Genomic DNA, 45,127 nt, shown 5'->3' with positions numbered 1-45,127 from the left:
GTGTGCTAGAGCAAGTAAACGCATCTTCATTTGTATAGACTTCTGCTGACTAGCGAGTTTTTTAAAGTCGATGTTGTCGAGGCTATCCATGGCATTCTCGTGTAGAAATGACAGCCTCAATTAGACCATATTTTTACTTAGATTGGTATTAGTGAAGCTTGAGCTGGGTAAAACTTATATCTTTAATCTCAAGAATGTCACCCAGTACCATCATCCCATCCATATACACGGTTATACATTTACAGTTCTAGAGTTAGACGGAAAGAGAGTTGATATCCCTTTCCATACTGACACCGTGTTGCTTGGTAAAAATGTAAGTGCGAAGGCGGCTTTCGTTGCGGATAATCCTGGACGCTGGATGTACCTCTGCCACGTTATCGAGCATATGAAAACGGGTTTGATGGGACATATTGAAGTTAAGTGACACCTGTAACCTTTTAAATTTCAAACTTTGTTTGATGTAAGATGCTATGAATTTTGGTCGATTATTTATCGATGATCGATACAATATCAACCAGAAAATAGTTTTTGGGGGAGTTATGGGTCAGCTTTCTATTCTTGGTTTTATCGCAGTGGGTGGTGCCTTTGGTGCTTGTTCGCGTTATTTGATATCTGAGTTATGTATCATGCTGTTTGGTCGAGGCTTTCCATACGGTACGCTAGCTGTTAATGTGGTGGGTTCTTTTATAATGGGCTTGCTGATTGCAGCGTTTGAGAATGAGCTTCTTGCACCAGAGCCATGGAGACAGATTATCGGTCTTGGCTTCTTAGGTGCCTTGACTACGTTTTCTACCTTTTCGATGGATAACGTTTTACTCATGCAGCAAGGCGCATTTTTCAAGGTGGGACTGAACGTATTGCTCAATGTCGCGTTGAGTATCTCTGCTGCTTGGGTAGGATTTCATCTACTAGTCAAAAGTTCGTAGTTTTTTTTGTCCACTTTTTTAACATTTTTTGCACAGGTCGGCTTGGTTTAACCAAGCCGATTTTATATACTCGCTTTACTTGTCGGAGTGCCATAAGGCTGAGACCGTTAATTCGGGATCCGTTGAACCTGATCAGATTAGTATCTGCGAAGGGAACAAGAGAAGATACCTTAACCAGTATCAAACTGGTTAATATCAAATATCGATTCTGTAAACAGTCATACTTTTAGCACTGTTTTCGATACCTCTTGTCGCATCTTTCCGCCAAGCATTTTTATCCAAAATCTTTTTATCTAGAATAACAAGCAAGGAAAAATGCTATGTCGAGTCGCAAACAAGCGAGACTGGAAGCTAAACAATTCATCGATACGTTGTCTGTTCAACCGTATCCTAATTCACAAAAAGTGTACGTAGAGGGCACTCGTCCTGACATTCAGGTCCCTATGCGAGAAATCACGCTGTCTGATAGTCTAATCGGTGGCACTAAAGAATCCCCTATCTTTGAGCCTAATGAATCTGTACGCGTCTATGACACTTCCGGTGTCTATACCGATCCAAACCACAAAATAGATCTGTATAACGGACTACCTAAGCTGAGAGAAACTTGGATTGAAGAGCGTAGCGATACTGAAATTCTTGATGATGTCAGTTCGGTTTATACTAAGCAGCGATTGGCAGACGAAACGTTAGATGACCTTCGTTACGGGAATCTACCAAGAATTCGACGCGCTAAAGCCGGTCACTGTGTGACTCAACTGCACTACGCCCGTAAAGGATTAATTACTCCTGAGATGGAGTACATCGCTTTGCGCGAGAATATGGGACGCGCCAAATATCGTGATGAAGTGCTTAATCAACAACATCCTGGTCAAAGTTTCGGTGCCAACTTGCCCAAAGATATTACAGCTGAGTTTGTTCGCAATGAAGTTGCTCATGGACGCGCAATAATCCCATCTAACATCAACCATCCAGAGTCTGAACCCATGATTATTGGCCGAAACTTTCTAGTTAAGGTCAACGCTAATATAGGCAATTCATCGGTTACATCGTCTATCGAGGAGGAGGTTGAGAAGTTGGTGTGGGCCACTCGTTGGGGGGGCGATACGGTTATGGATCTCTCAACAGGGCGCAATATACACGAAACACGAGAGTGGATATTGCGTAACAGTCCAGTGCCAATTGGTACGGTTCCTATGTATCAGGCTCTTGAAAAAGTGAACGGTATTGCCGAAAACCTTAACTGGGAGGTGATGCGCGATACGCTAATCGAACAAGCGGAGCAAGGTGTTGATTACTTTACTATTCATGCCGGACTTCTTCTTCGATATGTGCCAATGACGGCCAAACGAGTTACAGGTATCGTTTCGCGAGGCGGTTCCATTATTGCCAAATGGTGTCTAGCTCATCATCAAGAAAGCTTCCTCTACACGAACTTTAGAGAGATATGTGAGATCTGTGCGAAGTATGACGTCGCGCTATCGTTAGGTGACGGTCTTCGCCCTGGCTCAGTAGCTGACGCAAATGATGAAGCTCAGTTTGCTGAGCTACGCACGCTTGGTGAACTCACCAAGATAGCTTGGGAATACGATGTTCAGGTCATTATTGAGGGGCCAGGCCATGTTCCAATGCATATGATCAAGGAGAATATGGATCAGCAGCTAGAACACTGTCATGAAGCTCCTTTTTATACACTTGGTCCGCTCACTACTGATATCGCTCCAGGCTACGACCACATTACCTCTGGTATCGGAGCTGCGATGATAGGTTGGTATGGCTGTGCAATGCTTTGTTATGTGACGCCAAAAGAGCATCTTGGTTTGCCTAACAAAGAAGACGTTAAAACGGGGATGATTACCTACAAGCTTGCTGCACATGCGGCAGATTTAGCTAAAGGGCATCCTGGTGCCCAAGTTCGTGATAATGCTTTGTCAAAAGCTCGCTTTGAGTTTCGTTGGGAGGATCAATTTAACCTAGCGCTAGACCCAGATACGGCGCGTGCTTTCCACGATGAGACTCTGCCACAAGAGTCGGGCAAAGTTGCCCATTTCTGTTCAATGTGTGGTCCAAAGTTCTGTTCCATGAAGATCTCACAGGAAGTTCGTGAGTATGCTAAAGACACCGAACAGGTGGCAGCAGATCAAGCTATATCGATAAAAATGCTCGATGACCCGCTGGAAGGAATGCGTCAAAAATCGGCAGAATTTCGTTCTACAGGTTCAGAGTTGTACCATCCTGCTGTTCAGCCCGAGGTAGCCGAGTAGTGATGAGAATCCTTATACCTGCGTCATGTATTGCAATGACGGAGAATGTTCAGCAATGTCTGTTGTTGGCTAGAGAACAAGGATTTGATATCGAGTGTATTGAGTTGGGCGTTAGCTCAACTCTACATTTCCAACTTGTTCGCGACCAACATATCACTCGCATCAGTACAGACTTAATATCTAAGCATGATGGTCAAGTGCTTCTAGATTACGTGCTTTACTATCATGGTTCGATTGATATTGAGAGATACCTAGAGCAACCCAAGAATTCTATTTTTATCGATGTAGAAGATGCTGAGCAAGGCGATGTAAGTTGCATTCTGTCGCAGTTCGATATCTGGAGACATCCAGACACAGGGGAGGTGCGAGCACTTTCCGCTACGCCTTCGCTCTTGTTTCGTCCCAAAGCGCATTTTGTGTGGGTGGTGACACTACTTGCTCTGGACTTTCCTATTGAAGATGCACTGACATTAGCCCGAGCAATGTTGGCTTCCTGTGATGATGTTTCACGTGAAACACTTTCCAATCCAAGATTGGGGTTCAACAAAACATGGCCAAGTTCCTATGCTCATTTTCCTGTACCTGTTTTAAATGAATCACGACTTGGTATTGATGTGGATTGGTCGACTGCAAATCAAGCCTTATCTTTTCCATCGTTATCGAAGTTAGCGTTGGGGCTATATCCAGTTGTTAACAGTGTTGAATGGATTGAGCGTTTACTTGAGTTAGGCGTGAAGACGATTCAGCTGCGAATTAAAGATCCACATCGGCATGATTTAGAGCAGCAAATAGAAAGAGCTGTAGCGCTTGGTCGCCAGTACCACGCTCAGGTGTTTATCAATGACTATTGGCAGCTGGCGATAAAGCACGGTGCCTTTGGTGTTCATCTTGGACAAGAAGATATAGAGCAGTCCAACCTCGATCTACTGAGAGAAGCCGGAGTATGTCTTGGGCTGTCGACACATGGATATTATGAGTTGCTACGTATAGCGCAGATTTATCCGAGTTACATCGCCTTAGGGCATATATTCCCAACAACCACAAAGCAAATGCCTTCATTACCACAAGGATTGGTTCGATTGGCTCTATACCAGCAATTGATCGATACCATTCCTTATCGTGGGTACCAAGGACTTCCTACCGTAGCGATTGGTGGTATTGATCAAACAAATGCGCATCAAGTTTGGCAGTGTGGGGTTTCTAGTCTCGCGGTAGTCAGAGCAATCACTGAAGCTGACTCAATAGAGCAGGCTATAGAGTTTTTTCAACAAGTAATGAGTAAGCACAGCGTTCGAGACAAAAACAATTCAGAGGAACTTACACATGCTAAGTGATGAAGAATTTGTTAGATATCAGCGCCAAATCGCCTTACCTGAGTTTGCTGAACTAGGGCAGCAGGCGTTATCAGAAGCACACGTATTAATCATCGGTTGTGGTGGATTAGGCAGTGCTGCGAGTCTATACCTATCCGGCGCAGGGGTAGGAAAGATAGTAATTGTTGATGATGATGTGGTTGATCCGAGTAACTTGCATCGTCAAGTCATATATCGGGAGCAGGACGTCTATAGACCAAAGGTCATTGCGACTCAAACGCAAATTAGAGCGTTGAATTCTAACGTTGCTATTAGGGCGATCAATAGACGACTAGATAGTCGGCAATTGAGTCTCGAGGTCATGCTTGCTGATGTCGTTTTGGATTGTAGCGACAACATGACGACTCGACAGATGACCAATCAAGCTTGTATTGAACAGCGCAAACCTCTGATCACGGCCGCGGCAATAGGATGGAAAGGTCAGTTTTCCGTATTCGATTATCGTAATTCCGACTCCGAAAATGGCTGTTATCGCTGTTTGTTCCCGTTCGATGAGCTAACACATCCGGTTAGATGCAGCGATAGCGGAGTGCTGGGTCCTGTAGTTGGCACAATGGGTAACTATCAAGCCATCGCGGCAATTCAGCTTTTAGTTACCGGCAAGTTTCACTTTCAGCCCGCTACCTTACATCTATTTGATGGGTTAAAGCTTGCTTGGCAAACCTTATCGATAAACAGAGATAGTCAATGTTCTGCTTGTGGGTCGTTAAGTCAGACTAAATTTCCAGAGGTGCAAATATGAGTACATCAAATAAAGTTTCGGTGTCGTCTGATTCGCTAGATAGTACCAGTAGTTCGACGATAACCATTGAGATCAATTCAATTCCACAGCTTGTACCTTTTGGCTGTAACCTAGAAAACATAGTGACCCAGTTTGCCATTACGGATTCTGGGTACGTATTTGCGATCAATAATCAGGTTGTGCCACGCAGTGACTGGAGCAATACCATTCTCATTGAGGGAGACAGCATCTCTCTATTTCAAGCTATAGCAGGGGGCTGAATCAATGCTTAAAATTGCCGACAAACAATTTAACTCTCGTCTGTTTACCGGAACAGGGAAGTTCGCCAATAGTGAGTTGATGGTAAAAGCCATTGAGGCATCTGGCTCTGAGTTAGCCACTATGGCTCTTAAGCGTGTTGATGTTAACGATAAGCAAGATAATATCTTGCAGCCACTTATCAATGCAGGTGTTAACTTACTTCCGAACACCTCTGGTGCAAAAACCGCAAAGGACGCAATCTTCGCAGCTCATTTAGCGAGGGAAGCGTTAGCAACCAACTGGCTTAAGTTGGAAATCCATCCTGATCCTAAGTACCTAATGCCAGACCCAATAGAGACGCTGCTTGCAGCAGAACAACTGGTTAAAGATGGTTTTATCGTTCTACCTTATTGCCATGCTGATCCGGTGTTATGTAAGCGCTTAGAGGAAGTAGGGTGCGCTGCTGTTATGCCTCTTGGAGCGCCAATCGGCAGCAACAAAGGTGTTGTGTCGCGCGACTTTCTCGAGATCATTATTGACCAAGCGAATGTCCCGGTTGTTGTCGATGCTGGTATTGGTGCGCCATCTCATGCTGCACTCGCGATGGAAATGGGTGCAGATGCCGTGCTTGTCAACACAGCGATGGCGGCATCTACTCATCCTGTAGAGATGGCGATAGCATTCAAATTAGCCGTCGAATCTGGTCGCATGGCATTTGAAGCAGGACTCGCAGGAAAAGCAAACCATGCGATTGCATCTAGTCCTCTCACATCATTTCTCGATCAACTGTCGTAAACAGCAGTGAGGAGAGCGAATGAGTTTTGTTGAACAGTACAAAAAATACAATTGGCATGATATTTCGATGTCGATCTATGCCAAAACCGCCAAAGACGTTGAGAATGCTTTGGCTAAGAGCCGGCGAGACTTGGAAGATTTTAAAGCGCTAATCTCTCCAGCAGCAGAGCCCTATCTTGAGCAAATGGCCCAACTGTCATATTCAGCGACACGTACACGCTTTGGTAACACGATGTCGCTCTATATACCGCTCTATCTTTCAAACTTATGTGCCAACGCTTGTACCTATTGTGGATTTTCTATGGAGAATCGCATTAAACGTCGCACATTGAATAAGCCAGAAATCGAGGCAGAAGTCGAGGCGATTAAGCGTATGAAGTTTGACAATGTGCTGCTGGTAACTGGTGAGCATGAGACTAAGGTAGGCATGAACTACTTTAGGGAGATGGTTCCACTAATAAAGCAGCGCTTTAACTACTTAGCTATGGAGGTTCAGCCATTACAGGAGCATCAATACGCAGAGCTTAAAACGCTCGGTTTGGATGCGGTCATGGTCTATCAGGAAACTTATAACGCTTCCACTTATGCCAAACATCATTTGCGTGGCAATAAAATGGATTTTGACTTTAGGTTGGATACGCCAGATAGATTAGCTAAGGCTGGTATCGACAAAATTGGTATCGGAGCTCTAATTGGTTTGGATGAGTGGCGCACTGATTGTTTTTACGTTGCAGCACATCTCGACTATCTCGAACGGACGTATTGGCAATCACGTTACTCAATTTCTTTTCCTCGGCTGCGACCATGTGAGGGGGGAGAAAGCTCCGTTGTACCGAAATCTGTTATGAGCGATAAACAGTTAGTCCAGCTTATTTGCGCATATCGATTGCTCAATCCAGAAGTTGAGTTGTCACTTTCTACCAGAGAGTCACCTCAGTTTAGAGACAATGTTTTATCACTAGGTATTACGAGTATGTCAGCGGCGTCAAAAACTCAGCCTGGGGGATACGCTTCAAATGACGCAGAGCTTGAACAGTTTGAGATCAGTGATGAGAGAGGCGCGGATTTAATTGAAGCAATGATTAGGTCGAAAGGTTTAGATCCGGTGTGGCGAGATTGGCATTGTGCATATTCTGGTTAGAGTGTTTCACGTGAAACATAGGTAAAGAAAAGAGGGTTGATGCAAAACATCAACCCTCTACTTTTTTCTAGCTTCTAGCTTCTAGCTTCTAGCTTCTAGCTTCTAGCTTCTAGCTTCTAGCTTCTAGCTGTGTGCTACAGGTGCCGTTGCTTGACGAAGCCACTCTTTCACATCACCTTCAACTAGCGGGCTGATCTCATCCCATACTTTCTGATGGTAGTCGTTTAGCCACGCGAGTTCGGGACGTGTCAGCATATCAACATTGATGTTTCTGATATCAATTGGGCAACGTGTTAGCGATTCAAAGCTGAGTACAGGGAAGTCGCCTTTAGTCGGTGTTTCGACAACAAGCTCTAGGTTCTCAATTCGGATACCGAATGCATCAGCGCGGTAGTAACCTGGCTCATTAGACAAAACCATACCTTGAGTTAGAGGCACATCAATTTGCTTTTTAGATATGCTAGCGGGTCCTTCATGAACACTGAGGAAATGCCCCACGCCGTGTCCGGTACCATGGTCATAGTCGTAGCCTTCGGCCCATAAGTGCTGACGAGCTAGAGTATCAATCTGGTATCCTCGAGTACCTTTAGGGAAACGAGCGCGAGCGACACCAATGTGACCTTTTAATGCAAGCGTGAACTGCTTAATCATTTCGTCGCTAGGTTTTCCGATAGCAATGGTACGCGTGATGTCTGTGGTGCCATCTAGATATTGACCGCCAGAATCAACCAAGTAAAGACTGTCTAGTTGAAGTACTCCAGGCTCGGGTTGATTCTCATGGTTGTAGTGACACATTGCGGCATTGCTGCCGGCTGCGGAAATAGTGTCAAAGCTAAGATCCATCAGTGTCGGGTCTTGTTTTCTAAATTGCTCAAGTTTGTCAGACAGTACCGCCTCATTGTGAAGATTTCCCGTCGCTACTTCTGAATCTAGCCAACTCAAGAACTTACACATCGCAACGCCATCTCTAACGTGGCAAGCTTTCATGCCTGAAATTTCGACGTCGTTCTTCGATGCTTTAGGCATTAGACAAGGATCGGCAGCATTGATGACTGACGCACCGCTATTTTGCAGAACCAGTTTGAACCAAGCATTGCTGGTCGCTGGATCGAGTAGCACTTTTTTACCCGCAAGCGCTTCGATCTGTGCCTTGAGTGAATCTGGGTGATGGACGGTTACACCATTACCAACGTGTTCAGAGAAGTTGCTAGGCAGACGTGCTGGGTCAAGGAAGAATTCGACACTCGCATCGTCATGGAGAATCGCGTGAGATAGCAAAACAGGCAAGCGTGAGACATCAAGACCACGTAAGTTCAATAACCAGCAAATTGAGTCCAATGCGGTTATCACAGCGGAGTGACCTCCTGCCTTTGCAACCAAATGTGCGATCTCTTGACGCTTACTCTCACTAGATTGACCAACAGCTTCTGTCGCCATCAGTCTTACATCCGAAATGACGGGGGCAGGACGATCATGCCACAACTGGTCAATCGGGTTGCTTTGCAAAATATTGAGCTCCAGCTTTCCTGCAAGTTTTGCTTGAGCTGAATCTAACCAAGCTGAGTTATGCATACGTGGGTCGATCGCGACTGAACATCCTGTTTCAAGATGTTCGAGGATCCAATCAAGAGCAGGCTCTTCAATTAAATGGCGATATTCGAACAACGTTGATGGGACCTGTTTAGTTACTTGAACCGTGTAGCGACCATCAACAAAAATAGCGGCATTGTGTTGAGTAATGACAGCAACACCGGCAGAACCTGTAAATCCAGTCAGCCAGTGGAGACGCTCATTGTGAGCGGGGACGTATTCGCCAAGGTATTCGTCTTCATGTGGGACAAGCAGGGCGTCTAAATTATTCTGTGCGAGCCAATCGCGAATAGCAGCCAAACGCTGTTCTGTAGTCATAAGCATCTGTGGTAATCCTTCATTATTGTCTAGTTGTCCGTGTCAACGTTTAAGCGTGCAGTTGGACGATGAGAATAAGCTACTCTTTTTACCGTCAGCCTGCAAATTATCTAAGAGCAGTGGTTTTATCCCGAATGATTTGTCGTAGCCAAGATAATGCAGGGTCATTTTCTCTATCACGGTGCCAGAACAGCGTATATGCCATCGGAGGAAATTCCATCGGTAAAGGTAGGACAGTCAAGTCGAGCTGCTTTGAGGCTAGCTTTACAAAATGACTCGGTGCGGTAAATACGAAGTCTGTGTAAGAACATAAGCTTGCCGCACTGTTAAAGTCAGGTACGGTAATCGCGATATCGCGCTCTTTGCCGATGTCGGCTAATCGATAGTCGAGTAACCATCTTTCGTTGCCATCACAGCGAACTTGAACGTGGCGCTGAGCCAAAAAGTTATCGAGATTCCAAACTTGCCCCAGAGCAGGATGTTCTTTTCGGACTAAACACATTTGGTTATCACGGTATATTTCCTGCTCGCAAATATCGCTAGGTGGCAGCATAGTGAGTTTTGCATCATTGATGTCGATATCTTTCCCTGTAATGCCTAAGTCAATTTCTCCCCGCTGTATTTGGCGAAATGTATCGTCAGACCAAGCATGAGTACTGATAGTGACGCCCGGTGCACGGTTAAATATCTGGGGAAGGAAGTGGGGCAAGATCAGTGGGTAAACACTTTCGACAGCGGCAATCTGGTAGCGATAATCACTCGAGCTAGGCGAAAACTCTTCAGGTTGTGTTAGCTGTTCTAATTGATTTATTAGTATCTCAAGTTTGGGTTTAAGAAACAGCGCTTTAGGTGTTGGTTTTAGGCCATGGGCGTGACGCACGAACAGAGGGTCATCAAACTGTGCCCTAAGCTTGGCAAGATTCTTACTGACAGCAGATTGGCTAAGACACAATCGGTGTGCTGCGCGAGTAACGTTAAGTTCTTCAATTAAAACACGTAAACAGACCAGTAAATTCAGATCAAGACGAGCAAGTTTCTCTATATTCATTAGAAATTCTCAGAAGGAATAACTTTGATGACAATACGTCATTAGCAGGCATATCTAGTTTAGCCTACTATAAAGGCAATTTCATCATGCGCAGCGGAGATACAAGTGCAGACGGCAACTTCAACCAACCCAACCAAGCAACAGCTAATGCTTCTTACATTGCTTGTTCTGTTTAGCCCCTTGGCTATTGATATTTATCTGCCTGCACTGCCATTAATTTCGTCAACGTTCCACGTGGAACATGCGTTAGCGCAAGATACGATTACTTGGTTCTTGTTTGCTATGGGCGTCGGTCAGCTATTTGCAGGTCCTTTAGCGGACAAACTAGGACGTCGAACTGTTGCATTGGGAGGAGTAAGCATCTATGCGGTCAGTGCTTTATTGGCGTGGAGCGCTCAAAATATCGAGTGGATGCTGGTCTCTCGTTTGCTACAAGGCTTAGGCGCGTGTGCGACATCGGTAGCAGCCTTTGCAACAGTTCGCGACATCTTTGGTCCACAAAAAAGTGGCAAAATGATTAGTTACTTAAATGGTGCAATCTGCTTTATCCCTGCGCTTGCCCCAATACTCGGTAGTTGGTTAACACAGCAGTTTGGTTGGCGATCGAATTTTAGCTTTATGGCCGGCTTTGCGGCAGTCGTATTGGTGATGCTATGGATTGGGTTAAAAGAGACGAACCCGCAAATGAGTAAAGAGTCGGTATTCAAACTCAATCGCTATCTTGATGTTGTGCGTACACCGTCATTCTTGTTTCACGCAACTCTGTGTATGTTAGCGATGGCGGTCATTCTCGGCTATGTAACATCGGCACCCGTAGTACTGATGGAGAATCTTGGCCTTAGTATGAATGAGTTCACCATGTGGTTTGGTATTAATGCGGCAATCAATATTGTGGCGTGTATGAGTGCACCAAAATTTATGGATAGATTTGGAACGCATATGGCACTGACTGTCGGCATTGTAACTTTGGCAATTGCTGGTGTGGTGATGATGCTTCTGCAAGGTCAAACGACAGCGATGGCGTTTATGCTACCAATCTTTATGTCTTCGATTGGTTTTGCATGGATTCTTGGCGCGGCCGCTGGTAAAGCGCTTGCCCCATTTGGCGATAAAGCGGGTACAGCAGCAGCACTGCTGGGGCTTTTTCAAATGAGTGGTTCGGGTTTAGTCGTCGGTACCGTACAGCGCCTAGGTATGGAACCACAAATTATGATCGCAACCTTAATGCTTATTGTCACACCTGCACTTGCTATTCTATGGTCTAGAACAGGCCGTTACTGGCACCATGCGGTGGCGTAATCTTACGAGATGCGCTTTGATAATTAAATGAAACGTTGTATATTTGTGCTTCTTTATATCGGTATGTGTGGATAAATCGCTACGATGTCAATGACAACCTATGAGATGGCTCGAGTTCTGGAACAATTGGAAGATTCTCCAGAAAAAATAATGTTTGGTAAATTGTTGAGTGAATTGGGCAACCAAAGTGGCGAGCGCATCCGTAGTGCGGCGAAACAGGTTCCGCTTCCTATTCTTCGAGATATGGTGTACCAGTTTCAACAGGTGATTGAATCACGCAAAGGTGAGCAGGTCGAATCACTGGCTAGACAGATTGCAGATCAAGGTATTTCTGTTGAAGACCTTAAGAGTTACCTTGCCTCAAAGTAATAAGATCAAAAATTGATAAAACTCGCTTCGGCGAGTTTTTTTATGGGCTAACGTTTCGGTTGATTGGGTTTTGTAGCGAGATCAAAGTCTCGGTAGATTGAACTTCATCAATGGCTTGTAGCTTATCAATCAGAACATACTGCAACTCTTCAATAGAGCGGCACATTAATTTTACGAAAATGTTGTAGGCACCTGTGGTGTAGTACGCTTCAACCACTTCTTCTAACGCATTCAGTTTTTCAAGTGCGGAGTGATAATCTCGAGCCGCATTAAGATTGATACCGATAAAACAACACACGTCATACCCCAACTTTTTGGTATCAACGATTACTTCGGTTCCTTGTATGATATCAGCCGATTTCATCTTCTCGATACGCACGTGAATGGTTGCAGGGCTTACTTCAAACTGCTTGGCCATTTCCGCATAAGGAGTACGTGCATCTTCCATAAGGGTTTTTAGGATTGCCTTATCTAGATCATCCAGTTTGATGTTGTTAGCCTGCATGTAACCCCTTGTAATTCACGTAAATGTTACGACCTTAGTACAAACCATCACCAGTGGTGATACAATAGTAGATATAATTTTTTGGTTCTGAGACACATTTTAGTGCGTTTTTGTCTATTCCTTCTAGCGATAATTTTGAGTTCGTTTTCCCAAGCGCATGATCAAGACGTGTTGGTTGTGCATTCATACCACCAGGGCTTTTTTGGACTGACGCTTTTCAAAGTGGTTTAGACAGCCAATTGAAGGACTCTAGCATCCCAATACGGGTTCTCTACCTCGATATCAAGCGTATACAAAGTGATACTTACTTTGAACGTTTGTACCAACTGTACAAAACCAAATTCGAACAAGAGACATTTAGAGCGATCATTGTTAGTGATAACAACGCATTAGCATTAATGAATCGACTAGCCAGCGAATTAGGCGATATACCGGTTATTTTTGGTGGTATCAACAACTACACCCCGAATCTCCATGAGAACCTAAATGCGACAGGGATTGCTGAAGATATCGACATCTATAGCAACATCTCTCTCATCGAGCGAATTCAACCACAAGTAAAGCTCATTCATATCGTTAGTGATCACTCGGTCAGCGGCGCTGGGATTCGAAAACAGGTTGGGATGTTTCTTGCTAATTACCCCCATTATCGAGATCGAATTGTTTCCTACATTCCAGACACTTATGAGCAGCTTCTTGAATATGTGTCTTAGTTAAATCGCCGAGATAGCATTCTCTTCTCGATATATGATCGTGAGATTGACGGCCGACTTGTCGCAGAGCACGACAAATGGAAACGACTTAATGAGGTATCAAAAGCGCCAATTTATATGGTGCACGATCTTGCACTGGGCTATGGTGCCGTTGGGGGCTTGGTTCAAAGTGGCTTTCTGCATGGACAACAAGCGGCCAACCTTTTAGTTGGCGCCTTAAATAACCCTGCTGAGCCTTTGCCAAGCGTCAAATTGGGTACTCCTGACATCAAGCTTGACTACCAAGCGATGATGAAATGGGGTTTGGGAGCCGAAGGTGAATCGGACTCTTCACTGTTCAATAAACCGCAGAACTTTACCGATAGGTATGCCAAAGAACTTAAAGTGGTCGGCAGTCTGACTGCCTTCCTATCCATCGTCATCATGGTGCTGATTTACTATTTGAGTCGCATAAAACGCAGTGAACAGATGGCAAAAGAGAGTCAGACATTGATCGAAATGGTGTTTGACCAAAGTTATCATTTTATCGGTGTTTTAGACGCTGACGGTTGCATTACATCGAGCAATAGTAAGCTTCAGGAGCTTCTATACCATCAGGACTTTAGTGTCGATAGACCTATTTGGCAGCACCGACATTGGGAAGTTGAGGCAGCAAAGCAGTTACAGCAGTTTTTCAGACAAACATCCAATGACTCTGTTGCGCAGTTTGAAGCTGAGATTTGGCATGCTGAACATGGTTCTATGGTTTTGGAAGTCGCGCTTAAACCTATTCCTTCTCCCCAAGGAGGCAAACAATTTTTACTTGAAGCTCGTGATATAACGACAAGGAAAATCACCGAAGAACGTCTTTATCAACGAGAAGCGAATCTAAGTCACTACTATGATCAGCAACCAGTAATGATGTTGACGTTGGATGAGCAGAATCGTGTTCAACAAGTTAACCAATTTGCCGAACAACTGCTTGGTTATAAGTCGGATCAGATTTTGGGTCATCGTCTAAGAGAATTCTATTTTAATCAGGATGAACTCATTCCTAGACAAGTATTATTGCAACCTAAGCAGGCGATAAAGGGCGTGTGGCGACGTGATATCGAATATCGACATGCCGACGGTCATACCGTCTGGGTTAGGGAAAATATTAGACCCTTGGTTGAATCTGGACACATTCTGATTGTCGGGGAAGATGTAACTGAAACGCGCACATTGTCAGAACAGCTTCAGTATCAAGCGCAACATGATTTGCTTACTGGAACCTACAGCCGCAACTATTTTGAGAGAGAACTAGAGAAGGCTCTGAGTGAAGTAGCAAGTTATACCCGCACTCATGCCATGCTGTACATCGATCTCGATCAGCTCAAAGTTCTCAATGATACTGCTGGACATGAGGCTGGTGACGCTGCAATTCAGTTTTGTGCCAGCATGTTGGAAGAGGTATTACCATACAACAGCATCTTGGCTCGTATGGGAGGAGATGAGTTTGCTATCTTGCTAAGGGATTGCACAGAACTAGATGTTAAGAAAGTAGCCGACACTATTATTACCACTCTCAGTGAGCATGCCTTTGTTTGGGAAGATATCCGTCTTAATCTCAACTGTTCTATTGGTATTCGCTTAATTGACCATACAGCGTCTTCTCCGCAAATGGTCCATGCTCAAGCGGATACAGCCTGTCACGTTGCCAAAGAAGAGGGCAGGAATCGCTCAAGGAACTCAGTACCTGTGCGATCAATCTTTCTGGTCACTCAATGGGCAACAAAGAGTTTATTGCTTTCTTGCTGGATAAACTGACGCAATCAGATGTGCCTTGTGACAAAATCTGCTTAGAGATCACCGAAACCGCCGCCATGAGTAATATGAATCAAGCGATAGAGTTTTTTACGCAGTTAAAAGCTTTGGGTTGCCAAATCGCTCTCGATGACTTTGGCTCAGGTCTATCGTCATTCGGATATCTGAAGAAGCTACCCGTCGATATCGTCAAGATTGACGGAATATTTGTTCGAGATATCGATGTGAATGAAATGGACCACCTAATGGTGCGTTCGATCAATGATTTGGCGCGTCAGATGGGCAAAAAAACGGTTGCTGAATTTGTCGAGAATACCCACATCATTGAACAACTTATGGAGTTGGGCGTAGATTATGCTCAGGGATACATCATTGGCAAACCTAAGCCACTGCGGGAGTTAGTGGAAGAGCTAATGGCGATAGAGAAAACTTAGTACCCTTATTGAAAATCCAGTACACTGCGCACTCTTATCGTAACAACATTTTGGAGCACTTCGTGCAACTACAACTTCAATGCGAAGACCAGACTCAAACTGAGCGGTTTGTAGAGCTTACTCAACGCTGGGGATTGACTCACAGTGATGACAGTCAGTTTGCTTTAGTTCTGACTGAGCATCGGCTTGAGTTGCGTAAACTCGATGAGCCCAAACTTGGTGCGATATATGTGGATTTAGCGGGTGGTGCAGTGGCACACCGACGTAAGTTTGGTGGTGGTAAGGGGCAAGCTATTGCTAAAGCTGCAGGGTTAAACAAAGGCAGCACGCCAACCGTACTTGATGGTACCGCTGGCCTTGGACGCGATGCGTTTGTATTGGCGTCATTAGGCTGTAAGGTTCAAATGGTTGAGCGTCATCCGGTTGTCGCAGCGCTCCTAGATGATGGCCTTGAGCGAGCTAAGCAAGACTCGGAAATCGGCGATTGGGTTAGTGAACGTATGTCATTACTTCATGCTTCGAGCCATGATGCTCTTGAACAATTGGCGGCTGATCCTAACTTTGTTCAACCTGACGTGGTGTATTTGGATCCCATGTATCCTCACCCAGAAAACAAAAAAAAGAGTGCACTGGTAAAAAAAGAGATGCGAGTTTTTCAGTCTCTAGTTGGGGCAGACCTCGACGCTGATGGTTTATTAGAACCTGCCTTAGCCCTTGCAGCTAAAAGGGTTGTAGTGAAAAGACCGGACTACGCAAACTGGCTGAATGATAAGAAACCAGCGATGGCGATTGAAACGAAAAAGAACCGATTTGATGTTTATGTCAATGCATCAATGACTTAGCGAACGCTGTTTTAATTCTGCGATGTTTGCGCTTGCTTATTATTGATTAAATGGTTATATCTTACTAAGAATTATTCGTATTATTAGTTAGGGTGGTGGCGTGACTAAACGTCTTTGTAAGATGAACCGTAAACAAATCGCTGATAGCTTAGGTGAAATTCACCGCTTGGTAAGCGATACCAAGTATGTCTGCCGTTCATGTGCTCGATCTTCATCATCGAAAGCCTCGCTTTGTAAACCAGCGGCAATTCCTCCGAAATCTTGTCAAAATCAGCCTATTGAGCAACAAAAAAACTGTGCTTTACTTGCCGAAGCTTTGCCGAAGACACCTAAAGTTATCCCTTCACCAGACAAGGCTCAAGCGATTAGAAAGGTTGTTGAGCGTGTCAAAGAGAAGGTAGCACAACCTCAACCATCAATACTCAATCAGCAAACGGAAGTTATGTTGCCCAAACTGGGTGATTTACCTAGTAAGCGAGTAATTAAACGCGCGAAGAAAACACTCAAAAAATACTACAAGCAACAAAAGAAGCTGCTTAAGTTGGCCAAGAAGCAACAAAAACTGCTCAAAAAGCAGCAAAAGCTTGAGACAAAATTGCCGAATACGTTGGTCTTAGCGGCAACCATTTCGGAAATGCGGGATGTCGTAAGTGGCTCTAACATCCACTAAATGAACAATAAAAAACGCTCTCCAACAAGGAGAGCGTTTTTTATGTACGAGGCATTATAAAGAGATCACTCTAGCGCTTGATGACTTTGCTGCACTTTTCTCTTTACCCAAGTTTCATTGACCCACAATGAAAGCAAAATGATCGCACCGCCAATACTGAGTTGAGTGACATCAACATCTCTGTTCCAAATAACGACGTTAACGATAAGACCTGCCGGTACGAGGGCATTATTCATGATCGCAAGAGCGCCAGCATTGACCATGGTTGCGCCTTTATTCCAAGCAAAATAGCCAAGACCTGAAGCAATAAGACCCAAGTAAATCAAGACTCCCCACTGCGTGTTAGTTGTCGGCATTTTTTCGATATTACCCATGAGAGCAAAAGCGACAGTTGCAACGCATAATGCCCCTAGATAGAAGTAACCAAAGATGGTGTGTTGAGGAAGTTCTACCTGATATTTTTCCATTAGGTACTTGTAGCCAACCTGTCCAATGGCGAAACAGATATTCGCCCCTTGCACGACCAAGAAACCAACAACAAAATTCTCATTTACGCCAGCAAATTTAATAAAAGCAGCTCCAGCAACGGCGATAACGGCAGTCACGAGATACCATGGAGAGAAGCGTCTCTTCAAGAGATCGTAAATGATGGTCACGTAAATAGGAGTGAAGACAGTGAACAACAGTACTTCTGGTACAGAGAGTAACAAGAAAGATTGATAGTAGAAGCAATACATCAGGCCGAGCTGGAAGCCGCCGATGACCATTAGACGAACGATTAGGCCTTTGTCGACACCTCTAAATCGTAAGAATGGCAAGAAGACGAGACTGGCCAGTGCCACTCGCATCAATACAGAAAACCAAGAATCAACCTGACCAGCAAGATAGACGCCGATCAGGCTAAAAGAGAAAGCCCACAATAAAGTGACCGCGGATAAATACCCCATAACTAAGACTCATTATCAAAAATTATCGAGCAGTTTATACCAATATTTACTATCAATCAGTCTTTAAGTGGTACTACCAACATATCAACAGGAGAACAGTTGATTAGCTGACGAGTTGAAGAGAGCAGTTTGCTCCAGAAGTCTTGGTGATGACCACAGACCACTAGGTCAATATTAAACTCATTGATTGTATCGCACAGCTCATTACTCAAATCACCACTGCCGACCAAGGTATGCTTAATCGGGTAATTGGCGTGTTCTGCCAGCTCTTGAAGTTGTTTTTGAGACGCTTCGATTGCCTGATGTTGAGTCTCTGCTAGGTTGATATCAATTAAGCCTGTGTAGAGCTCTGCGTAGTTCACATCGATATGGATAAATGAAACTACAGCATCAAGAGGCTTGGCCAGAGATACCGCTTTATCGACCAAGAGCTTGCTATCTTCCGAGAGATCAATAGCGACCAAAATATGTTGATAACTCATAGTGCTATCTCCTTGTAAGGGTGTTGATTAAAGATTAGCACCTCAGATTGATTAATTTTGTAGGAGTGATCTCAGATCCACATTTGCTAAGCAAAGTGTTAAGGTGATGAACATGATATAGTCAATTTAACTTCATAGACTTAGTAGGAGTGGTACATGCTTTCTCAAGCAATGGTTGATCAATTGAATGAGCAAATTAATCTCGAATTTTTCTCATCCAATCTATACTTACAAATGAGTGCTTGGTGTGAAGACAAAGGATTCGAAGGTGCGGCTGAATTTTTACGTAAGCACGCTGTAGAAGAAATGGAGCACATGCAACGTCTTTTCACTTACGTAAGTGAAACAGGATCAATGCCGATCCTGGGTGCTATTGAAGCACCTAAGCACGAGTTCAATAGCCTAGGAGATGTATTCCGCGAGACTTTTGAGCATGAGCAAATGATTACTGAAAAAATCAATAAGCTCGCTCATCTTGCGTTTACATCACAAGACTATTCAACGTTCAACTTCTTGCAGTGGTACGTGGCTGAGCAGCACGAGGAAGAGAAGTTATTTAAAGGGATTTTAGATAAGTTAGATCTTGTTGGTGAAGATGGTAAAGCGCTGTTCTTTATTGATAAAGATTTAGCGGCTTTGGCAAAAGAAGGTTCATCTTCAATAATGGATGCCCCTGCTGAGTAATCGGCGAAAGACACTCTAGTTTAGGTCGTCTTTTTCTCTGGGCATTTTAGAAGATGTAGGGAGGAAAAGATGATCAATGCAGACACAATTCTATTTGCATTATTGATGGTGACGCTGGTGAACATGGTTCGCTATCTTACCGCGCTGCGCTCACTCATTTACATTATGCGAGAGGCTCATCCTTTGCTTTACCAGCAAGTGGATGGCAACGGCTTCTTTACTACCCACGGTAATGTCACTAAGCAAGTTCGTTTATTTCACTACCTCAAGAGTAAAGAGTACCATCACCATCATGATGAAGTGTTTACAGGTAAGTGTGATCGAGTGCGAGAGCTGTTCATCTTGTCGACCTCTCTACTAGGTGTCACCCTGCTCGCAGCGATGATTCTCTGAGTGTTGAATTGGCATTCAAAGTAAATATCGCTAAAATAACCTTTCAAATTGCTAAGGATGTGCATAACGCACATCCTTTTTTATTGGTTTAAATGAGTAGCTATTCATGACGGAAAAGTTTGACGTTGTCATCATCGGAGCTGGCGCTGCGGGGCTAATGTGTGCGGCGGAAGCTGGGAAACGTGGCCGTAAGACACTAGTGCTCGATCATGCTAAAAAGCCAGGTCGTAAAATTCTTATTGCTGGTGGTGGTCGATGTAATTTTACTAATTACGATGTGTCAGCGAATAACTACCTGTGCCAAAACCCTCACTTCGTTAAATCGGCATTATCTCAATATACCAATTGGGATTTTATTTCCATGGTCAGCAAACATGGTATTGAGTTTGAAGAGCGCGATCATGGTCAGCTATTTTGCGTTGGTGACTACACGTCAAAAGACATAGTGAAAATGCTGCTTGCTGAATGCGATTTACCATCGATTACACAACGTTATCAGCAAGATGTTCACCAAATTGAGAAAACCGAGCATGGTTTTGTATTGCATGCCAACACCAATGTGATTGAGTGCCAATCGTTAGTTATTGCAACGGGCGGACTTTCTATGCCTAAGCTGGGCGCGACACCATTTGGATACAAGATTGCGGAACAGTTTGGTCTAGAGGTCATCTCAACCACAGCAGGTCTTGTGCCGTTTACTCTGCACAAAGAAGATAAAGAAGCATTTGCTGAGTTATCTGGAATTGCTGTTCCTGCTGAGATCACTGCTCAAGATGGCACAATGTTCAAGGAAGCGCTGCTATTTACTCACCGTGGATTGTCAGGTCCTTCGGTACTACAGATCTCGTCATTCTGGAAGGCAGGAGAAAAGGTGACGATTAACCTAGTGCCTGAAGCGGATATTGATGAACTGCTACAACGCTCACTTGAGAAGCACCCAAATCAGACACTGAAGAATACCCTGGCTAAGGTGTTACCTAAGCGCTTAGTTGAAGTACTCATCGATAGAAAAGTACTGCAAGATAAGCCGCTTAAACAATTTAACACCAAGCAACTTGGTGAGATTACCCATACCTTGGAAAACTGGCAGGTAATGCCTAATGGAACTGAAGGCTATCGAACCGCAGAAGTGACTCTGGGTGGCGTGGACACCAATCATCTTTCTTCAAAAACAATGGAGTGCAAGCAAATCAAAGGCTTGTACTTTATTGGCGAAGTAATGGATGTAACAGGGTGGCTCGGCGGCTATAACTTCCAGTGGTGCTGGAGCTCGGGCTTTGTGGCGGGTCAGTGGGTGTAATTGTTCAGAGACAATAAAGTTCGCCCATAGTGGTGCGTATTACTATGCTCAATTTAGGTAAGCTTTATTGGATTGAGTATGGGACGTGGTCGAAAAATCGAGTCGTTGGATGATTATCAACGGCACTTAAGGAACAAATATGGGATGGGTCAAGGTGCTAACTACAACCACTGTACAGCAGGAACAGACAATTATTGTGATTTTGTCTTATCACAATCTGCAACAGCTAAAAGCGGCGTTTGGCGTTTTTTTAGCAATGATTTTTAAGCGGTTAGTGCTCTTTAACTATGTAGTTGTATTTAGATGATTGATAATATTAATGCTATTTGTGAGCTTTTATAGAAATAACATATCTCTTGTGCTTTCGAAATTAGGTAATAATGTTGACGCATATCAAAATTAACGGTGATTGCTGTTTAATTGCTCGCTAAAAAGGTTAGATTAGCATTAGTAATGCTTATAATAAGATCTTTCTTATTAATTACAATTGTTTTATTTAACTCTTTAAAATAAATGGATAGCATCAGTTTGCGATATTATACGTTTTTATTCTTTAAGTTCTTATTCTTCTTTTTCCTTTTAGGTTCGAATACTAGTTTCGCTAATGCCTCAGTTTCTGGTAAAGAGAGTGTGCACATGTCAATTGATAGTATTGTTGATAATGACGTTGCTAGTATTCATACAGATATAGGTAAAATAGAAAGTGATAAGTTAGATGATAACGTTCTTCTCATTACCCGAGTAAATAAAGAGCAAAGAGAAAAAATTAAATCACTAACTCGAGATATAGAAATCCTCAAAGAGAAACTTCAGTCAGACAAGAAAGAAATTGGCTTTGAAGTGTGGCTAGGGTTAACTTTAGCCAGTGTGACGCTGATAGTTACGGGGCTCGGCGTAGTCATTGCTCTTTTAGCCTTTTTTGGATATTCAAATATTAAACGAGAAGCAACTAAAGCTGCTGTTAAGAAATCAGAGTTATTGGTGCTGAAGGCTATAAAAGAAGATCAGTTTAACGAGGTCATTTATTCTGCTGTAGAAAGAGCCGTGTACAGGGGCATTCTATCTGATGAAGACTTTCCGGAAGAAGAGGAGCTTAGCTTGTGAAGTGGTGTAGTGAATGGAAACTATTAACTCCTGATCAGCAAAAAATTATTTTAGAGCATCAGGCCTGCTTTCCTATCAAAGTTGGAGCTATAGCTAAAGCCTTTGGTATCGTAGTGAAGAGATCTACGTTAAAACCAGGTATTTCTGGAGTGATAAAGGAATCTGATGGAGTCGTAGAAGTTAAGATAAGTAGGCATGACTCGGCAGAAAGGCAGCGGTTTACTCTTGCTCACGAGATTGCACACTATTTACTGCATAGAGATAAAATTGGTGACGGTATTGAAGATACAATGTTGTTTCGTTCTTCATTATCAAGTGCTTTGGAGGCTCAGGCTAATAGACTTGCAGCTGACATCGTAATGCCATTTACATTAATTGATGAGATTAAGTTCCCTGAGGATACTCGATTAGAAGTAAAAGTTGAGAGAATAGCAAAATTAGCTGAACTATCTATACCTGCTATAGAAGTTAGATTGGGTAAAAAGGGGTTCTAGAATGTTTGACAACAAATTTCCTTATCAATATTGCCCCATTCTTGCTATTAGTCCATCTGAATTGCAAGGGTTGAAAGAGCTACCTGACAAAGATAAAAACCTAATTCTACCTGTATTCCCGATAAAGTCGTGGGCTGCTGCCAAAGAACTAAAAAATTCCATTGATAAAGTAGAGGAGTCGATTGGAAAAGATAGGAAGTGGATTGCTGATATAGATGATGTAGATCTATTAGGTCGTAAGGAAGAGACTTATCGTCCTGTTCATCATGACTTGCGAAAACTCATAGATCCTGAAGGTGGCTATCGAAACTGGTGTGATTTTATAAAAGAGCACACTAATACAATACCTTGTCTCCAACTTAACGACCTAAGTGAAATTACGACTCAAATTAAGGTGCTTAGTACCCTTGGTAGAGGGATTGTAGTTATACTTAAACAAGTCGATCTTGAGTCTAAAAGATATCAAACAATCCTTTCCAACTTAACTGATGTTAGTAACTTGTTGGTTATTTTAGATCTTGAGCAAATAACGAAAGAGCAAGTAGAGCTGAGTTATCAAATTATATTATATTTGCAGGCAATAAAGGTGATGCTTCCTCAAGCAATGGTTTCTCTTTCATCTACATCTTATCCTGATAGCTTTGGTGGCTATCACAAAGGCGTCAAAAGCATATATGAAAGGGCTTTATTCGATAGAGTAAAATCTTCAATTTCTGATTTGGTATATTCAGATCGAGGTAGTGCCAGAGCAACAAAAATGTCTGGTGGGGCTGGTGTTCCACCTCCAAGAATCGATTATGCCTGCAGGAATGAATGGAATTTTATTCGTATGGAGTTCAGTACTCTTTCTGCTTCGTTGAGTAAGAGTGAGAAACAGGCCAAAATTCGTAAAGAAAAAATGGAGCTGTATACACTCATTGCGCAGCAAATAATGGAAGAGCCTTATTGGGAAGATGAACTTGCACTATGGGCAAATTACATAATTGAGCTGACTAGTAAAGGTGACCAGTTTGGGATTAATAGTGCTCAGAAAGCTACAGCCGTAAGAATTAACAAACACCTATATACTCAACTTCATTATAATTCTCTAGATTTAGCCGGAGATACGGATGATGACTGGGAAGATTAGTTATTAACTGAAATACATTTGATGAGGCCATTAGCTAGAGTAAGCAGAGGCCTCTGCAAATTGTTGAAAATCCGCAACGTGTTGCTCGATGTTATCCCAAAAAGCTCTGCTTTGACTTTGCTCTAGCCTTACTCTTTCTCGATGTTCACTAAAGCGACTTAGCATCTTTATATCTTCTTTCTCTACTTCTCTGTTGTTTGTCGCATTCATAAATGATTGAGTTACTTTTGAAAACTTTCGTCTTAGTGCTGCTTCAACACCTTGCCTAAGAACCTTGTTTGGTACTGATTCTAAGGCTTTTTCGATAGACTTCCTGTCTTTCTTAGTCTTGAGTTCCAGTTTGGAGGAAAGTCTGTGCAAATCGATAGAGTCCATCATATCTATTAGTTTGTTGTTATCTATCTTCTGCTGAAGTCGTCCCCTTTGCTTGACTTTTATTTTTGACTTACTAACTTCCCATAATCCAACGTTCCCTGGTAAAGAGTCTTCAAGCATAGAAACAAACTTTTGATCTGATACTACGGTAACCTTGTCAAAGTACTCTAAGTATTTATTTACTTGCCCACTTAGCCTATTTAAAGAGTCTGCTTCACTTTTTATTTCAAATGCGAGTAGCTTGCCTTGGTTAAAGATCGCTAAATCGACACGTCGCGAAAAATCACCGATAGTTAACTCGCTCATAATGATGGAGTTTTCATCTATGATATTCCTATCTCGGAGATAGTTGAGGGTAAGCGCCTTTATATCAGGCTCTAAAAATCTGAATGTCTCTTTCATTACAATTAGTTCGTAAGTCTTGAGTTTTGGACAACATTGCTATACTAGCACAATTTTGTGTAGCAATAGATAGTCGTTCTTAGTGCCACACTTGTACTTTATGGTAAGTAACTTTGGAAACTGCACAAATTTTCGTGAAGCAAATATGAATAGAGTTCACTCGTAGGTACTACACTTATCCTATAAAAAGTGAAGGGTAGCGAAGGAGTGAACTCTATGAGCCAAGAAGCACTGATATCTCGTATAAATGAATTACCTCGTATCGAAAGTGTTTTGCAAGAACTGCTCGAGATGGTTAACCGTGACTCAATCGACTTTAGTGAGCTTGCACATAAAATGGCTATGGATCAGGTGCTGCTGGCTCGTGTGTTGAGGATGGCAAACTCAGCTCAGTTTGGAGGCGTTAAAGGTACCTCCAATATCAATGATGCCATTGTTCGTATCGGTATCGGAGCCATTCGCAATCTTATCTCATCCTCTATTTTGGCTTGTAGCTTTCCAAAAATAGAAACTCTCAATATCAAAGACTACTGGGCTGGCACGTTTGAAGTGGCCACGATCGCCAGTACCATCGCAAAAGATATCAAACTCGATCCTAATGAAGCGTTCACAACGGGTATTTTGCATAACATCGGCGAGTTAATGATTCACACATTAGAACCGGAAAAAGCGGTTGCGATTAGTCAGCGTGTCGCAAATGGAGAAAATGCGGCTTTAGTGCAGAGGGAAGTGCTTGGTGTTGATGCTCAGCAGCTTGGCGCAGTATTGGCAGAAAGTTGGAAGTTTCCTAATGAGCTGGTGGATGCGATAGCCAATGTTAATCACCCTGCCAAAGCGGTTGAATCCAAACGACTCGCTTGTCTGATGTACTTAGCTCGTGATGCTCATCAGAGTTGGGACGCGATGTTTGACGAACATGAAAAGCAACGCTATTTAGCCAATAGCAAAGCGGCTCAAGCTCTACATGTATCGCCAGAACTGGCGTCCAAAATTGATAAAGTGCGTGGTCAGGGAAGCGAACTGGCCTATCAATTGTTCTAAATAGATAGGCCAGTGATTGGTTGTGAATTTGTTAGATGGCTTGTTTGCTAACATCCTTTTTGCCAAATCTTATCTGCTGGATCACCAAGCCCACTATAATTAAGACCAACCCGATGAGAGTGGATGGATGAATCTGCTCTCCGATAATGCTTGCCAGTAGCATCAATGAGATAAAAGGTGAGGCGAAAATTAGGTTGCTAATACGCGCCGTATTTTGCGTGAGTTTCAATGCACTTAGCCATAAGACGAAAGTAACACCCATTTCAAAAAGCCCCACATAGGTCACCGCAAACCAGCCTTGAGTCGATATCTGTGTAAAGGAAAGGCCTTCATACAGGGTTAAACCAATAGCACAAGGGATTGCGACTAGGAAACCTAATAGCACGCCAACAATTGGATCCGCTTTGTTTTTGGTATTGAGAATCCAGTAGCTTGCCCACAACAGAGTCGAAAGTAGTGCTAAACCAACGCCAAGTGGGCTGTCAAAATTCAAACCGAGAACATCGCCTTGAGTGGCAATCACAATGACTCCAAGATAGCTAAAGGTACAGGCAAGCCAATCTTGCTTACGAATCTTTTGCCCTAAAAAAGCAGCGGCCATCAGAGTAAGAGTAATCGCCCAGCTGTAATTGATAGCCTGTGCTTGAGATGCGGGCAACAAATCATAGGCCTTGAACAAAATAATGTAGTAGGCAAGAGGGTTTATCAGGCCAAGTAGTATGTAGTACCAAGGGTTAGAGAGGAACGTGCTTGGTAATAGTTTGAGCTTGCCTTGAACGGTACATATGGCCAAAAGCGCAATGGCAGAGACAATGCTTGCGATGGTAAGCATTTGAATTGGAGAGAACTCTGCCAGAGTGAGTTTGAAAGCAGTGGCTACCGTTGACCAGAGTAATACAGCCGATAAACCTAATCCTAAAGCGCGACGCTCGTTCATGATGTTCCTTAATAAAACCAATGACTTGTATATCGTTAGCCATTGGTGTGGTACAGAGTGCGGAGCGCCTAGTCTAGCTGTTCGATATCTAGCCGACAAACTGGACATTTATCCAGTGGTCAAATACCATTGAAACTATCGAAATATGAAGAGTTAAATCATTATTATGCAATGGATTCTTGAGCATCAAGGCGTGCTGGCTAGTGGAATGATCAGTGCAATAACCAGCGGGTTGGTCGTTGGCTGGTGGGTCAAACAAAAAATGCGTTTTAACCAACAGCTCCTTGAACAACAAGTAGAATCGAATCAACAGTTGGCGAGTACGCAAATAGCACAACTAGAGAAGGAGCTGGCAGAAGCTCAGCAAGATCTTGATGAACTCGATGGTGAGCGTGATAGAGCGGCTCTTGAAATTAAACAATCCCACGGAAAGTTGATGGCGGTGCTTGAGAAGCTGCGTTACTTTGAAGCGGTGAAACAAGAACGCCAGCAGTACGCTGATGATTTAGATCGTCTTCGTGAACAAAAATCTCAGCTTGAAGCACAGTTGCGAGAGCAGGAAGCACGTCATGAGCAAGAGAATAAATCTAATCATGAGAAGCTACAGTTACTGGAACAAGCAGAAGAACGTTTAAAGCAGCAATTTGAATATCTTGCTAACCAGTTGTTTGACGCCAAAACCGCAAAGGTTGATCAGCAAAATCGTCAAAGCCTCGATGGTTTGCTGACGCCGCTAAGAGAGCAACTCGAAGGGTTTAAGAAACAGGTTAGTGATAGCTTCAATCAAGAAGCGAAAGAGCGCCATACCTTAGTTCATGAGCTTAAGAATCTACAACGTCTCAATGAACAGATGAGTAAGGAAGCGTTGAATCTCACTCAAGCCTTGAAAGGTGATAACAAGCAGCAGGGCAACTGGGGTGAGGTGGTACTTGCAAGGGTGTTAGCGGAATCGGGATTACGTGAAGGACATGAGTATCAGACTCAAGTCAGCTTACAGAACGAGGCTGGAAAACGCTATCAGCCAGATGTCATTGTTCATTTACCGCAGAATAAGCAAGTCGTGGTGGATTCGAAGATGGCACTGGTCGCCTACGAGCGTTACTTCAACTCGGAAACTAACCATGATAGGGAGCGTGCTTTAAGTGACCACTTACTTGCAATTCGTGCTCATATCAAAGGGTTATCCCAGAAAGACTACCATCAACTAAAAGGTATCCAGAGCTTAGATTACGTATTGATGTTCATTCCCGTCGAACCTGCTTTCCAAGTTGCGATTCAGGCAGCCCCAAGCCTAGTCAAAGATGCAATGGAGCAGAACATCATTTTAGTCAGTCCGACGACCTTGTTGGTTGCTTTACGCACCATTGATAATTTATGGCGTAATGAGCGTCAAAACCAAAATGCACAAATCATTGCTGAACGGGCTAGTAAGCTCTATGACAAGCTGCGTTTGTTTGTTGACGACATGGAGAGTTTAGGTGGTGCGCTCGACAAAGCGAATCAGAATTATCAAGGGGCGATGAATAAGCTTGTTACCGGACGAGGTAATGTGATTCGTCAGGCAGAAAGCTTTAAGCAGCTCGGAGTGGAGGTGAAAAAATCCATCTCAAATGACTTAGCTCAGCTCGCACATCATGATCAATTCACAGAAAATGCAAGCTTGGATAAAAATGACTCGTTCGCTGAAAGACATACGGATGAGGATAAAGTAAACTAATCGCCCGCAGTGCTTAGGTCGTATTAATTCAATGCACTGTACGAAGAGGAATCACAATGACGGATACAAGCGTGCAATCGAATACAGCTTTAGAATCTAATGAAACCACGCATTTTGGTTTCACCACCGTAGCGAAAGAAGAGAAAGTCGCAAAAGTTGCTGAAGTTTTCCACTCTGTGGCAGCTAAGTACGACATCATGAATGACCTGATGTCAGGTGGTATCCATCGCTTATGGAAACGTTTTACGATCGACTGCAGTGGTGTTCGTCCTGGTCAGCGTGTTCTTGACCTTGGTGGTGGTACAGGTGATCTGACGGCTAAATTCTCACGTATCGTCGGCGAAAAAGGTCATGTCATTCTAGCGGATATCAATAACTCGATGCTTAACGTGGGTCGTGATAAGTTACGTGACAATGGCATTGTTGGTAATGTTCATTATGTTCAGGCTAACGCGGAAGAACTCCCTTTCCCTGACGACTATTTTGATGCAATTACAATCAGCTTCTGTTTACGTAATGTAACGGACAAAGATAAAGCACTGCGTTCCATGTACCGTGTATTAAAGCCGGGTGGTCGTCTGCTTGTGCTTGAGTTCTCTAAGCCAGTATTTGAACCTCTATCAAAGGTTTATGACAGTTACTCTTTCCATTTATTGCCGAAAATGGGTGAACTGGTGGCCAACGATGCAGAGAGTTACCGTTACCTTGCAGAGTCTATCCGTATGCACCCAGATCAAGAGACGCTAAAAGGGATGATGGATGAAGCCGGTTTTGAGCAAACCAGTTACTACAATCTGACTGGTGGCATCGTTGCGCTGCACCGTGGTTACAAATTCTAAGGTTATCCGCTATGCCATTTGAACCACTTGTAACGGCAGTGATTGAAACATCGCTCAACATTCTAATTAAGGATGACCCAGAATTGGGTCGTCGTCTTGCCCGTTTAAAAGGTCAGGTTATTCAAGTTCATCTCAAAGAACTGAATAAAACACTAACCTTTATCTTTAGCCAGCAAATTGATGTGTTGGCAAACTATGAAGGCGAGCCAGATTGTTACTTATCCCTCAATCTATCTGTGCTTCCAGAATTGCGTGAGCAATCCAACATTACTCGTTTGATCAAACAAGATAAGTTGATTCTTGAAGGTGATATCCAACTGGCACAGAAGTTCTCTCAGCTTATGACGGATTGCAAACCTGACATTGAAGAGTGGTTGTCTAGAGTGACTGGTGATGTGGTTGCTCACACTGTCGTGAAAGGCGCTGCCAACGTGGGTCAAATGATTAAGTCACAAGCGACTAAGCATCAAAACCACCTTGCTCAAGTCTTAACTGAAGAATGGAAAATAGCTCCTGCGCCACTTGAAATTGCTCACTTCTGTGATCAAGTTGATGATGTCAGAAGCCAAGCTGCACGTGTGGAAGCGAAACTTAATCAGCTATTGGAGCGTGCATGACCTTAACTGAGCTGCGTCGCTTATACCGAATCATCCGAGTCCAATTGGAATATGGTCTTGATGAGTTGCTACCCAATCATCAATTAACTAAAGCGCCTCTGTTAGCACGAAAAAGTCTGTTCTGGATTAAGAATCAACATCCAGACAAGCCACTTGGCGATAGACTGCGACTAGCGCTGCAAGAGCTTGGCCCGGTATGGATCAAGTTTGGTCAGATGATGTCGACACGTCGCGATCTTTTTCCTCCTCAGATTGCCGATCCACTTGCCTTATTGCAGGATCAGGTTTCCCCATTTGATGGTCAGCTAGCTAAACAGCAAGTAGAGCAGGCGCTAGGCGGTGCACTTGACACTTGGTTTGATGATTTTGATATCAAACCGCTGGCTTCGGCCTCCATTGCTCAGGTTCACACGGCTAAGCTTAAGTCGACTAACCAAGAAGTGGTATTAAAGGTCATTAGGCCAGATATTCGCCCGGTCATTGATGCAGATCTAAAACTGATGTACCGCATGGCGCGTATAGTCGCAAAAGCACTTCCTGAAGCACGTCGTTTAAAACCGGTCGAGGTCGTGCGTGAGTACGAGAAAACCTTACTTGATGAGCTTGATCTAAGACGTGAAGCGGCGAACGCGATTCAGCTGCGACGAAACTTTGAAGGAAGTGAAGAACTTTACGTTCCAGAAGTGATTACTGATTTCAGTAATAAAACTGTCATGGTTTCTGAGCGAATATACGGCATTCAAGTATCGGACATCGAAGGTCTGAAGGCGAATGGCACCAACATGAAGCTGCTAGCGGAACGTGGTGTGAGCGTGTTTTTTACTCAGGTATTTCGAGACAGCTTTTTTCATGCTGATATGCATCCGGGCAATGTGTTTGTTGAGCCGGAGCACCCTGAGAATCCTCGTTGGATAGGCTTAGACTGTGGCATTGTCGGTACGCTTAATAGTGAAGATAAACGCTATTTAGCAGAGAATTTTTTAGCTTTCTTTAACCGAGACTATCGCCGAGTTGCTGAACTGCATGTTGAGTCAGGTTGGGTTCCACGTGAAACCAATGTGGATGAGTTTGAATTTGCTATCCGTATTGTATGTGAACCTATATTTGCAAAGCCTTTGTGCGAAATCTCATTTGGTCATGTGCTATTGAATCTCTTCAATACAGCACGACGATTTAATATGGAAGTTCAGCCTCAGTTGGTTTTGCTACAAAAAACCTTGCTCTATGTGGAAGGCCTAGGTCGACAGCTATACCCTCAATTGGATTTGTGGGAAACCGCTAAACCATTCCTTGAAGAGTGGATGATGAACCAAGTAGGGCCTCAGGCGGTGATTAATGCGGTGAAAGATAGAGCGCCGTTCTGGGCAGAAAAATTGCCAGAGCTGCCTGAGCTTCTGTATGACAGCTTGCGTCAGGGCAAGATGATGAATCAGCGTATCGATCAGCTATATCAAGGTTATCGTTCCAGCAAGCGTCAGCAAGCGACAGGAAAATTTTTATTTGGTGTTGGTGCCACATTAGTCGTATGCTCGGCAATATTGGTCAACAGCACATATGAGCAACTTTCAATGGTGAGTGCACTAGGTGGCGTCACATTTTGGTTGCTTAGTTGGCGAGCTTATCGTCGATAGACGTTAAACTCTTGAAATAATTTTGTTTAATAAGACCCGAGGTAAAAAGAATGGGTGGTATTAGTATTTGGCAACTTCTAATTATTGCTGTCATCGTTGTTCTACTGTTTGGTACTAAGAAACTACGTGGCATTGGTGGCGATCTTGGTGGCGCAGTAAAAGGCTTTAAGAAAGCGATGAGTGAAGATGATGCAGCTAAGAAAGACGCTGACTTCGAGCAAAAGAACCTAGAGCAGCAGAAAACGGACGCGACTGCTGAAACTAAGAAAGACAAAGAGCAGGCGTAACTCGTGTTTGATATCGGTTTTTGGGAACTGGTATTAATATCTGTCGTTGGGCTGGTGGTTCTTGGTCCGGAGCGTTTGCCTCATGCAATTCGCAGTGTCTCTAAGTTTATAGGCGCAGCAAAGAATATGGCGAACAGTGTGAAAGACGAGCTTTCTCACGAGCTTAAGATACAAGAACTGCAAGAAAACTTGCGTAAAGCGGAACAAATGGGGATGGAAGACCTTTCCCCAGATCTGAAGGCTTCGGTAGAGCAATTGAAGCAAGCTGCGCAAGATGTACAGCGCCCATATGCGAGCAAAAGCGACTCAGCATTGAATAAGTCTGAGACAGTGAATGAGAGTATTGAATCCGTTCCAAGCGCCAATGACTCCAGGGAGAAGGTTGAGAGTTTATCTCCTCAACCATCACCACAGGCAGATAAAAAAGCCGAATAGTCTCGCATTAGGAGGAGCTGTTTAATTGCAGCTCCTTTTCGATTTTTTTGAGTAGAGGTTTCCATGTCTTCTGTTGAGCAGACACAGCCTTTGATCAGTCACCTATTGGAGCTACGAAATCGCTTATTACGTGCAATTCTAGCCGTGTTGGTGGTGTTCATAGGGCTGATCTATTTCTCCAATGATATCTATGAGTTTATCTCTGCACCTTTGGTAGAGCGTTTACCAGAAGGGGCAACGATGATTGCAACTGATGTTGCATCTCCGTTCTTTACCCCGTTAAAGCTGACATTAATAGCGTCTATTTTTCTCGCGGTACCGTTTATTCTTTATCAAGTTTGGGCTTTCGTTGCACCGGGCTTATATAAACATGAACGTAGACTCATCATGCCACTTATGTTTTCAAGTTCACTACTGTTTTACTGTGGTGTTGCTTTTGCCTACTTTGTGGTATTTCCGTTAGTGTTTGGATTCTTCACCGCTATCTCGTTGGGTGGGGTGGAGTTTGCGACAGACATTTCGAGTTATCTCGATTTTGTACTGGCTCTATTCCTCGCATTTGGTATTGCATTTGAAGTTCCTGTCGCAATTATTTTGTTGTGTTGGACAGGTGCAACCACACCGAAAAGCTTGAGTGAAAAACGTCCATATATTGTGGTCGGCGCATTTGTCGTTGGTATGATGCTAACGCCACCAGATATGATTTCACAAACCTTGCTGGCAATACCGATGTGTTTGCTTTTCGAGGTGGGTTTATTTTTTGCTCGTTTCTATGTTCGCAAGGACGAGGCTGATGAACAGGAAGAAGAAGTCTAATCTTCTGCCAAAGACATAAAAGGCTTGCCAATCGGCAAGCCTTTTTCGTTTAAGAGATGTTGATTCAAAGGGCAAACAGGGTTGTTGCGTTTTGTGTGGTTAACTGGTCTACCTGCTCGACACTGATTTGACGTAGCTCAGCGATGCGTTGGGCAACCAAAGCGGTATAAGCGGGCTCATTACGCTTACCACGATGAGGAACTGGCGCTAAATAAGGGCAGTCTGTTTCAAGGATGACATAGTTCATATCAAGATGAGGTATCACCTTGTCCATTCCGCCATTTTTGAAAGTAGACACGCCTCCAAGGCCGAGGTGGAATCCGAGGCCATTGATTGCTTTAGCCTCTTCGAGGCTGCCACCAAAGCAGTGGAACACGCCTGATAGGGAACCGTCTTGTTCCTGACTTAGTAAGCCCAGGGTTTCTTTGATCGAATCTCGCGTATGGATGACAACCGGCAGTTTCATCTCTTTAGCCCAATTGAGCTGTGTGATGAAGGCCATCTCTTGCTCTGCTCTAAAGGTTTTATCCCAGTAAAGGTCAATACCGATCTCGCCTACGGCAATAAAGCGATGTTTCTCAAACCATGAATAGATGATATCTAGCGTCTGTTTGACATTACCATCGACATAGCAAGGGTGGAGTCCCATCATCGAACGGCAAATCTGTGGGTATTGCGCTTCAGTGGCGAGCATTGGCTCTATCGAATCTAAGTCGATATTAGGTAACAATATTCTATCAATGCCTTGGGCTAGGGCCCGTTTAACTACGTCATCACGGTCTGCATCAAATTCACTGGCATAGATATGCGCATGGGTATCGATCATGGTCTGTCTCTGGAACTCATTGAATGGATGCCAGTATACGGCAGTGTGAGCATTTGGTCATTTTTTGCATTTTTCTGCTTTGTTGCTAGCGTCACTACCAAGGAGTGATATTATGCAATCCAAGCACTTTCACCAGACAAGGAGAATAGAGTGTCAGTTTCGATTCAAGGTCAGTTCCCTGGCCGTCGCATGCGCCGTCTGCGCAAGCATGACTTTAGCCGCCGTCTAATGGCTGAAAACCAACTGTCTGTAAATGATTTGATTTACCCAATGTTTATTTTAATGGGTAAAGATCGCCGCGAAACCGTGGAATCTATGCCAGGCATTGAACGTCTTTCTATTGATTTGATGTTAGAAGAAGCTCAATACCTTGCTCAGTTGGGTGTGCCTGCGATTGCTCTATTTCCTGTTGTGAATCAAGACGCAAAAAGTGTGTGCGCAGCGGAAGCGTACAACCCAGAAGGTCTGGTGCAACGTGCAGTTCGCTCTCTAAAAGAGCACATCCCAGAAATCGGTGTTATCACAGATGTGGCTCTTGATCCGTTCACCACACATGGTCAGGACGGCATCATCGATGAAGAGGGTTACGTACTTAACGATGAAACCACTCAAGTTCTGATTAAACAGGCGCTATCACACGCAGAGGCAGGCGCAGATGTCGTCGCTCCTTCTGACATGATGGATGGTCGTATCGGCGCAATTCGAGAAGCGCTTGAGCAGGCAGGTCACATCAATACTCAGATCATGGCTTACTCTGCGAAGTATGCATCATGTTACTACGGCCCATTCCGCGATGCGGTTGGTAGTGCGAGCAACCTTAAAGGTGGCAATAAGAAGAACTACCAAATGGATCCGGCGAACAGTGATGAAGCGATTCACGAAGTCGCGATGGACGTCAACGAAGGCGCCGATATGGTTATGGTTAAGCCAGGCATGCCTTATCTTGATATTGTTCGTCGTGTTAAGTCTGAGCTACAAGTTCCAACATTTGCTTATCAGGTTTCTGGTGAGTATGCGATGCACAAAGCGGCCTTTGCCAATGGTTGGTTGAAAGAGCGTGAGACGGTGATGGAATCTCTGTTGTGCTTTAAGCGCGCAGGCGCCGATGGCATTCTGACCTACTTTGCTAAAGATGTTGCTGAATGGTTGGCGCAAGAGAATGCACAGGCAGCTGAATATCTTAAAGGCTCACAAGAGTAAAGCCATAACATTGATTTGTTGAATTAAAGGCTAGCGCTCCGCTGGCCTTTTTGTTTTTGGGGAAGAGTAATGACAGTTATATGCCGCGAAGGGACGTTGACTGAGTGTGTTGAGGTTGTGAATGACATTACCGAGTTTATTCATAAAGAAACCATTGAGAGTTTATCTGAGCGACTTGAAGGTAAACGCTATCTCATCCAGATTGCGGAGGAAGAAGGGCAGTTGCTCGGCTTTAAGATAGGCTATCAACTCGATGAAGAAACGTTTTACAGCTGGTTTGGTGGGGTTTCGTCTAAGGCGAGAAATAAAGGTGTCGCACAGAAATTGTTAGATGTTCAAGAGAGTTGGGTAAAGGAACAAGGCTATAAACAACTCAAAGTGAAATCGAGAAACCAGTTTGCGGCGATGTTAAGACTCTTGCTTAGGAATGGTTATCTCATTGAAAAATTTGAACAAAAAAATCCTTTGCTCGAGAGCCGAATTCACTTTTTGAAGGTACTCAAGTGAGTTAATAAAATAAATGAGATTTTTTCTCATTTAGATGTTGACTCATTAAATGAGAATGGTTATTATTTATCTCGTCTTAGGGAATGAGAGAAGTTCACAAGGACGGTGAGTTACCAAATTCAACATTGGAGTTGGTGATGACACAGAACTTAATCGAACTTGCACGAGTTCTTTTTGACACGACATTGCTCACATTGCTTCCAGTGTAATTTATAGCTTTATGGCAAAGCAGAGACATTCACCTGAATATGCTTTGACCCCTTTTTGCTAGGCGACATCGAAAGATGTCGCTTTTTTTATAGCTAAGATTTTTGGATGAACAAAAGGACACCAATAGTCTTTTCCACAGTCAAGGATCATTGTCAGATCGATCTAGGAATGATCGATCTAATTAAATATTCTTTTATTACATAAAGTTAAGTTGTGTCGGTTGTCTTTTTACTAACCATTTATATCCTGTGGGTAAATTATATAAACAGAGTTATCCACAATTTTGGCATTGTGTTGAAAAAGGAATGTGCAAATGTGTGAGTCGGTCGCAAAGAGTTAAAATGGATTCACTCTCGCAGTCATGGCATCCTAGGCAGATCTTATTTGCATTCTCTTTGGATACGTACAAGCTATGGCTCATATTCCTGATAATCCGTTAATCCTAATCGACGGTTCTTCTTACCTTTATCGCGCATTCCATGCTTATCCAGGCACGATGAGCAATGGTGATATTCCTACCAACGCTGTCTATGGTGTGGTGAATATGTTGCGCAGCATGATGCGTCAATTTGCTTCTGACCGTATTGCTGTGGTTTTTGATGCGAAAGGTAAAACTTTCCGTGATGACATGTATCCAGAGTACAAGGCAAACCGACCACCGATGCCCGATGATCTGCGCTGTCAGATCGAACCATTGCACAACGTCATTCGTGCAATGGGCTTACCATTGATCTGCATTCCCGGAGTTGAGGCGGATGATGTCATCGGTACGTTAGCTTACCAAGCATCGCAAGAAGGCATGCCGGTACTGATTAGTACGGGTGACAAGGACATGGCTCAGTTGGTCGACGACAACATCACACTGATCAATACCATGACTAACGTGGTAATGGATCGTGAAGGAGTGGTTGAGAAGTTTGGTATTCCACCTGAGTTGATCATCGACTACCTCGCTCTAATGGGCGACAAAGTGGATAACATTCCTGGGGTTCCTGGTGTTGGTGATAAAACGGCCACGGCACTGCTACAAGGGATCGGTGGTATCGATAAACTTTATGAAAACCTTGATGATATCGCAGGCTTAGGGTTCCGTGGTTCTAAGACCATGGCGCAGAAGCTAATTGATAACAAAGAGAATGCTGAGCTTTCTTACCAATTGGCAACCATCAAACTGGATGTTGAGTTAGATTGCACGCCTGAATCACTTCTCAAGGCGGAACCGAATAAAGATGAATTGATTAAGCTCTACGGTCAGTTAGTGTTTAAATCATGGTTAAATGAGCTGCTTGATGGTGGTACGGGTGTCGTAGCAGCCGACGAAAAGTCAGGTGCTCAGATTAATAGTGCATCAGCAAGCTCAGTGCCAGATATGAATACATCGGCAGTGACCATAGATCGTAGTCAGTATGAGACGATTCTGGATGAAGCGACATTCAACGTTTGGCTAGAGAAACTAACATCAGCGGAAGTCTTCGCTTTCGACACAGAAACTGACAGCCTAGATTACATGGTCGCAAATTTAGTCGGTGTGTCGTTTGCGACAGAAGAGGGCGTAGCCGCTTATGTTCCTGTTGCCCATGATTACCTTGACGCACCTCAGCAGCTAGACCGTGATTGGGTGTTGGAGCAGTTGAAGCCAATACTAGAAGACGATAACCAAGCGAAAGTGGGACAAAACCTGAAATACGATGCTAGCGTGCTCGCTCGTTATGGTATCGAGATGAAAGGCATCAAGCATGACACCATGTTAGCGTCATACGTTTATAACAGCGTTGGCGGCAAGCACGATATGGATAGCTTGGCACTTCGTTTCCTTCAGCATAGCTGTATCTCATTTGAACAGATTGCTGGTAAGGGTAAAAAGCAACTTACCTTCAACCAGATTGAGCTTGATCAAGCCTCACCATATGCAGCCGAAGATGCCGATGTCACACTTCGTCTTCACAACCGCTTGATGGAAAACATCGAACAAGACGCTAAGCTTCAATCGATCTACCAAGAGATAGAAGTTCCGTTGGTGCCTGTTCTTTCTCGTATTGAGCGTACTGGTGTTCTCATTGATGATATGAAACTCGCAGCCCAGTCTCAGGAAATCGCCCTACGCTTAGATGAACTAGAGCAGAAGGCGTATGAGATCGCTGAGCAAGAGTTCAACATGAACTCTCCTAAACAGTTGCAGGTTCTATTATTTGAAAAAATGGCTCTGCCTGTTATTAAGAAGACGCCATCTGGTACGCCATCAACTAATGAAGAAGTACTGCAAGAGCTGGCTCTAGATTATCCGTTACCTAAAGTAATCCTAGAATATCGTGGCTTAGCGAAGTTGAAGTCGACCTACACGGATAAGCTACCGAAGATGATTAATCCGGTGACAGGCCGTGTGCATACTTCCTATCATCAAGCTGTCACTGCGACAGGTCGCTTGTCATCAACGGATCCTAACCTACAAAATATCCCTATCCGTAATGAAGAAGGCCGTCGAATTCGTCAGGCATTTGTGGCGCCTCACGGGTACAAGATCATGGCAGTTGACTACTCGCAAATCGAACTGCGTATTATGGCTCACTTATCTGGTGATAAAGCACTACTGGACGCGTTCCAGCAAGGTAAAGATATCCACGCTGCTACGGCTGCGGAGATCATGGGCATCACAATAGACCAAGTGAGTTCTGAACAACGTCGTCGCGCTAAAGCGGTTAACTTTGGTCTGATTTACGGCATGAGTGCTTTTGGTTTGGCGAAGCAACTTGGTATCCCTCGTGGCGAAGCGCAAGACTACATGAACAAATACTTCGAACGTTACCCAGGTGTCATGCAGTACATGGAAGATACTCGTAGCGCAGCAGCAGAGCAGGGCTATGTTGAAACCATTTTTGGTCGCCGTTTGCATTTACCTGAAATTCAGTCTCGTAATGGCATGCGTCGCAAAGCTGCAGAGCGAGCGGCAATCAACGCTCCAATGCAGGGAACTGCGGCCGATATCATCAAGAAAGCGATGTTGTTAGTCGATCAGTGGATTCAAGCTGAAGGTGATGGTCGAGTAAAACTCCTGATGCAAGTTCACGATGAACTGGTTTTTGAAGTTCAAGAGTCAGCTTTGACCGAAATTGAAAGTAAAGTACAAGAATTAATGGAATCAGCAGCTGAACTTGCAGTGCCTCTTGTGGCTGAAGCGGGTCATGGTGATAACTGGGAACAGGCCCACTAGACAAAAAATAGCCATTTCAATGGAATTAATATGAGCTAGCGCACAAACGCTGGCTTTTTTTTGGCATGAATAAAGTATCGAGTCATTCTGCCTAAATGTTGCTAAACAAAATTTTAATGAAAAAAACTTACAAAAGTGGTTTTCATTTCTGACCAATTGTTGTACATTAATCGACGTAGGGTACAGAGGTAAGATGTTCTATCTTTCAGACCTTTTGTTTCACGTTATTGGATTAGGCTGATTCAGCCGCCCCAGTCAGCTTTTGACTGGGGCGTTTTTTATTGGGCCAAGTAAAACTTTGTGGCTCTATCCAAGTAACATTTCTGCTGCCTTTATTCCTGTCTTATATCATCAAAGCAAACCATCTCTATCTTCAGTTTTGTAACTAAAAGAAAATATGTAACTTATTACCAGTCACACTTTGGTTATTTTGACTCGAAAACCAAAAACTTGCTGCGTCGTGAAATGTAGATCTAACTTGAAATAAAGTTAATTAAATCAATGATTTGTTATTGATTGTCTTTTGATTGATGAAGGATTCTAGTTGGAGAGATTAAGTTGATTTGCAACGGCAGATAACAGATCCTTAGCGAATAATAACTAATAATACCTATTCTCTCCCGTTGCCCCACCAGTGAGGCAGGGCTAGATATCACGACAATCCGGGCTTATTCGATTTCGTTGTCACTATTTTCTTCGTCAACAATCTCATCAATCAGAGCTTCTGCTAGTGCTGGTGCAAACCATTCATCAAGTTTGTTACGTAATACGTCAACACCAATGCCTTTAAGCGATGAGAAAGCAGCGACACTAACATCTCCGCCAAAGCCGACAGCGTCTTTCTTTATTTTCAACACTTGGGCTTTGCGAGCACCGCTTTTTAACTTGTCAGCTTTAGTAAGCAGGACTTGAACAGGAATGCCACTATCTACCGCCCAGAAAATTAATTGCTGGTCTAGGTCTTTCATTGGATGGCGGATATCCATTAGCACGACCAGTCCTTTCAAACATTGACGCTTTTGTAGGTACTCGCCTAAAGACTTTTGCCACTTTTTCTTCATTTCTAGAGGAACTTGAGCAAAACCGTATCCAGGAAGATCGACAATATGGCAACCCTCTGTCACTTTAAAAAGGTTAATAAGCTGTGTACGACCTGGGGTTTTACTGGTTTTCGCAAGGCTACGTTGATTAGTCAGGCGATTTAAAGAGCTCGACTTACCCGCATTGGAGCGTCCAGCAAACGCAACTTCGATACCTTCATCCTCTGGCAAATGACGAATATCAGGTGCACTAGTGATGAAATGCGTGTTTTGATAATGAATTTTTACGCTCACTGTTAACTCCATCTCGACTTTGTGTAGTCGATTGATTACTTTTTTGTGAAATTGTGTAAAATAACCGTGCTCGGCATAAGGTCGCCTATTGTACCATGAGTGGTACCGGAAGCTTGATAATTATAATGGAATGTCATGAAGAAATTAGCGCTAATCTTGAGTCTTTTAGCCAGCTGCTCTGTGTGGGCCCAAGGCAGCATTGAAGCTGGTAAAGCAAAATCCCTAACATGTGTTGCCTGCCATGGTGCTGATGGCAACAGTCAACTCGCAATGTACCCTAAGCTAGCAGGTCAGCATGCTAAATATATTGAAAAGCAGCTTAAAGATCTGAAACTGGGTATGACCAGTGGTGGAAAGCAAGGTCGTTACGACCCTGTCATGAGTGGCATGGCTATGCCGCTGACAGAGCAAGACATGCAAGATCTGTCTGCTTACTACGCATCACTTCCTATTTCTAACAACACAACTCCAGAGAATGTTGTTGAAAAAGGCAAGGTGCTATACTCCGCAGGTGATGCTGAGCGTGGTTTAACAGCATGTATTGCGTGTCATGGCCCTCGTGGTAATGGTACTGAATTGTCTGGCTTCCCTAAAATTTCTGGCCAGCATGCAGATTACATCAAAGCCCAACTTGAGAAATTCCGTGATGGCAATCGCGCTAACGATATGAACGCTATGATGCGTGATATCGCGAAAAAGCTAACGGATGAAGATATTGATACGCTTTCTAAATACGTTGGTGGCCTGCACTAAGCCCTACTTATCCGTTCGAGCATAAAGTTGTAAAGAAAAAGCCCAGACTCAGTTCTGGGCTTTTTCGTTTGCGCTTGGTCACATTTCAATTTAGTCAACGATGGATGATCTATCCCTATTGTTTGTGAGAGATCGACCATATGTTGTACTTCATTTCTCTCATGTGTTTTTATAAGTAACTGAAAAATAAATGAATAAAAAAATCACAAGAAAATATTCGTATTTTTTCTTGTTAGTGGATTGTTCAATGAGAGTAAAACGCTAAAGTGTGTTCATCAGCAGGACGTTGATATCGGATACCAGACTAGGAAGTCTCCATGGAAGCAAGTAATAGACGCTTGGTAGTTGAAGAATGGATACAGGGTAGGTAGGACACCTACTTGATAAGGATGGTCACCTTGTCTAATGGTTAAAGACAATGGAAGGGATCAGGCTAAGGAATAGCTCAGGTAGCAGGAAGTCAAAAGGAAAGCCAAAACTCACCAGGATGGTGGCAAACAACACTTTTGGCAGGGAAAGCACCTAAAACAAATGGAATATTGATGCACTAAAATAAGTGCAACACAGTTTGGCCGAAAGGCATTTAGAAAGCGATAGAGTAGCTCTATCGCTTTTTTTATTCCTAATTTTCATGAATCGATGAATATTTGCACAATAGTGCTCCACTCTAAGGAGACTTTCTGGTATGTTTCGCATCCCCGTTTGAGGATGGAACAATGCATAACTGCCCCCTTTGCCAAAGCTTGGAGATTGAACACTACTATGCAGATAAGCGACGAGAGTATCTTTGCTGTCAGCAGTGTGAGCTTGTTTTCGTTAATCCTGATCATCGTTTAGATGCAAAAGAAGAAAAAGCCCACTACGATTTGCATGAGAATGATCCAGCCGATGAAGGGTATCGACGCTTTTTATCTAGGGTCTGTGACCCCATATTAGAGCGTATTGAGCCAAGTTCTCACGGAATTGATTTTGGTTGTGGCCCGGGACCAACATTATCATTAATGTTGCAAGAGCAGGGACATACCATGAGTTTGTACGATATTTACTATCACCCAGATACTGAGGTGTTGAGTAAAACGTATGACTTTATGACTGCCACTGAAGTAATAGAGCACTTATATCAGCCTAACCAAGTGTGGCAGCAATGGTTGAATTTAGTTAAGCCAGGTGGCTGGATTGGTCTAATGACCAAAATGGTCATTGATGTTGAAGCGTTTGCCTCATGGCACTATAAAAATGATCCTACGCATGTGGTCTTTTTTAGTCGCAATACGTTTCGCTATCTGGCAGAGCGGGATCAGCTCGAGCTTGAATTTATTGGTAATGATGTAATTTTACTAAGGAAAGCCCAGTAATGAGCCGTAGTAAGAAAAAGAGATCTGGTGGTCACAACGACGTTATCGTTGTGCGTAACCGCACACAATCAGACGTTGAAGGACGTCTACGTAAAAGAGATAAAAAGCGCAAAGGCCTAAAGACTGGCAGCCGCAACTCTGACGAAAAACAGCACAAGTCACAAACAGCTGGTCAGCAGCGTGATCCGCGTTTAGGCAGCAAGAAAAAGATTCCTTTGATTGTCGAGCCGCAGAAGAAGCTAACCAAATCAGAGCGACGTCTCAATGCTGAACAAGAGCTAGAGATGCTAGAAAATGACGCTCAACTGAACGTGTTGCTTGACCGTATTGATGAAGGTGAAAACCTAGGTGCAGGCCTACAGAAATACGTTGATGAGAAACTTGCGCGCATTGAAGTGTTGATGAAGCAATTGGGCATCTATGATGAAGATGATTCAGAGCAACCAGCGGATGAATCACCAATGGTGGAAGCAAGCTACAAGAAAGCACAATCGGATGACGATTTACTCTCTCAGTTTGAAGATCTGGATTTGAACCAATTTAAAGGATAAGTGAGCCAATGAATGTAACCTTATTAGCCATCGCGGGCGGAGTGATTATTCTCGGCTTAGCATCATATGCGGGTTACCTTCTGCTCAAGCTTAAAAAGCAAAAGGAATTGCAATTGCAGCATCAAAAGCTTGCAATTGAAAAACGTAATGCCAACATTTTTGAAAGCGTCCACGTCCTTTGCTTAGCGGGCATCCAAGAGCAGTGTGACCTATCTGAGGTGAGTATCCGCCTATACAACATCATGGATTATGTTCAGGGTGAAGATAGGGTTGATTTTGATAAAGAGTATCCGGCGACATCGGAACTGTTCCATATCGTTAAAGATATGGCGCGTGGAGAAGAACGCCAGAAACTTGCTAAGCAAGATCGCATGAAACAAAACCTAGAACGTCACAAAGCAGAGTCTCGTCTTCAGGATGCGATTGTTGAAGAATTGAAGCAACTGCAGAAAAAGGTTCAACCGCTGAATAATCAGATCAATATTCAAATGATCTAGATTGGTATTATAGCTCGATCACCTATCCTAAAAGGGTAGTGATCGAGTTATCAATTCTGAGTATTGCCACTCAAAATGCAGCTAGTCCCCCGACGACTATCATCTAGGTGTGGCAAAATAGCCTGCTCACTACAATGGCTTCTTAAGCCAAATTAAGTCTTACAGCCCAAACGGAACTACCATCATGTCGCAGCCTGTCGTCGCAAGCCAACAAATTGTCTGGGATCAAGCCGTTCTAGATAAGTACAACTACTCTGGTCCTCGTTATACCTCATACCCAACCGCGTTGGAGTTTCACGAGGCCTTCACTGTCGCCGACTATGATATGGCTTGTACGCAGTATCCTGAGCGTCCTTTGTCGCTATACATTCATATCCCTTTCTGCCACAAGCTTTGTTACTACTGTGGTTGCAACAAGGTGATTACTCGTCATGCTCATAAAGCGGATGAGTACCTTGATGTACTGGAACTGGAAATTAGAACGCGTGCGGCACTACTGCAAGGGCGAAAAGTGACTCAGCTTCACTTTGGTGGTGGTACACCAACCTTCTTAACCAAAGCGCAGATTAGCCGTTTAATGGCCATTCTCCGTGGTGAGTTCTTCTTTGAGGTTGAAGCAGAAATCAGTATCGAAGTTGATCCAAGAGAAATTGAACTGGATATGCTGGATCACTTGCGTAGCGAAGGGTTTAACCGTCTGAGTATCGGTGTTCAGGATTTCAATAAAGAAGTTCAGAAGCTAGTTAACCGAGAGCAGGATGAGGAGTTTATCTTTGCTATGGTTGAGCGAGCGAAAGAGCTTGGCTTCCGTTCGACAAATTTAGACCTTATTTACGGTTTGCCTAAGCAGACAAAAGAGTCATTTGCGGCGACTCTGAAGCAAGTACTGGAGATGACCCCAGGACGTCTTTCTGTATTTAACTACGCTCACATGCCACAACTCTTTGCTGCTCAACGTAAAATCAAAGATGAAGATCTACCGGTAGCTGAAGAGAAGATGGCTATCTTGCAAGATACCATTGCGACGCTCACTAACGCAGGCTATCAGTTTATCGGTATGGATCACTTTGCCCAGCCGGATGATGAGCTAGCGGTTGCTCAGCGAAATGGTGTGTTGCACCGCAACTTCCAGGGTTACACCACACAAGGTGAAGCGGATTTGGTCGGATTTGGTGTTTCTGCTATCTCAATGATTGGTGATGCTTACGCTCAGAACCAGAAAGAGCTCAAGAAATACTATGCGCAAGTCAACGATCAGCGCCATGCTCTATGGAAAGGCGTAGCTCTTGATAGTGATGACTTACTACGCCGTGAAGTCATTAAACAGCTTATCTGTAACTTCAAACTTGATAAAACTCAGATAGAGTCAGAACTCGGTGTGAACTTTAATACGTACTTCAAAGAAGACTTAGGGTTACTTCAGACCTTTATCAATGATGAATTGGTTGAAGTGGATGACCAAGAAATTCGCGTCACACTGCGTGGCCGTTTGCTTATCCGTAACATCTGTATGTGTTTCGATAAGTACCTAAGAGCTAAGGCAAGGCAGCAACAATTCTCTCGAGTCATCTAGCCATTATTCGATTGGACGATGTTGAATCTGAAAAGCCAGCGTTAAAGCTTAACTCCTATCACTTAACGTGTTCGCAACGCACTGGATAGCAAACCATACTGTTGCGAACGACCCCTCTGTAGCAGTGGGGTATTTTCTGATTTTTCATCATTTGTGATTGTTCACAGTCCCCTCGGTGCATTTCTTGCTTCCGGGCAACTTTTTGCTCGATCTGGGCAAGATCTTGCTCGATTCGAGCAAAAAGTTGCCCAGCTCGTATATTAACAAATGCTTAAATTGTTGAAATATATACATTTTCATTTTGGCACGCTTTTTGACTAAGAGTTAGTGTTATTACACACAACCTCTAAGGATTTTACTATGCCAACTCCATGTTATATTTCTATCGACGGTGAAACTCAGGGTCTGATCACGGCGGGCGCCTGTACGGCT

43 protein-coding genes, 3 pseudogenes and 1 riboswitch are annotated in these 45,127 nt (G+C 43.6%); of the genes and pseudogenes, 37 read left to right on the top strand and 9 right to left on the bottom strand.

The window, feature by feature from the left end:
* Window positions 1–148: 148 nt before the first annotated feature.
* From QTN94_RS13215 to thiH, 8 genes and pseudogenes are all read left to right on the top strand, one after another.
* A pseudogene (locus QTN94_RS13215) lies at window positions 149–424 on the top strand (multicopper oxidase domain-containing protein); the annotation flags it as partial.
* 115 nt (window positions 425–539) lie between these two features.
* Window positions 540–926, top strand: coding sequence for a fluoride efflux transporter CrcB (crcB, locus tag QTN94_RS13210; protein WP_331427891.1), 387 nt, complete (start codon window positions 540–542; stop codon window positions 924–926).
* 73 nt (window positions 927–999) lie between these two features.
* A riboswitch (TPP riboswitch) is annotated at window positions 1,000–1,098 on the top strand.
* Between the two features lie 148 nt (window positions 1,099–1,246).
* Complete coding sequence (gene thiC, locus QTN94_RS13205; protein WP_331427890.1) at window positions 1,247–3,187, top strand: phosphomethylpyrimidine synthase ThiC; 1,941 nt, start codon at window positions 1,247–1,249, stop codon at window positions 3,185–3,187.
* Window positions 3,187–4,521 carry a thiamine phosphate synthase gene (locus QTN94_RS13200; RefSeq protein WP_331427889.1) on the top strand — a complete coding sequence of 445 codons (1,335 nt, stop codon included), beginning with the start codon at window positions 3,187–3,189 and terminating at the stop codon, window positions 4,519–4,521. Before thiC ends, QTN94_RS13200 begins: the two co-directional genes overlap by 1 nt.
* On the top strand, window positions 4,511–5,302 hold the full coding sequence (locus QTN94_RS13195) for a HesA/MoeB/ThiF family protein (RefSeq protein ID WP_331427888.1): 792 nt from the start codon (window positions 4,511–4,513) through the stop codon (window positions 5,300–5,302). The genes QTN94_RS13200 and QTN94_RS13195 overlap by 11 nt, the downstream gene beginning before the upstream one ends.
* Window positions 5,299–5,562: a sulfur carrier protein ThiS gene (gene thiS, locus QTN94_RS13190; protein WP_138973675.1), complete on the top strand. Its 264-nt coding sequence runs from the start codon at window positions 5,299–5,301 to the stop codon at window positions 5,560–5,562. The genes QTN94_RS13195 and thiS overlap by 4 nt, the downstream gene beginning before the upstream one ends.
* 4 nt (window positions 5,563–5,566) lie before the next feature.
* A complete protein-coding gene (locus tag QTN94_RS13185) occupies window positions 5,567–6,337 on the top strand; it encodes a thiazole synthase (RefSeq protein ID WP_331417792.1) in 771 nt (256 codons plus the stop codon).
* A 19-nt stretch (window positions 6,338–6,356) separates the two neighbouring features.
* Entirely contained in the window at window positions 6,357–7,478 is a 1,122-nt protein-coding gene (gene thiH / locus QTN94_RS13180; protein ID WP_331417791.1) for a 2-iminoacetate synthase ThiH, read from the top strand.
* A gap of 123 nt (window positions 7,479–7,601) precedes the next feature.
* Here thiH and QTN94_RS13175 read toward each other — a convergent pair whose 3' ends face one another.
* Window positions 7,602–9,392, bottom strand: coding sequence for an aminopeptidase P family protein (locus tag QTN94_RS13175; RefSeq protein WP_331427887.1), 1,791 nt, complete (start codon window positions 9,390–9,392; stop codon window positions 7,602–7,604).
* Window positions 9,393–9,492: 100 nt separating this feature from the next.
* Complete coding sequence (locus QTN94_RS13170) at window positions 9,493–10,434, bottom strand: LysR substrate-binding domain-containing protein (protein ID WP_138973679.1); 942 nt, start codon at window positions 10,432–10,434, stop codon at window positions 9,493–9,495.
* Window positions 10,435–10,539: 105 nt separating this feature from the next.
* On the opposite strand from QTN94_RS13170, the gene QTN94_RS13165 reads away from it, so the two are divergent.
* Both QTN94_RS13165 and tsrA read left to right on the top strand, forming a co-directional pair.
* On the top strand, window positions 10,540–11,733 hold the full coding sequence (locus QTN94_RS13165) for a multidrug effflux MFS transporter (RefSeq protein WP_331427886.1): 1,194 nt from the start codon (window positions 10,540–10,542) through the stop codon (window positions 11,731–11,733).
* A gap of 84 nt (window positions 11,734–11,817) precedes the next feature.
* Window positions 11,818–12,102 carry an H-NS-like global regulator TsrA gene (tsrA, locus tag QTN94_RS13160; protein WP_331427885.1) on the top strand — a complete coding sequence of 95 codons (285 nt, stop codon included), beginning with the start codon at window positions 11,818–11,820 and terminating at the stop codon, window positions 12,100–12,102.
* A 40-nt stretch (window positions 12,103–12,142) separates the two neighbouring features.
* Here tsrA and asnC read toward each other — a convergent pair whose 3' ends face one another.
* On the bottom strand, window positions 12,143–12,607 hold the full coding sequence (asnC, locus tag QTN94_RS13155; RefSeq protein WP_331427884.1) for a transcriptional regulator AsnC: 465 nt from the start codon (window positions 12,605–12,607) through the stop codon (window positions 12,143–12,145).
* Between the two features lie 102 nt (window positions 12,608–12,709).
* Here asnC and QTN94_RS13150 point away from each other — a divergent pair.
* From QTN94_RS13150 to QTN94_RS13140, 3 genes and pseudogenes are all read left to right on the top strand, one after another.
* Window positions 12,710–15,539: pseudogene (locus QTN94_RS13150) on the top strand (EAL domain-containing protein).
* 62 nt (window positions 15,540–15,601) lie between these two features.
* Window positions 15,602–16,381: a class I SAM-dependent methyltransferase gene (locus QTN94_RS13145; RefSeq protein ID WP_331417787.1), complete on the top strand. Its 780-nt coding sequence runs from the start codon at window positions 15,602–15,604 to the stop codon at window positions 16,379–16,381.
* A 100-nt stretch (window positions 16,382–16,481) separates the two neighbouring features.
* Entirely contained in the window at window positions 16,482–17,051 is a 570-nt protein-coding gene (locus QTN94_RS13140; protein ID WP_331427883.1) for a hypothetical protein, read from the top strand.
* Window positions 17,052–17,116: 65 nt separating this feature from the next.
* Here the strand turns inward: QTN94_RS13140 and QTN94_RS13135 are convergent, their stop codons facing one another.
* Together QTN94_RS13135 and uspA are read right to left on the bottom strand one after the other, a co-directional pair.
* Complete coding sequence (locus QTN94_RS13135) at window positions 17,117–17,998, bottom strand: carboxylate/amino acid/amine transporter (RefSeq protein WP_331427882.1); 882 nt, start codon at window positions 17,996–17,998, stop codon at window positions 17,117–17,119.
* A 56-nt stretch (window positions 17,999–18,054) separates the two neighbouring features.
* On the bottom strand, window positions 18,055–18,480 hold the full coding sequence (gene uspA / locus QTN94_RS13130) for a universal stress protein UspA (protein ID WP_269378142.1): 426 nt from the start codon (window positions 18,478–18,480) through the stop codon (window positions 18,055–18,057).
* Window positions 18,481–18,636: 156 nt separating this feature from the next.
* Here uspA and ftnA point away from each other — a divergent pair, with 156 nt between their 5' ends.
* From ftnA to QTN94_RS13100, 6 genes are all read left to right on the top strand, one after another.
* Entirely contained in the window at window positions 18,637–19,164 is a 528-nt protein-coding gene (gene ftnA / locus QTN94_RS13125) for a non-heme ferritin (RefSeq protein WP_138973687.1), read from the top strand.
* Window positions 19,165–19,233: 69 nt separating this feature from the next.
* Window positions 19,234–19,557: a universal stress protein UspB gene (gene uspB / locus QTN94_RS13120; RefSeq protein ID WP_269378141.1), complete on the top strand. Its 324-nt coding sequence runs from the start codon at window positions 19,234–19,236 to the stop codon at window positions 19,555–19,557.
* A gap of 106 nt (window positions 19,558–19,663) precedes the next feature.
* Complete coding sequence (locus tag QTN94_RS13115) at window positions 19,664–20,857, top strand: NAD(P)/FAD-dependent oxidoreductase (RefSeq protein ID WP_138973689.1); 1,194 nt, start codon at window positions 19,664–19,666, stop codon at window positions 20,855–20,857.
* Between the two features lie 636 nt (window positions 20,858–21,493).
* Window positions 21,494–21,961, top strand: coding sequence for a hypothetical protein (locus tag QTN94_RS13110; RefSeq protein ID WP_331427881.1), 468 nt, complete (start codon window positions 21,494–21,496; stop codon window positions 21,959–21,961).
* Window positions 21,958–22,455, top strand: coding sequence for an ImmA/IrrE family metallo-endopeptidase (locus QTN94_RS13105; RefSeq protein ID WP_331427880.1), 498 nt, complete (start codon window positions 21,958–21,960; stop codon window positions 22,453–22,455). Before QTN94_RS13110 ends, QTN94_RS13105 begins: the two co-directional genes overlap by 4 nt.
* 1 nt (window position 22,456) lies before the next feature.
* Entirely contained in the window at window positions 22,457–23,584 is a 1,128-nt protein-coding gene (locus QTN94_RS13100; RefSeq protein WP_331427879.1) for a beta family protein, read from the top strand.
* Window positions 23,585–23,614: 30 nt separating this feature from the next.
* On the opposite strand, the gene QTN94_RS13095 is transcribed toward QTN94_RS13100, so the two are convergent.
* Complete coding sequence (locus tag QTN94_RS13095) at window positions 23,615–24,361, bottom strand: sce7726 family protein (RefSeq protein WP_331427878.1); 747 nt, start codon at window positions 24,359–24,361, stop codon at window positions 23,615–23,617.
* 216 nt (window positions 24,362–24,577) lie between these two features.
* On the opposite strand from QTN94_RS13095, the gene QTN94_RS13090 reads away from it, so the two are divergent.
* Window positions 24,578–25,402 (top strand): HDOD domain-containing protein, encoded by an 825-nt coding sequence (locus QTN94_RS13090; RefSeq protein ID WP_138973690.1) that lies wholly within the window; start codon window positions 24,578–24,580, stop codon window positions 25,400–25,402.
* Window positions 25,403–25,433: 31 nt separating this feature from the next.
* On the opposite strand, the gene QTN94_RS13085 is transcribed toward QTN94_RS13090, so the two are convergent.
* Window positions 25,434–26,339: a DMT family transporter gene (locus QTN94_RS13085; protein ID WP_331427877.1), complete on the bottom strand. Its 906-nt coding sequence runs from the start codon at window positions 26,337–26,339 to the stop codon at window positions 25,434–25,436.
* 166 nt (window positions 26,340–26,505) lie between these two features.
* On the opposite strand from QTN94_RS13085, the gene rmuC reads away from it, so the two are divergent.
* From rmuC to tatC, 7 genes are all read left to right on the top strand, one after another.
* A complete protein-coding gene (gene rmuC / locus QTN94_RS13080) occupies window positions 26,506–28,056 on the top strand; it encodes a DNA recombination protein RmuC (protein WP_331427876.1) in 1,551 nt (516 codons plus the stop codon).
* Window positions 28,057–28,112: 56 nt separating this feature from the next.
* Window positions 28,113–28,895, top strand: a complete 783-nt coding sequence (gene ubiE, locus QTN94_RS13075; RefSeq protein WP_138973693.1) for a bifunctional demethylmenaquinone methyltransferase/2-methoxy-6-polyprenyl-1,4-benzoquinol methylase UbiE — start codon at window positions 28,113–28,115, stop codon at window positions 28,893–28,895.
* Between the two features lie 11 nt (window positions 28,896–28,906).
* Entirely contained in the window at window positions 28,907–29,512 is a 606-nt protein-coding gene (locus QTN94_RS13070; RefSeq protein WP_138973694.1) for a ubiquinone biosynthesis accessory factor UbiJ, read from the top strand.
* Window positions 29,509–31,143 (top strand): ubiquinone biosynthesis regulatory protein kinase UbiB, encoded by a 1,635-nt coding sequence (gene ubiB, locus QTN94_RS13065; RefSeq protein ID WP_331427875.1) that lies wholly within the window; start codon window positions 29,509–29,511, stop codon window positions 31,141–31,143. Before QTN94_RS13070 ends, ubiB begins: the two co-directional genes overlap by 4 nt.
* A 50-nt stretch (window positions 31,144–31,193) precedes the next feature.
* Window positions 31,194–31,430 carry a Sec-independent protein translocase subunit TatA gene (gene tatA / locus QTN94_RS13060; protein ID WP_331417780.1) on the top strand — a complete coding sequence of 79 codons (237 nt, stop codon included), beginning with the start codon at window positions 31,194–31,196 and terminating at the stop codon, window positions 31,428–31,430.
* A gap of 3 nt (window positions 31,431–31,433) precedes the next feature.
* Window positions 31,434–31,865, top strand: coding sequence for a Sec-independent protein translocase protein TatB (gene tatB, locus QTN94_RS13055; RefSeq protein ID WP_331417779.1), 432 nt, complete (start codon window positions 31,434–31,436; stop codon window positions 31,863–31,865).
* Between the two features lie 63 nt (window positions 31,866–31,928).
* Window positions 31,929–32,681, top strand: coding sequence for a twin-arginine translocase subunit TatC (gene tatC, locus QTN94_RS13050; RefSeq protein WP_331417778.1), 753 nt, complete (start codon window positions 31,929–31,931; stop codon window positions 32,679–32,681).
* Between the two features lie 64 nt (window positions 32,682–32,745).
* On the opposite strand, the gene QTN94_RS13045 is transcribed toward tatC, so the two are convergent.
* A complete protein-coding gene (locus QTN94_RS13045; protein ID WP_331417777.1) occupies window positions 32,746–33,507 on the bottom strand; it encodes a TatD family hydrolase in 762 nt (253 codons plus the stop codon).
* A gap of 150 nt (window positions 33,508–33,657) precedes the next feature.
* Between QTN94_RS13045 and hemB the strand changes: the two genes are divergently transcribed.
* The 4 genes from hemB to QTN94_RS20660 all read left to right on the top strand — a co-directional run bounded on the left by hemB (window position 33,658) and on the right by QTN94_RS20660 (window position 38,873).
* Window positions 33,658–34,707: a porphobilinogen synthase gene (gene hemB, locus QTN94_RS13040; RefSeq protein ID WP_269378133.1), complete on the top strand. Its 1,050-nt coding sequence runs from the start codon at window positions 33,658–33,660 to the stop codon at window positions 34,705–34,707.
* Window positions 34,708–34,776: 69 nt separating this feature from the next.
* Window positions 34,777–35,214 carry a GNAT family N-acetyltransferase gene (locus QTN94_RS13035; protein WP_331417776.1) on the top strand — a complete coding sequence of 146 codons (438 nt, stop codon included), beginning with the start codon at window positions 34,777–34,779 and terminating at the stop codon, window positions 35,212–35,214.
* Between the two features lie 622 nt (window positions 35,215–35,836).
* Complete coding sequence (gene polA / locus QTN94_RS13030) at window positions 35,837–38,632, top strand: DNA polymerase I (RefSeq protein ID WP_331427874.1); 2,796 nt, start codon at window positions 35,837–35,839, stop codon at window positions 38,630–38,632.
* Window positions 38,633–38,825: 193 nt separating this feature from the next.
* Window positions 38,826–38,873, top strand: a complete 48-nt coding sequence (locus tag QTN94_RS20660) for a hypothetical protein (protein ID WP_438356636.1) — start codon at window positions 38,826–38,828, stop codon at window positions 38,871–38,873.
* Window positions 38,874–39,300: 427 nt separating this feature from the next.
* Here the strand turns inward: QTN94_RS20660 and yihA are convergent, their stop codons facing one another.
* On the bottom strand, window positions 39,301–39,966 hold the full coding sequence (gene yihA, locus QTN94_RS13025; protein ID WP_331417774.1) for a ribosome biogenesis GTP-binding protein YihA/YsxC: 666 nt from the start codon (window positions 39,964–39,966) through the stop codon (window positions 39,301–39,303).
* Between the two features lie 135 nt (window positions 39,967–40,101).
* On the opposite strand from yihA, the gene QTN94_RS13020 reads away from it, so the two are divergent.
* The 6 genes and pseudogenes from QTN94_RS13020 to QTN94_RS12995 form a co-directional block, all read left to right on the top strand.
* Window positions 40,102–40,719: a c-type cytochrome gene (locus QTN94_RS13020; protein ID WP_331417773.1), complete on the top strand. Its 618-nt coding sequence runs from the start codon at window positions 40,102–40,104 to the stop codon at window positions 40,717–40,719.
* Window positions 40,720–41,435: 716 nt separating this feature from the next.
* On the top strand, window positions 41,436–42,074 hold the full coding sequence (locus QTN94_RS13015) for a class I SAM-dependent methyltransferase (RefSeq protein WP_331417772.1): 639 nt from the start codon (window positions 41,436–41,438) through the stop codon (window positions 42,072–42,074).
* Entirely contained in the window at window positions 42,074–42,625 is a 552-nt protein-coding gene (yihI, locus tag QTN94_RS13010; RefSeq protein WP_331417771.1) for a Der GTPase-activating protein YihI, read from the top strand. Before QTN94_RS13015 ends, yihI begins: the two co-directional genes overlap by 1 nt.
* A gap of 8 nt (window positions 42,626–42,633) precedes the next feature.
* On the top strand, window positions 42,634–43,122 hold the full coding sequence (locus tag QTN94_RS13005; protein ID WP_138973707.1) for a DUF2489 domain-containing protein: 489 nt from the start codon (window positions 42,634–42,636) through the stop codon (window positions 43,120–43,122).
* 184 nt (window positions 43,123–43,306) lie between these two features.
* Window positions 43,307–44,695 carry an oxygen-independent coproporphyrinogen III oxidase gene (gene hemN / locus QTN94_RS13000; protein ID WP_331427873.1) on the top strand — a complete coding sequence of 463 codons (1,389 nt, stop codon included), beginning with the start codon at window positions 43,307–43,309 and terminating at the stop codon, window positions 44,693–44,695.
* 360 nt (window positions 44,696–45,055) lie between these two features.
* Window positions 45,056–45,127, top strand: a pseudogene (locus QTN94_RS12995) (type VI secretion system tube protein Hcp); the annotation flags it as partial.

The organism is Vibrio sp. M250220, assembly GCF_036533795.1.
Taxonomy (GTDB): Bacteria; Pseudomonadota; Gammaproteobacteria; order Enterobacterales; family Vibrionaceae; genus Vibrio.
Note: the sequence above shows the minus strand (reverse complement) of the source record. Positions and strands in the feature narration are given on the sequence as shown.

Excerpts from the sequence above, each read along its gene's own strand:
- QTN94_RS13185 (WP_331417792.1), top strand. The coding sequence starts at position 5,567 with ATGCTTAAAATTGCCGACAAACAATTTAACTCTCGTCTGTTTACCGGA.
- ubiE (WP_138973693.1), top strand. The coding sequence starts at position 28,113 with ATGACGGATACAAGCGTGCAATCGAATACAGCTTTAGAATCTAATGAA.
- QTN94_RS13135 (WP_331427882.1), bottom strand. The coding sequence starts at position 17,998 with ATGGGGTATTTATCCGCGGTCACTTTATTGTGGGCTTTCTCTTTTAGC.
- thiS (WP_138973675.1), top strand. The coding sequence starts at position 5,299 with ATGAGTACATCAAATAAAGTTTCGGTGTCGTCTGATTCGCTAGATAGT.
- yihI (WP_331417771.1), top strand. The coding sequence starts at position 42,074 with ATGAGCCGTAGTAAGAAAAAGAGATCTGGTGGTCACAACGACGTTATC.
- QTN94_RS13020 (WP_331417773.1), top strand. The coding sequence starts at position 40,102 with ATGAAGAAATTAGCGCTAATCTTGAGTCTTTTAGCCAGCTGCTCTGTG.
- QTN94_RS13095 (WP_331427878.1), bottom strand. The coding sequence starts at position 24,361 with ATGAAAGAGACATTCAGATTTTTAGAGCCTGATATAAAGGCGCTTACC.
- QTN94_RS13035 (WP_331417776.1), top strand. The coding sequence starts at position 34,777 with ATGACAGTTATATGCCGCGAAGGGACGTTGACTGAGTGTGTTGAGGTT.
- uspA (WP_269378142.1), bottom strand. The coding sequence starts at position 18,480 with ATGAGTTATCAACATATTTTGGTCGCTATTGATCTCTCGGAAGATAGC.
- QTN94_RS13115 (WP_138973689.1), top strand. The coding sequence starts at position 19,664 with ATGACGGAAAAGTTTGACGTTGTCATCATCGGAGCTGGCGCTGCGGGG.
- asnC (WP_331427884.1), bottom strand. The coding sequence starts at position 12,607 with ATGCAGGCTAACAACATCAAACTGGATGATCTAGATAAGGCAATCCTA.
- tsrA (WP_331427885.1), top strand. The coding sequence starts at position 11,818 with ATGTCAATGACAACCTATGAGATGGCTCGAGTTCTGGAACAATTGGAA.
- rmuC (WP_331427876.1), top strand. The coding sequence starts at position 26,506 with ATGCAATGGATTCTTGAGCATCAAGGCGTGCTGGCTAGTGGAATGATC.
- QTN94_RS13100 (WP_331427879.1), top strand. The coding sequence starts at position 22,457 with ATGTTTGACAACAAATTTCCTTATCAATATTGCCCCATTCTTGCTATT.
- tatC (WP_331417778.1), top strand. The coding sequence starts at position 31,929 with ATGTCTTCTGTTGAGCAGACACAGCCTTTGATCAGTCACCTATTGGAG.
- QTN94_RS13070 (WP_138973694.1), top strand. The coding sequence starts at position 28,907 with ATGCCATTTGAACCACTTGTAACGGCAGTGATTGAAACATCGCTCAAC.
- QTN94_RS13015 (WP_331417772.1), top strand. The coding sequence starts at position 41,436 with ATGCATAACTGCCCCCTTTGCCAAAGCTTGGAGATTGAACACTACTAT.
- QTN94_RS13195 (WP_331427888.1), top strand. The coding sequence starts at position 4,511 with ATGCTAAGTGATGAAGAATTTGTTAGATATCAGCGCCAAATCGCCTTA.
- thiH (WP_331417791.1), top strand. The coding sequence starts at position 6,357 with ATGAGTTTTGTTGAACAGTACAAAAAATACAATTGGCATGATATTTCG.
- crcB (WP_331427891.1), top strand. The coding sequence starts at position 540 with ATGGGTCAGCTTTCTATTCTTGGTTTTATCGCAGTGGGTGGTGCCTTT.
- QTN94_RS13005 (WP_138973707.1), top strand. The coding sequence starts at position 42,634 with ATGAATGTAACCTTATTAGCCATCGCGGGCGGAGTGATTATTCTCGGC.
- QTN94_RS13170 (WP_138973679.1), bottom strand. The coding sequence starts at position 10,434 with ATGAATATAGAGAAACTTGCTCGTCTTGATCTGAATTTACTGGTCTGT.
- uspB (WP_269378141.1), top strand. The coding sequence starts at position 19,234 with ATGATCAATGCAGACACAATTCTATTTGCATTATTGATGGTGACGCTG.
- thiC (WP_331427890.1), top strand. The coding sequence starts at position 1,247 with ATGTCGAGTCGCAAACAAGCGAGACTGGAAGCTAAACAATTCATCGAT.
- QTN94_RS13175 (WP_331427887.1), bottom strand. The coding sequence starts at position 9,392 with ATGCTTATGACTACAGAACAGCGTTTGGCTGCTATTCGCGATTGGCTC.
- QTN94_RS13045 (WP_331417777.1), bottom strand. The coding sequence starts at position 33,507 with ATGATCGATACCCATGCGCATATCTATGCCAGTGAATTTGATGCAGAC.
- hemN (WP_331427873.1), top strand. The coding sequence starts at position 43,307 with ATGTCGCAGCCTGTCGTCGCAAGCCAACAAATTGTCTGGGATCAAGCC.
- QTN94_RS13085 (WP_331427877.1), bottom strand. The coding sequence starts at position 26,339 with ATGAACGAGCGTCGCGCTTTAGGATTAGGTTTATCGGCTGTATTACTC.
- ftnA (WP_138973687.1), top strand. The coding sequence starts at position 18,637 with ATGCTTTCTCAAGCAATGGTTGATCAATTGAATGAGCAAATTAATCTC.
- tatA (WP_331417780.1), top strand. The coding sequence starts at position 31,194 with ATGGGTGGTATTAGTATTTGGCAACTTCTAATTATTGCTGTCATCGTT.
- QTN94_RS13110 (WP_331427881.1), top strand. The coding sequence starts at position 21,494 with ATGTCAATTGATAGTATTGTTGATAATGACGTTGCTAGTATTCATACA.
- ubiB (WP_331427875.1), top strand. The coding sequence starts at position 29,509 with ATGACCTTAACTGAGCTGCGTCGCTTATACCGAATCATCCGAGTCCAA.
- QTN94_RS13090 (WP_138973690.1), top strand. The coding sequence starts at position 24,578 with ATGAGCCAAGAAGCACTGATATCTCGTATAAATGAATTACCTCGTATC.
- polA (WP_331427874.1), top strand. The coding sequence starts at position 35,837 with ATGGCTCATATTCCTGATAATCCGTTAATCCTAATCGACGGTTCTTCT.